At 69.6% G+C, this 54,995-nt stretch carries 52 protein-coding genes, 4 tRNA genes and 2 pseudogenes (1 of these 58 only partly in view); 22 read left to right on the top strand and 36 right to left on the bottom strand.

All coding sequences use genetic code 11. From position 1 onward, the window contains the following. Nucleotides 1-368: 368 nt before the first annotated feature. Complete coding sequence (locus tag ACO0E0_RS03960) at nucleotides 369-623, top strand: hypothetical protein (RefSeq protein ID WP_422870102.1); 255 nt, start codon at nucleotides 369-371, stop codon at nucleotides 621-623. A 367-nt stretch (nucleotides 624-990) separates the two neighbouring features. On the opposite strand, the gene ACO0E0_RS03955 is transcribed toward ACO0E0_RS03960, so the two are convergent. Further along, nucleotides 991-1,188, bottom strand: coding sequence for a hypothetical protein (locus ACO0E0_RS03955; protein ID WP_422870101.1), 198 nt, complete (start codon nucleotides 1,186-1,188; stop codon nucleotides 991-993). A 514-nt stretch (nucleotides 1,189-1,702) separates the two neighbouring features. Between ACO0E0_RS03955 and ACO0E0_RS03950 the strand changes: the two genes are divergently transcribed. Continuing rightward, on the top strand, nucleotides 1,703-2,902 hold the full coding sequence (locus ACO0E0_RS03950; protein ID WP_422870100.1) for a Fic family protein: 1,200 nt from the start codon (nucleotides 1,703-1,705) through the stop codon (nucleotides 2,900-2,902). Between the two features lie 596 nt (nucleotides 2,903-3,498). Here ACO0E0_RS03950 and ACO0E0_RS03945 read toward each other — a convergent pair. Further along, nucleotides 3,499-3,813, bottom strand: coding sequence for a hypothetical protein (locus tag ACO0E0_RS03945; RefSeq protein WP_422870099.1), 315 nt, complete (start codon nucleotides 3,811-3,813; stop codon nucleotides 3,499-3,501). Between ACO0E0_RS03945 and ACO0E0_RS03940 the strand changes: the two genes are divergently transcribed. Then, complete coding sequence (locus tag ACO0E0_RS03940) at nucleotides 3,812-4,375, top strand: hypothetical protein (RefSeq protein ID WP_422870098.1); 564 nt, start codon at nucleotides 3,812-3,814, stop codon at nucleotides 4,373-4,375. The genes ACO0E0_RS03945 and ACO0E0_RS03940 overlap by 2 nt on opposite strands. Here ACO0E0_RS03940 and ACO0E0_RS03935 read toward each other — a convergent pair. The 4 genes and pseudogenes from ACO0E0_RS03935 to ACO0E0_RS03920 form a co-directional block, all read right to left on the bottom strand. Continuing rightward, a pseudogene (locus ACO0E0_RS03935) lies at nucleotides 4,347-4,472 on the bottom strand (IS3 family transposase); the annotation flags it as partial. The gene ACO0E0_RS03940 and the pseudogene ACO0E0_RS03935 sit on opposite strands and share 29 nt — an antisense overlap. Continuing rightward, nucleotides 4,471-5,544, bottom strand: a complete 1,074-nt coding sequence (locus ACO0E0_RS03930; RefSeq protein ID WP_422870097.1) for a restriction endonuclease, SacI family — start codon at nucleotides 5,542-5,544, stop codon at nucleotides 4,471-4,473. The gene ACO0E0_RS03930 and the pseudogene ACO0E0_RS03935, both read right to left, overlap by 2 nt. A 33-nt stretch (nucleotides 5,545-5,577) precedes the next feature. Next, nucleotides 5,578-6,795, bottom strand: coding sequence for a DNA cytosine methyltransferase (locus ACO0E0_RS03925; RefSeq protein ID WP_422870096.1), 1,218 nt, complete (start codon nucleotides 6,793-6,795; stop codon nucleotides 5,578-5,580). Nucleotides 6,796-6,966: 171 nt separating this feature from the next. Continuing rightward, complete coding sequence (locus ACO0E0_RS03920) at nucleotides 6,967-7,812, bottom strand: hypothetical protein (RefSeq protein WP_422870095.1); 846 nt, start codon at nucleotides 7,810-7,812, stop codon at nucleotides 6,967-6,969. Nucleotides 7,813-8,089: 277 nt separating this feature from the next. Here ACO0E0_RS03920 and ACO0E0_RS03915 point away from each other — a divergent pair, with 277 nt between their 5' ends. Together ACO0E0_RS03915 and ACO0E0_RS03910 are read left to right on the top strand one after the other, a co-directional pair. Then, nucleotides 8,090-8,305 (top strand): hypothetical protein, encoded by a 216-nt coding sequence (locus ACO0E0_RS03915; protein ID WP_422870094.1) that lies wholly within the window; start codon nucleotides 8,090-8,092, stop codon nucleotides 8,303-8,305. Nucleotides 8,306-8,617: 312 nt separating this feature from the next. Next, on the top strand, nucleotides 8,618-9,340 hold the full coding sequence (locus ACO0E0_RS03910; protein ID WP_422870093.1) for a recombinase family protein: 723 nt from the start codon (nucleotides 8,618-8,620) through the stop codon (nucleotides 9,338-9,340). A 178-nt stretch (nucleotides 9,341-9,518) separates the two neighbouring features. On the opposite strand, the gene ACO0E0_RS03905 is transcribed toward ACO0E0_RS03910, so the two are convergent. From ACO0E0_RS03905 to ACO0E0_RS03895, 3 genes are all read right to left on the bottom strand, one after another. Then, a complete protein-coding gene (locus ACO0E0_RS03905; RefSeq protein ID WP_422870092.1) occupies nucleotides 9,519-10,070 on the bottom strand; it encodes an NYN domain-containing protein in 552 nt (183 codons plus the stop codon). 993 nt (nucleotides 10,071-11,063) lie between these two features. Next, on the bottom strand, nucleotides 11,064-11,666 hold the full coding sequence (locus ACO0E0_RS03900) for a tyrosine-type recombinase/integrase (RefSeq protein ID WP_422870091.1): 603 nt from the start codon (nucleotides 11,664-11,666) through the stop codon (nucleotides 11,064-11,066). Between the two features lie 118 nt (nucleotides 11,667-11,784). Next, nucleotides 11,785-11,871: transfer RNA gene (locus tag ACO0E0_RS03895), tRNA-Ser, on the bottom strand. Nucleotides 11,872-12,014: 143 nt separating this feature from the next. Between ACO0E0_RS03895 and ACO0E0_RS03890 the strand changes: the two genes are divergently transcribed. Both ACO0E0_RS03890 and radA read left to right on the top strand, forming a co-directional pair. Next, nucleotides 12,015-12,941, top strand: a complete 927-nt coding sequence (locus ACO0E0_RS03890; RefSeq protein ID WP_422870090.1) for an SGNH/GDSL hydrolase family protein — start codon at nucleotides 12,015-12,017, stop codon at nucleotides 12,939-12,941. 9 nt (nucleotides 12,942-12,950) lie between these two features. After that, entirely contained in the window at nucleotides 12,951-14,312 is a 1,362-nt protein-coding gene (gene radA / locus ACO0E0_RS03885) for a DNA repair protein RadA (RefSeq protein ID WP_422870089.1), read from the top strand. A gap of 80 nt (nucleotides 14,313-14,392) precedes the next feature. Here the strand turns inward: radA and ACO0E0_RS03880 are convergent, their stop codons facing one another. The 3 genes from ACO0E0_RS03880 to ACO0E0_RS03870 all read right to left on the bottom strand — a co-directional run bounded on the left by ACO0E0_RS03880 (nucleotide 14,393) and on the right by ACO0E0_RS03870 (nucleotide 16,172). Beyond that, complete coding sequence (locus tag ACO0E0_RS03880; RefSeq protein ID WP_422870088.1) at nucleotides 14,393-14,833, bottom strand: SseB family protein; 441 nt, start codon at nucleotides 14,831-14,833, stop codon at nucleotides 14,393-14,395. Beyond that, nucleotides 14,833-15,555 (bottom strand): hypothetical protein, encoded by a 723-nt coding sequence (locus tag ACO0E0_RS03875; protein WP_422870087.1) that lies wholly within the window; start codon nucleotides 15,553-15,555, stop codon nucleotides 14,833-14,835. The genes ACO0E0_RS03880 and ACO0E0_RS03875 overlap by 1 nt, the downstream gene beginning before the upstream one ends. Before the next feature lie 74 nt (nucleotides 15,556-15,629). Continuing rightward, entirely contained in the window at nucleotides 15,630-16,172 is a 543-nt protein-coding gene (locus ACO0E0_RS03870; protein WP_422870086.1) for an amino-acid N-acetyltransferase, read from the bottom strand. 152 nt (nucleotides 16,173-16,324) lie between these two features. Between ACO0E0_RS03870 and ACO0E0_RS03865 the strand changes: the two genes are divergently transcribed. After that, nucleotides 16,325-16,735, top strand: a complete 411-nt coding sequence (locus tag ACO0E0_RS03865) for a hypothetical protein (RefSeq protein ID WP_422870085.1) — start codon at nucleotides 16,325-16,327, stop codon at nucleotides 16,733-16,735. Between the two features lie 126 nt (nucleotides 16,736-16,861). Here ACO0E0_RS03865 and ACO0E0_RS03860 read toward each other — a convergent pair whose 3' ends face one another. Next, nucleotides 16,862-19,384 (bottom strand): ATP-dependent Clp protease ATP-binding subunit, encoded by a 2,523-nt coding sequence (locus ACO0E0_RS03860; RefSeq protein ID WP_422870084.1) that lies wholly within the window; start codon nucleotides 19,382-19,384, stop codon nucleotides 16,862-16,864. A 186-nt stretch (nucleotides 19,385-19,570) separates the two neighbouring features. Between ACO0E0_RS03860 and ACO0E0_RS03855 the strand changes: the two genes are divergently transcribed. Continuing rightward, nucleotides 19,571-20,542 (top strand): NAD(+)/NADH kinase, encoded by a 972-nt coding sequence (locus ACO0E0_RS03855; protein WP_422870083.1) that lies wholly within the window; start codon nucleotides 19,571-19,573, stop codon nucleotides 20,540-20,542. 25 nt (nucleotides 20,543-20,567) lie between these two features. Here ACO0E0_RS03855 and ACO0E0_RS03850 read toward each other — a convergent pair whose 3' ends face one another. From ACO0E0_RS03850 to tilS, 14 genes are all read right to left on the bottom strand, one after another. Further along, nucleotides 20,568-21,656 carry a sigma-70 family RNA polymerase sigma factor gene (locus ACO0E0_RS03850; protein WP_422870082.1) on the bottom strand — a complete coding sequence of 363 codons (1,089 nt, stop codon included), beginning with the start codon at nucleotides 21,654-21,656 and terminating at the stop codon, nucleotides 20,568-20,570. A gap of 320 nt (nucleotides 21,657-21,976) precedes the next feature. Further along, nucleotides 21,977-22,108, bottom strand: a complete 132-nt coding sequence (locus tag ACO0E0_RS03845; protein WP_422870081.1) for a hypothetical protein — start codon at nucleotides 22,106-22,108, stop codon at nucleotides 21,977-21,979. A gap of 94 nt (nucleotides 22,109-22,202) precedes the next feature. Further along, nucleotides 22,203-22,430: a hypothetical protein gene (locus tag ACO0E0_RS03840; RefSeq protein ID WP_422870080.1), complete on the bottom strand. Its 228-nt coding sequence runs from the start codon at nucleotides 22,428-22,430 to the stop codon at nucleotides 22,203-22,205. Between the two features lie 28 nt (nucleotides 22,431-22,458). Next, nucleotides 22,459-24,030: a lysine--tRNA ligase gene (lysS, locus tag ACO0E0_RS03835; protein WP_422870079.1), complete on the bottom strand. Its 1,572-nt coding sequence runs from the start codon at nucleotides 24,028-24,030 to the stop codon at nucleotides 22,459-22,461. 74 nt (nucleotides 24,031-24,104) lie between these two features. Then, the gene (locus ACO0E0_RS03830; RefSeq protein WP_422870078.1) at nucleotides 24,105-24,839 is read right to left on the bottom strand and encodes a Rossmann-like and DUF2520 domain-containing protein; all 735 of its coding nucleotides are present in this window, start codon (nucleotides 24,837-24,839) and stop codon (nucleotides 24,105-24,107) included. Further along, nucleotides 24,800-26,548: a PH domain-containing protein gene (locus ACO0E0_RS03825; protein ID WP_422870077.1), complete on the bottom strand. Its 1,749-nt coding sequence runs from the start codon at nucleotides 26,546-26,548 to the stop codon at nucleotides 24,800-24,802. Before ACO0E0_RS03825 ends, ACO0E0_RS03830 begins: the two co-directional genes overlap by 40 nt. A gap of 4 nt (nucleotides 26,549-26,552) precedes the next feature. Beyond that, nucleotides 26,553-27,062, bottom strand: coding sequence for a PH domain-containing protein (locus ACO0E0_RS03820; protein ID WP_422870076.1), 510 nt, complete (start codon nucleotides 27,060-27,062; stop codon nucleotides 26,553-26,555). Nucleotides 27,063-27,098: 36 nt separating this feature from the next. After that, on the bottom strand, nucleotides 27,099-27,587 hold the full coding sequence (locus tag ACO0E0_RS03815; RefSeq protein ID WP_422870075.1) for a DUF3180 domain-containing protein: 489 nt from the start codon (nucleotides 27,585-27,587) through the stop codon (nucleotides 27,099-27,101). Beyond that, nucleotides 27,584-28,111, bottom strand: a complete 528-nt coding sequence (gene folK / locus ACO0E0_RS03810) for a 2-amino-4-hydroxy-6-hydroxymethyldihydropteridine diphosphokinase (protein ID WP_422870074.1) — start codon at nucleotides 28,109-28,111, stop codon at nucleotides 27,584-27,586. The genes ACO0E0_RS03815 and folK overlap by 4 nt, the downstream gene beginning before the upstream one ends. Next, nucleotides 28,108-28,560, bottom strand: a complete 453-nt coding sequence (gene folB / locus ACO0E0_RS03805) for a dihydroneopterin aldolase (protein ID WP_422870073.1) — start codon at nucleotides 28,558-28,560, stop codon at nucleotides 28,108-28,110. Before folB ends, folK begins: the two co-directional genes overlap by 4 nt. Further along, nucleotides 28,557-29,348: a dihydropteroate synthase gene (folP, locus tag ACO0E0_RS03800; protein WP_422870444.1), complete on the bottom strand. Its 792-nt coding sequence runs from the start codon at nucleotides 29,346-29,348 to the stop codon at nucleotides 28,557-28,559. The genes folB and folP overlap by 4 nt, the downstream gene beginning before the upstream one ends. A 206-nt stretch (nucleotides 29,349-29,554) precedes the next feature. After that, nucleotides 29,555-31,555: an ATP-dependent zinc metalloprotease FtsH gene (gene ftsH / locus ACO0E0_RS03795; RefSeq protein ID WP_422870072.1), complete on the bottom strand. Its 2,001-nt coding sequence runs from the start codon at nucleotides 31,553-31,555 to the stop codon at nucleotides 29,555-29,557. A gap of 138 nt (nucleotides 31,556-31,693) precedes the next feature. Further along, complete coding sequence (gene hpt, locus ACO0E0_RS03790; protein ID WP_422870071.1) at nucleotides 31,694-32,245, bottom strand: hypoxanthine phosphoribosyltransferase; 552 nt, start codon at nucleotides 32,243-32,245, stop codon at nucleotides 31,694-31,696. Nucleotides 32,246-32,258: 13 nt separating this feature from the next. Beyond that, on the bottom strand, nucleotides 32,259-33,317 hold the full coding sequence (tilS, locus tag ACO0E0_RS03785; protein WP_422870070.1) for a tRNA lysidine(34) synthetase TilS: 1,059 nt from the start codon (nucleotides 33,315-33,317) through the stop codon (nucleotides 32,259-32,261). A 55-nt stretch (nucleotides 33,318-33,372) separates the two neighbouring features. On the opposite strand from tilS, the gene ACO0E0_RS03780 reads away from it, so the two are divergent. Next, complete coding sequence (locus ACO0E0_RS03780; protein ID WP_422870069.1) at nucleotides 33,373-33,861, top strand: inorganic diphosphatase; 489 nt, start codon at nucleotides 33,373-33,375, stop codon at nucleotides 33,859-33,861. A 95-nt stretch (nucleotides 33,862-33,956) separates the two neighbouring features. Here the strand turns inward: ACO0E0_RS03780 and ACO0E0_RS03775 are convergent, their stop codons facing one another. Together ACO0E0_RS03775 and ACO0E0_RS03770 are read right to left on the bottom strand one after the other, a co-directional pair. Beyond that, on the bottom strand, nucleotides 33,957-35,411 hold the full coding sequence (locus tag ACO0E0_RS03775) for a C40 family peptidase (RefSeq protein WP_422870068.1): 1,455 nt from the start codon (nucleotides 35,409-35,411) through the stop codon (nucleotides 33,957-33,959). Nucleotides 35,412-35,443: 32 nt separating this feature from the next. After that, complete coding sequence (locus ACO0E0_RS03770) at nucleotides 35,444-36,703, bottom strand: M23 family metallopeptidase (RefSeq protein WP_422870067.1); 1,260 nt, start codon at nucleotides 36,701-36,703, stop codon at nucleotides 35,444-35,446. A gap of 293 nt (nucleotides 36,704-36,996) precedes the next feature. Between ACO0E0_RS03770 and ACO0E0_RS03765 the strand changes: the two genes are divergently transcribed. From ACO0E0_RS03765 to ACO0E0_RS03750, 4 genes are all read left to right on the top strand, one after another. Next, nucleotides 36,997-37,069, top strand: a tRNA-Glu gene (locus ACO0E0_RS03765). A 51-nt stretch (nucleotides 37,070-37,120) separates the two neighbouring features. Further along, a tRNA-Asp gene (locus ACO0E0_RS03760) sits at nucleotides 37,121-37,197 on the top strand. A gap of 57 nt (nucleotides 37,198-37,254) precedes the next feature. Further along, a tRNA-Phe gene (locus tag ACO0E0_RS03755) sits at nucleotides 37,255-37,327 on the top strand. A gap of 124 nt (nucleotides 37,328-37,451) precedes the next feature. After that, the gene (locus ACO0E0_RS03750; protein WP_422870066.1) at nucleotides 37,452-38,726 is read left to right on the top strand and encodes an MFS transporter; all 1,275 of its coding nucleotides are present in this window, start codon (nucleotides 37,452-37,454) and stop codon (nucleotides 38,724-38,726) included. 193 nt (nucleotides 38,727-38,919) lie between these two features. On the opposite strand, the gene rocD is transcribed toward ACO0E0_RS03750, so the two are convergent. Both rocD and ddaH read right to left on the bottom strand, forming a co-directional pair. Next, a complete protein-coding gene (rocD, locus tag ACO0E0_RS03745; protein WP_422870065.1) occupies nucleotides 38,920-40,146 on the bottom strand; it encodes an ornithine--oxo-acid transaminase in 1,227 nt (408 codons plus the stop codon). Further along, complete coding sequence (gene ddaH, locus ACO0E0_RS03740) at nucleotides 40,146-41,039, bottom strand: dimethylargininase (RefSeq protein WP_422870064.1); 894 nt, start codon at nucleotides 41,037-41,039, stop codon at nucleotides 40,146-40,148. Before ddaH ends, rocD begins: the two co-directional genes overlap by 1 nt. 234 nt (nucleotides 41,040-41,273) lie before the next feature. Here ddaH and ACO0E0_RS03735 point away from each other — a divergent pair, with 234 nt between their 5' ends. Beyond that, the gene (locus ACO0E0_RS03735; protein ID WP_422870063.1) at nucleotides 41,274-41,711 is read left to right on the top strand and encodes an Lrp/AsnC family transcriptional regulator; all 438 of its coding nucleotides are present in this window, start codon (nucleotides 41,274-41,276) and stop codon (nucleotides 41,709-41,711) included. Beyond that, entirely contained in the window at nucleotides 41,708-42,457 is a 750-nt protein-coding gene (locus ACO0E0_RS03730) for a YqjF family protein (protein WP_422870062.1), read from the top strand. Before ACO0E0_RS03735 ends, ACO0E0_RS03730 begins: the two co-directional genes overlap by 4 nt. A 915-nt stretch (nucleotides 42,458-43,372) precedes the next feature. On the opposite strand, the pseudogene ACO0E0_RS03725 reads toward ACO0E0_RS03730, so the two are convergent. Beyond that, nucleotides 43,373-45,763: pseudogene (locus tag ACO0E0_RS03725) on the bottom strand (bifunctional proline dehydrogenase/L-glutamate gamma-semialdehyde dehydrogenase); the annotation flags it as partial. Nucleotides 45,764-46,191: 428 nt separating this feature from the next. On the opposite strand from ACO0E0_RS03725, the gene ACO0E0_RS03720 reads away from it, so the two are divergent. Next, nucleotides 46,192-46,650, top strand: coding sequence for a MarR family winged helix-turn-helix transcriptional regulator (locus tag ACO0E0_RS03720; protein ID WP_422870061.1), 459 nt, complete (start codon nucleotides 46,192-46,194; stop codon nucleotides 46,648-46,650). A 126-nt stretch (nucleotides 46,651-46,776) separates the two neighbouring features. On the opposite strand, the gene ACO0E0_RS03715 is transcribed toward ACO0E0_RS03720, so the two are convergent. Both ACO0E0_RS03715 and ACO0E0_RS03710 read right to left on the bottom strand, forming a co-directional pair. Next, a complete protein-coding gene (locus ACO0E0_RS03715) occupies nucleotides 46,777-47,631 on the bottom strand; it encodes an SDR family oxidoreductase (RefSeq protein ID WP_422870060.1) in 855 nt (284 codons plus the stop codon). Nucleotides 47,632-47,727: 96 nt separating this feature from the next. After that, on the bottom strand, nucleotides 47,728-48,813 hold the full coding sequence (locus ACO0E0_RS03710) for a DNA-3-methyladenine glycosylase family protein (RefSeq protein WP_422870059.1): 1,086 nt from the start codon (nucleotides 48,811-48,813) through the stop codon (nucleotides 47,728-47,730). 76 nt (nucleotides 48,814-48,889) lie between these two features. Here ACO0E0_RS03710 and ACO0E0_RS03705 point away from each other — a divergent pair, with 76 nt between their 5' ends. From ACO0E0_RS03705 to ACO0E0_RS03685, 5 genes are all read left to right on the top strand, one after another. After that, entirely contained in the window at nucleotides 48,890-49,918 is a 1,029-nt protein-coding gene (locus ACO0E0_RS03705) for a 6-phosphofructokinase (RefSeq protein ID WP_422870058.1), read from the top strand. 33 nt (nucleotides 49,919-49,951) lie between these two features. Further along, a complete protein-coding gene (locus ACO0E0_RS03700; protein ID WP_422870057.1) occupies nucleotides 49,952-50,935 on the top strand; it encodes an aldo/keto reductase in 984 nt (327 codons plus the stop codon). Next, the gene (locus tag ACO0E0_RS03695; protein ID WP_422870056.1) at nucleotides 50,929-51,954 is read left to right on the top strand and encodes an MDR family oxidoreductase; all 1,026 of its coding nucleotides are present in this window, start codon (nucleotides 50,929-50,931) and stop codon (nucleotides 51,952-51,954) included. The genes ACO0E0_RS03700 and ACO0E0_RS03695 overlap by 7 nt, the downstream gene beginning before the upstream one ends. A 148-nt stretch (nucleotides 51,955-52,102) precedes the next feature. Next, nucleotides 52,103-52,783, top strand: a complete 681-nt coding sequence (locus ACO0E0_RS03690) for a GntR family transcriptional regulator (protein WP_422870055.1) — start codon at nucleotides 52,103-52,105, stop codon at nucleotides 52,781-52,783. A gap of 35 nt (nucleotides 52,784-52,818) precedes the next feature. Further along, a complete protein-coding gene (locus ACO0E0_RS03685) occupies nucleotides 52,819-53,670 on the top strand; it encodes an ABC transporter ATP-binding protein (protein ID WP_422870054.1) in 852 nt (283 codons plus the stop codon). Here the strand turns inward: ACO0E0_RS03685 and ACO0E0_RS03680 are convergent. Together ACO0E0_RS03680 and ACO0E0_RS03675 are read right to left on the bottom strand one after the other, a co-directional pair. Continuing rightward, the gene (locus ACO0E0_RS03680) at nucleotides 53,657-54,481 is read right to left on the bottom strand and encodes a carbohydrate ABC transporter permease (protein ID WP_422870053.1); all 825 of its coding nucleotides are present in this window, start codon (nucleotides 54,479-54,481) and stop codon (nucleotides 53,657-53,659) included. The genes ACO0E0_RS03685 and ACO0E0_RS03680 overlap by 14 nt on opposite strands. Next, a protein-coding gene (locus ACO0E0_RS03675; protein WP_422870052.1) for a carbohydrate ABC transporter permease crosses the window boundary here: on the bottom strand, nucleotides 54,478-54,995 show its 3' portion. 508 nt of this gene lie beyond the right edge of the window; 518 of the gene's 1,026 nt are visible here — the last part of the coding sequence; its start codon lies beyond the right edge, outside the window; its stop codon occupies nucleotides 54,478-54,480. Before ACO0E0_RS03675 ends, ACO0E0_RS03680 begins: the two co-directional genes overlap by 4 nt.

The raw sequence follows: 54,995 nt of genomic DNA, 5'->3' as shown, positions 1-54,995 counted from the left end.
TTCGGAAGCGACGCGGAACTCTGCTTCCTTCGTCGCCGTCTGTCATCCGACCAGCATCCTCCTGCGCGGAAGCGCCCGGCAGGCCATCGAACGGCCGGCGAAGTCCGAACCTTCCTGTTGTGCTCGGGGTGATCCCCGGCGCTTCAGGCTCTGGAATTCCGACCCTAGCGGCGCAGCTGCAACAGGAGTTGGGCTGGCCCACCGCGGTGCTTATCCACTCTCGGCGGGCGATACAAGGAGCGCCAGGACGCCGGTCACGCTAGCCGTGAGTGGTCGGGCCGCACTGTCCGGTCTTGATGAGTGAGAGCTACGCCGTAGATCGATGGAGCCCCACCCATGTCTCGAGCAGAACGGTGTTGACTGACGGCATGTTCTTACGACATCGCGAACCTAGTGTCCGCGAGACCAGGGTCGGGCGCGGCATCAGAACCGGTCATCTCATCGGAATTGCCGTTTTCGTTGCCATCATCAACGTCAGAGTCGCGGCGCACCTGATCACGTTCGGGCCGTCTCCGGTCTGGGTGTGGCTACAGATCGCCGCCGGTGTACTCCAGTTCGTCACCGTCGGCGGACTCATCTGGGTCATCAAGAAATCTCCGCGCCGCCGGCCCAGCGGACGCTGACCAGACCTGACATCGCGAGGAAGCTGACGGAAATGCGACACGGGGCCTGTGCACACCCGGAGCATCGTCGCGATGAATCAATCGAGCTGGCGAGCCCTGGCCTGCGCTCCTGTCCTCACCGGTTCGCCGACCGACTGCGGATTCCCGGTAGGGGAGGGTCACCCCACCATCCCAGACCCGTTCCGTCGATGACGAGCCGGCTCCCGAATGAACCGAGCGGTTCCGCGATGTCGAGATCCGCGATCTCCTGCCCGAACTCCTCAGCGCTGGGAACACCGCCGGAGAATGGTTGCGCGGAGAGCCCGGACGGGTAGAACGGTGCACCGGGCGGTGTGTCCCTGATCACGCGCACGCCCACCCGTGGTCCCTAGGGGGAGGTGAAGACGACACAGAAGCCGTCGACGTCGCCAAGCGGCCATGCATCGTGCACCGTGACCAATTGCCATTCGGTGGGACCGCCGTCGCGGAGTTTCTCCAAGCATCCCAGCAGGGCCCGGTCGCTCCACGTCGGCGCGGTGGCTGCGCCGATGGCATCGATCAAGGCCGCGTGCTGCTTGCTGAACATTCTTCTCCCATCTGAGGAACCCACGACGGGCCGTTCCGTGCTTCCGCGTCGCGCACGGCGAGGTTCGAGGCCACTCCGATGATCCGCATGCAACCTGAGTCATCGCGAGGAATGGTGACGACGTCGTTCATACTCGGCTCCTGCGAGTTCTCGTGGTGGGGCCTGCGGCGCGCGAGGTCAGCGCGGGTTGAAGCGGGTTGGCTTGGTGCTGCCAGCCGACCCGAAGACCATCGGGCTGCACCTGACGGAGCGCACACCGCCGGTTGAGGACCTGGACATCGAGGGAGTACTGGAGGACGAGCGGCGAGGGCCCCTCGGTGATTCCGCGCAAAGCAGCTCGCGCGCTTGCGGAGCCAGACGACGTCACCGTCGTCGCTGGCGCGATCGCAGCGCACGTCCCGCCCGCTCGATCCGCCCACTTTGGCTCTCTGCGGTGGCGACGACCTCACCGCTATTGTCACTTTGCCCGGCTGAATGACATCATTGGCAGAGCTGTCGCCGGGAAGGAGTCATGATGACGTACTGGCCAGCCCACTCCCAGCGCATCGTCCCCTGGGCGAGCACGAGCCGGCGCGGCACTCGCGAGGACCGAACGCTCTCCGAGGTCACGGTCTCGATCCCACCGCGGATCGCCCACCTGAACGTGCCCGTCATCGCCGAGCGCGAGCTCCAGCGTGCTCGGTACGAGGCCGCCGACCTCGAGCGCGTCGCTGACGGCGTGCTCAGCCCGCTCGCCGGCTTCCTCATCCGCATGGAGTCGGTCGCGTCGAGCCGCATCGAGCACATCGAAGCAACCCCGGTCGCGTTCGCGCGCGCCATCGGTGGGCTCAAGGAGAACGCCTCGGCGATGTCGATGGTCGCTGCCGGCACCGCGATCACGAAGCTCATCGCAGCGTCCTGCACGACGATCACACTCGACGAGATCCTCGCCGCGCACCACGCCCTCATGAAGGCCGACCCGGACCTATCCGAGCGGCCGTACGCAGGCCGCGTCCGCGACGTCCAGAACTGGATCGGTGGCTCGCAGTACTCGCCCCGCGGCGCGCTGTACGTCCCGCCACCTCCAGAGGAGGTGCCCGCGCTCCTGGACGACCTCATCGCGTTCTCGAACCGCGACGACGTCGAGCCGGTCACTCAGGCCGCGATCGCGCACGCTCAGTTCGAGAGCATCCACCCGTTCACCGACGGCAACGGCCGCATCGGCCGAGCGCTCATCGGCGCGATCCTCCGCCGAAGGGGTGTCACGCCGCACACGGTGCTACCCGTCGCCAGCGCCCTCGCCGCGGACACAACGCACTACTTCTCACTGCTGACCGCCTACCGGACCGGCGACGCGGCGCCGATCGTCACCGACCTGGCACTCTGCATCGAGACGGCTGCTCGGGAGGCGCGCGGGACCGCGCGCGTCTTCGCTCGGTTTGAGACGGCGTGGCGGGAGCAGGCGTCCCCGCGCGCCGGCAGCGCCGCCGACCGGATACTGCCGGTCCTGCTTTCGCTGCCGGTGTTCAGCGTCGAGCAGCTCGCAGCGGAACTGGGCGATGTCCCCGAGCGGAGCGTCTACCGCGGAGTGCGGGTCCTCGAGGAGGCCGCCGTCGTCGAAGCCGTCACCGAACGGGTCCGCGGCCGCGCGTACGCCGCGATGGACGTGCTCGACGAGTTCGAGGACCTCGACCTTCGCATCCGCGAGCGCATCACGAGGCTCCGCGCGGCCTGACGCTGGGTTGCCCAGTTGCTCGACGCAGGGGGCTGACTCCGGCGTGAGTTCGGGAGACTTCGGTCGTGCAGCACGGGACGTCCGGAGCGAGATCTGCACCAAGGACGCACCACGGGCACTCCTAGCAACAAGAAAACCCCCGCGCGAACGCGGGTTTTCTGTGGCGGGTCGTCTGCGGGTCTCGTGGAAGCCCGAACTCGTGGGCACCGGCGGCGGTTCCTGATCGACTCCACGCTGACTTTCCTCTGGGACGGAGGCACTTTTCCCCGTTCTCGCAAAGTGCCTGATCAGAGGCGTTTCCTGCACCTCCCGACGCCGCCCGTCGTGAGGTCTGGTCGCGGTTGCGTCGTCCGTTCCGTGCGGCCCGCTGACCTCCGGCATGATGGTGGACGTGAGTGGAAGCGCCGCAAAGGCGAGACGACGGTCCGGTCAAGCGATGCCGCCGGAACAGCTTGACGTCGCCATGCTTGCCGATGACGTGAGCCTCGTCGTTTCGTTGGTACTGACCGAGGCTGAGTCCCCGTGATCGGAGACGGTTGGCCTTACTGTTGCCCCCCCCCCAATGCGCTCGCATCCTTCACGAGGGCCTTGACCAGCTACGTCGCCGCCGGCGGGATGCTGCGGCAGCCGTGGCAGTCGGTTGGGATGAGGAGATTGCGGTCGCTCGCCACACTGTCAAACTTCTCGATGACAATAGGAAGACGGTCGACTCGGTCATCGAGGAGTTCGACCGCATCGGGCAGGATCAGACCGGTGCCTTCGGGGCGACCGGTGATTTCGCGTTCTTTGAAAGCGATGGTCGAGCGTTTGCTTCGGCTCGGCTGACCAGCTATCAGGCGCTCGCGGCGCTCGATGCGAGACGGTTCCAGACATGACCAGACGTCGCATCGACGCCCGGCCGGAAGGATCATGATGCGGCCAAACAACAAGCAGACTGCCGCAGCTGCAGCGCAGCGTGCACGTTTCGCTCGCGTCCGTCTGCTCATCGAAGAAATCGATCGCATCACCGAGGACGGGGAGCTGCGGTCGTCAAGCGTCGCGAACAAGGCCTCGTTCCTCACAGTTGCTGCCGGTGTCGTCGTCGCAGCATCGGCGGCGCAGCTGTGGACTGCGTTCCCCGTCGGCGGTGTCATCGCCCTCGGCTTAGCGTGCCTTGGTCTGCTGTGCGCAGCCGTCGCGCTCCGCCCAGCGCGACGCTTCGGCTTGGTGGCACAACGCCTCGCCGACCGTTACCTCGACTCAATCAAGACGGCCCTCGACATTAAAGCGTCACTCGTCCGTCAGAAAGCTGACGTCATCACCGGACGAGCGGTGGTGTCGCACCTGCGTCGTCCTGCTCGGCTCCCGCTCGATATGGCTTGCTCATCACTAAGGAGGAACCATGATGAAACCAACTCGCCGAACTACCGCTCGGGACTGCTGCAGGTTTGGTTGACTCGTTCGTTTAGGCCGCGAGTGCGACCTGTGGGTTGATGATCGTCTCGTACTCGATCGGGGTCAACTTTCCCAGACCACGTTGCCGCCGTTTCCGGTGGTAGGTCGCTTCGATCCAGGTGATGATCGCCGATCTACCTGCTCTGAGCGACTGCGACCGCTCGACTCCACTCCTGCAGAGTTGGCACGGTCACTTCGATCTCCTGGAGTCGAACTAGAAGACGCTTGGTGAACGAGTCGATTGCGGGTTCGAGTGCGAGGCGAGCCCAGAGAAGAGTGTCGGCTAGCAACTCCGCTGCTGATCCGAAGGCCGCTACTTGGATGGAGCCAAGCATCTGATTATTCACGGCTACATGAGCCTTTAAGTCAATCTGCTGGGGAGCATCAGTGAACATGACGGCTCGGCTCACGCTTGCCGATTCGCAAGCGGCCACGAAGGTCGAGAGATCAGATGCGGTTACTGCTTTACCTCTGACCTCCACCGCAACAGCTGCATTTTTACCGATCATCGCGTGCACATCTCCGGGTAGATCCCGAGATGGATCGTTGATTCTTCGGGTCCTCACATCGTCGTAGAGAAGGTCGAGGCAGGCGGCGGCGAACGCTTGAAGCCGGTGCGGTCTGTCCTTTGCGTCGAAGCGGAGGAAATCTTCGACGGCGATGCGGGTGCCATTGGCGGTTAGGCCGTTCGTCTTAACGACCACGCTTTTTGCCGCCGCAGTGATCGCCACCGCTTCGCGAAGAAAGGCGGCCAAAGCTTCGAGCGCCTCAGCGCTGGTGAGCTTGTTGGCTTGTCGGGTGACATCGAAGAAGTACTCTCGATCCGCAGGGTTGCGAACTCGATCGATCTTATCGATGCGGTCATAGCGGAAGAACGGCTGATTGTTCAGCGGTTCCCTTCCGGTGTTCCTGATCGAGAATCCATGCGCGACAGCGGCTGGGACGAGGATGGCGTGGCAGAGTCCGCGGGCGCTGTAGGCGCTGGGGTTGTCGCTCTCGGCCTTGAGACTCATGGTGTCGATCTGCTCATCGGTCGCCTTGGCCAGTAGCAGCGTGGCAAAGGCCGGCGTCCAAGTCTTGGCGTCCAGTTCAAACACCGCCCGAGCATGGCTCTTCCACTCCACGGGCAAGCGAGCACCGCTTCGTGCTAGTGCCAGTGCGTCGAGAAGAATTTGCTGAGCGACCTGGTAGTCGATGCTGATCGGCAAGAGGGAGCCTTCCTCGACCCCTTGCCGCCGATGTCAACCGATCAGCACTGCACTGTTCGTAGCGCGGACAAGCCGGTCGTCGCTGTCTGTTTCCGCATCAATATAGCCGAGCTGCACCGTTAGCGCTCGAAGCACAGCCTTGCCTAGTTCGAGCGGGACAGCGTTACCAAGCTGACGCTGGATGTCCGCGCGGCTGCCCACGAGCTTGAAGCTATCCGGGAAGGTCATGAGTCGAAGAAGCTCGGATACTCGGAGGCGGCGCGCACGAAGGTCACCATCTTCGTTGGGCAAGTTTTCCCAGTGGAACGGGCCCACATACGGCCCGGGCTGTGCCTGGAGGGTAGAGCTTGGCTTGTCCCGACCGAGCCGCAGGAGGAATGTCCAGTAGCGCGAACGCCACTCGAACGCATCCCGGCCGCCGTAGCGTGAGGTGTGCCAGAGGTAGTTTTGGCCACCCGGGATCTCTGCGGCGAGTTCGCCGTACTTCCCCTCGACAAGTTCGCCGGGCTCCGGAACGCTTGCTAGACCCGCAAATGCCTGCTCTGCCGTTACATGGGCTGGCTTGGACAGATCCCATGTTCGTGTTGTTTCGCTGGGCCCCGCGTGGGTTGGCTCCGGGAACTGGAACGCTATGCCGTCCCGACGCCCCACGATGAACACTCGCTTGCGAAGCTGGGGTACTCCGAAATCTGCCGCAAGAAGAGTTTTCCACTGAGGGTTGTAACCGAGTTCCGAGAGCGTCGCTAGGAGCTGCTGGAAGTGTCCCTGGTGGGTCTTGTAGGTCAAGGCTTGAACATTCTCAAGAACAAACGCCTCGGGGCGGGACTGTGCGACAACCCGCACATATTCCTCGAGCAGTGAGGCGTTCGGGTCGCGAGACTCTCGCTTCTCGGCGAGCCAGAAGCCGGATTTGGAGAACGGGGTGCAGGGTGGCCCGCCTACGACTAGAGCTGCGTCTCCCTCCGAGAGCGAACCAAGCCGAAGAAGTTGCGAGGTCGGTGTCGTCCGGATGTCTCCAGAGAGCGTGGTCGTTCCGGGAAGGTTCAGCGCTAGAGTGTCCAGGGCTTGGGGAGCGTAGTCAGTGGCGACCGCCACATGGAACGGGCCCGGTGTGGGCACGGCTGGAGCTGACAGTGGTCCGTCAGCGACTCGCTCAACAGCGAGATCTAGTCCTCCGGCGCCGGAGAATAGGCTGATCACAGGGACTTTAGAGCCCATCGAGGCAACGGCGCTGGCGGGCTCTGTAGGCATGATCACCATCGTATCGCGAGCCTATGACCCCTCGACGAAGTGAGCTGCTCGGCAGGTCGAGCCGCACGCGTAAGCGCCGACGCAGGCCGTCATGGGGTACGCGCTCAGCTGCGGGCCACGATTCCTCTTTGGGTCGTGGCCCTCAGCCGTTGTGTCGCACCTGTCTAGAGATCAAGCCTCGGCAGGGATTACCACGCCAGAGGTGAGCCACTGGACCAGCGTCGCAGCAAGGATCACGGCAGCCCTCGCCTCTTCGAGGCTGGCATCTGTGTAGTCGGGGCGACCGTGCCGGCTCGCGTGGCCTCGCCAAAGCACGCGCATCATCGTTGCGAGGCTCTTTGCGCTCGGAGCCTTGTCGTTGTCCCGCAGCACGAGTCGCCATCTTGGGTTCGATGCCTCGAGCACGGTGATGACCGTGCCTAGCGTCGGCTCATTCTTGCCGGTCTCGACGAGAGACCAAGCCGCCGCTTCGACGGCGACCACAGCGTGGCTATATGCAACGGAGGCTCGGGGGCTCGTTCCGTAGGCATCGAGCCACGCCTCCTGGAGCTTTCCCGAGGCGGCGTCCGTAGCGCTGAGAACATCCCGGACTGCGAGCTGCACTCCGTCGGACACTCGCTTGGTAAGACGAGCGTGTATTCCGTTCCATCGGATCACTGTCCAGGCTGATCCTCCATCGCTGAGCATGCTCTCCAGAGCGTGTTGCTGGCCTTGGGGTAGGTAGCCCGTGCTTGCGAAGTAGTCAACGAGGCTGGTGAAGTTCTCAGTGCTCATCTTCCGCACGTAAGGAAGCACCGTCCCTTCCCAGTCCATGAGCGAATCGGCGTGAAAACCAAGGTCGGTACGAGAGGCGTTTTGAAAGTCCACGAAATTGTCTGATCGGGCATAGCCACTATTTATCTCCACTTCGCTTTTCAGCCACCGGAAGATTGCCTCTCGCAAGTAGCCGGGGAACTGCTCGGTGAGAGCTTCTTCTCTACCCGTCGGAATTACAGGACTCCATGCGCCATCGCTCATGCCGCCAGCGTACTGACGACTACCGACAACCGTGATCTGTCCTCGGTTTCGGGCCCGGTGCTGTTGTCTCGCACCTCCGCGCCGGGCATATCTCCGCCATCGGTGTGCGCGCATCGGTGAGCTTTGGCTCCAAGTCGAGTAGCTAGGGCGTTAGGGCGAGCAGGTTGTAACTGTCGGTCTTCGAACTTTCCAGTTCGATAACCTGCTAACGGTTTCGTGACCGCGTTTTGGTATTGGTCTCCGAGGCAACACCGCCTTGCAACCCAGGAGGCATCAAATGGACGACTTCACCGACTCTCAACCCGACCAGATCCGCTGGTCCGCCTACCAGATCGCCAGCGAAGAGGTCAGCAACCGGGGCATCACTGATCCCGATGTCGTCGGCTTTCTCGCTCAATACCTGGTTACCTTCCGCCACGACTGGGTGAGCTTCGACGAGACCCACGCAGACGATACGGCTCACGAAGCCGTCACCTTTCGCTTCTTCGACTGAACCCACTAGGCGATGCGGCCGTTGTGTAGAACCACCCCGAGCTCCGAGGAGGGGTCATGAACCCGACACCAGCCGCTCTGATCAAGGCATCTCGCCTAATCTTCCACCAAACACACCGCACCGTCCCAGTCCACCGTATTCGGCTCTCACTCTCGACAGAACCAGTCCAGTACGAAGTGCGCTTCACATACCCGTGGCCAGCTAAGGACGGAGCAATACATTCGCTCATTCCAAGGATCACTCTCATGCCCTGTGAGTTTCAGGCCGCCGAGCCTGGCTCGATGACCGCTACAAGCACGCAGGAGGAAGACCATGGTAAACACAATCAAGATTAGGCTGACTGGTGACGCTGAGAGCCACGCTCTAAGCTATGCACGCGCCTCGTCACTCAAACAGAGCACCGAGAACCAGAAGAACCTACTCACTTCGGCTGGCTGTACCGATATCTTCGAGGATTGGGCTGTCTCTGGGGCTAAGAACCGCGAAGCTCCCGGGTTCATCGATCTCATGGCTCGGGTCAAGGAGCTGCGAGATGCTGGTCACGAGGTAGTGGTGTGCGTCACCAAGCTCGACCGGTTCTCTCGGTCGCTGGAAGATTTGCTCACTAGCGTCAGGGAACTCGGTGCTCTGGGCGCAAGCTTCCAGGCAATCGATGACGGCTACATCTACGACGCCGGTTCGCCTTTCTCCAAGCTGGTGCTTCAGATGTTCGGGGCACTAGCCGAGTCCGAGCGGTCACTGATCCGTAGCCGCATGGATGAGGGTCGAGCCGTCAAGGTGTCGAAGGGATCGAGGCTCGGCAAGAAGCCGAAGCTAACTCAGGCGGCGGTCACAGCGATCAGGGCAGACTACGACAGCAAGAAGAGCCCGGACGAACTCGCTAGAGACTGGAATGTCTCGAAGTCGCTGATCGGTCGGGTTCCCGGCATCTACCCCTCTCTCCCGCCCTATGTGACTCCGGATCAGTGGGAAGCAGACAAGGTCAGAGCCAACGCGAAGGATGTTTCCCATGTCGAAGGTCACGAGGCATCCTAAGCGGCTGGCTGGTGGTCTCTACGGGCGGCTGACCTGGTACAGCAAGATTCTGGTGCCGCTCGTCACCATCGCATCGGGGCTTCGCCTCCTCGATTGGGTGGTGAGCCTATTCGTTCAATTCGAACCAACAAGCAAGGCCGGGGTTCGATTGGTCTCTCGCCCCGGCCCTGCTCGTTTGCTATGTCTTGGTGATGAAGTCGAAGGCGGGATCGAGCGCGATGAAGGTGATCGGAGCCTTCTTCAGCTCAGCGCCCGTCGCATGCTCCCAAAAGGCGATGCGCGTCGGGAAGCCGCGCCGTGCGAGGGAGTTGATCGCGGGCAAGTGGTCAGTGTCCCCCGACACCAGGATCAACTCGTCACCGGGTTTCATGTACTCATAGGAATCTTCGAGGATCATTGTGGCGATCCCGGTGTCCACCTGCTTCTCCTTGTTCGCCGCGTTGCGATCGTAGAGTTTGACCTCAAACCCCTGCGCTCGTGCGAGTTCCCAAATCGAGTCGTTCGCGGGTGGGCGCGAGCCGAACAGGCTCGACCGGCCAATCTTCTGCACGGCTGGGCAGATCAGTTCGTAGAGCTTGCCAAAGTCGTAGGTCCAGGTCTGGTCAACGATCTTGCGGTTCATGGCATCCGTGAGTGAGGTCGCCATGCCCTTCCGCACGGCGCTGATACGCCGTCCCTCGATCCAGACATTCGAGTTGTCCACATACACATAGAAAGTCATCTGAAGCATCCCCCGACTCTGCGAAACGTCTGGCTCCGTGCCAGTCGAGATGATACTAGCGCAGAGGCTCGCACCGTCCTACCATGGCCGCGATTTGGGGTTCATAGTGCAGAGCCTGCAGTCTCAGACGCTTGCTCATCCCCTGCGTGGGTGCCGTCACCGTGACGATGAGGCGGGCCGAGGCAGGCGGCTACGGCTTGGAGAAGAACTACTCGGCGTACTTCATGCAGGTTCCAGCGGCGAGACCCGCAACATCTACTAAGGAGTAGGTAGCGATCCGAGCGTCGCATTATTTTGCGCTCCATCCCATCATCGAAACGAGGTCGGCCTGAGTTGCTCCTCCCTCGATGAGAAGAGTGGTGGCTATGTGGCGGAGAGTGTGAACAGTCATGTCTGGAGGGAGACCCTGGATGGAAGCCAGCAGCTCGTCTAGAGCTTTTCGATCTCGCTAAGCGTAGATGGGCTGACCATCGGGCCTCGTGAAGAGCAGAGTATCCAGCCCCATGCCTTCGGCAGGATGAAAGCTCGCCGATTTGCACCGTGCTTGCTGCTTCTTCCTGTGATCGAGAAGCATCCGCCAGGCTCCTTCATGGATCACTATTTCCCGGGAGCTGCTCTCTGTCTTCGTACGAGTCAGCTCCCAGCGAGTCTCACCGATTCGCTGGGGGCAGTTGGTGGTCTGGCGGCCGCAGCTCCACCGTCCCGTTGTTTTGTCGAGAGCGCTGCCCTGCTCTGCGTTGATGCGCTGGAGCTGCTGCTTGACAGGAACGCGCCGGCCCCGGTCTTTCGGCCTCGCTCCGTCGAGGCAGTCGTCGGTCAGCGCAAGAACCTTGCCCTGCCGCATTCCCATCATTCCGAGGAACCAGCGAGCCTCCTGATCTTCTCGGCGTCCTGTATTGCCCAAGTATTTTCAGAGAAACTTGGAGGCTCGTCGAAGATTCTTCGTCCTCTCGTTGCTCTTGCGGTCCTTAGTTGGAGGCTTGAGACCAACCATGGGGTGGGTCAAGAGTCTGCCATTACGCAGATAGTGGTCGATCGCGCTCGAAGACAGACGAATACCTGACGGATTGAATTCGGCCCTAGACCCTTGGCGGGCAGGGCGGTGCCGAAGAACCCGTTAAGTTGTTCGTAGGTGAGAAGCCGGATGGGGTGGGCTCCGAAGGCTGGGAGTAGATGATTCCTGATCCTTGCATCGTACATGTGGATTGAGTTCGGCACTAACCCTTCGGTTCTCCGTTCATCGAGCCACTCAGTCAGGCGGTCGCCAACGGTGAGGTAAGCAATACGGGGATCAGGCGGAATGCTCTCAGGCGGTTCCAGTCCGTAGATAACTCGGAGCCTCAAGACTTTAGAGTCGCGGCGGTCGATGGCTGCTCGCTCGGTGAGCCCCTGGGCTGTGACCTTCTTGCTTATTGCGCCAAGCTCAACGGTCTTGGCTGCCCAGTAGTAGACGGACGGGCTACCATCCTTGCGAGTCCGCTCGACAGCGAAGACGGTGCCCTCTCCATCGGCCCGCTTCTTCGGTCGTCTCTCGCTGTTGGGGCCGTGCTTCTTCAGCCCAGAGCGATTCAGCCGGTCTCTGTCTTTCTCGTCGAACTCATACACGATTCCGATGATCGTGAAGTCAACTTAAGAGGTCAACTCACAGCGTGATGTCGCACAACGGAAAAACCGCATGAACTCGCCAAATTTGACAATCCGACGGGCTCATGCGGTTTCCTTGCGGTACCGGTGGGATTTGAACCCACGGTGGAGTTGCCCCCACACATGTTTTCGAGACATGCTCCTTAGGCCGCTCGGACACGGTACCGCCGACGATGCTACCGCATGCCCGCACCCGCAGCGAATCAGCGCAGACGCCGATCCCTCCCCAGTCCGGGCGTCCGAGCACCCTGTGCACAGGCTCCACCCGCGGCCACGATCCGCCGCCCGCCCCGGCGTATCGTCCGTGGGATGAAGGTCCGAACACTCGTCGCACTGCTCGTCTCCGCCGGCGGAGGCGCCATGATCGCTGCCGCCGGTGGCTGGGGCGCCCGCCGCGGCGTCAGGGGCCAGCGCGCGGCAGCCCAACGCGTCGTCGACATGCTCCCCGTCCACGCGGACTGGTGGCGTGAGCGCATCCACCACGACGGCCAGCTCACCTACCTGGCGATCGGCGACTCCGCCGCGCAGGGTGTCGGGGCGACGATCCCGAGTCGGGGGTACGTCGGCCTCCTGGCGCGGCGGATCCGGCACCGGTCGCGGGACACGCTCCGCGTCGTGAACCTCAGTGTCAGCGGTGCGACCACGTGGGGCGCGAAGAAGGACCAGCTCCCGAAGCTCGCCGGGTACTCACCCGACATCTGCACGGTGTCGATCGGCGCGAACGACATCGCGGACTTCCACCCGGACAAGTTCGAGCGGAACCTGCGGGCGATCTACGGTGCTGTGCCTTCGCATGCGATCGTCGCGGAACTCCCCTGCATGTTCTTCCGCGATCGGGAGCGCAAGGTCACGGTCGCGAACGAGATCGTGCACCGCGTCGCCGACGAGTTCGGGCTGACCGTCGCGCCGCTGCACACCATCACCAAACGCGTGGGCCTCCGCCGGACGTTCTTCAACTCCTACGGGGACCTGTTCCACCCCAACGACAACGGCTACGTGGTGTGGGCGAGCGCGTTCGAGCCGCTCGTCGATGCCCGGGTGGACACGGTCGCCGCGATCCGGGAGCACCTCTCCGCGCGAGAGGCCGAGGAACTCGGACGAGAGGCCGGCCCGGAGGCGAACCGACGCGCCGACCAGGCAGCCGAGTCCGCCGAACCGATCCACCGTCCCGACCGACACCGCGACCAGCAGACCGACACGCATGCCGCTCCGCATGATGTCGGCGGCGCCGCCTAGCCTCGTCCCATGGCGCGCCCGCAATCCACCTTCCGCTGCACCGAATGCGGTTGGACGAGCCTCAAGTGGGTCGGCCGCTGCGGCGAGTGCCAGTCGTGGGGCACCGTCGAAGACACCTCCGCCGCGCTGGCGAGCGTCCGCGGCACGGCAGCCGTCGCCGTCACGGGCGCCCGAGCGGCCCGACCGATCACCGAGCAGACCGGCACCCGCGCAAGCCACTGGCAGACCGGCATCGGCGAGTTCGACCGCGTCCTCGGCGGCGGCATCGTCCCGGGCGCGGCCATCCTCCTGAGCGGCGAGCCCGGCGTCGGCAAGTCGACGCTGCTGCTCGAGGTCGCCTCCCGCGCGGCGCAGATGGGCAAGCGCGTCCTGTACGTGAGCGCCGAGGAGTCCGTCGACCAGGTCCGACTCCGTGCTGAGCGGACCGGCGCCCTGCACGACGAGCTCTACCTGGCGAGCGAGGTCGACCTCAGCGTCATCCTCGGTCAGATCGACCAGGTCGAGCCGGACCTCGTGATCGCCGACTCCGTCCAGACGATCTCCTCCGGCAGCATCGACGGCATCGCGGGTGGGACGTCCCAGGTGCGGGAGGTCGCGAGCACCCTGATCCGGGTCGCGAAGGACCGCGCCCTGCCGATCCTCATCGTCGGCCACGTCACGAAGGACGGCACGATCGCCGGCCCGCGCCTCCTCGAGCACCTGGTCGACGTCGTCTGCCACTTCGAGGGCGACCGACAGACGGCCCTCCGCTTCGTCCGCGCGCTCAAGAACCGCTTCGGCCCGACGGACGAGGTCGGGTGCTTCGACATGGCGGGCGACGGCATCCACGAGGTCCCCGACCCGTCGGGACTCTTCATGAGCCGGAACGGCACGCCCGTCAGCGGGACCTGCATCACGATCGCCATGGAGGGGCGGCGCGCGTTGCCGGTCGAGGTCCAGGCGCTCGTCGTCCCGAGTTCGGCCCCGCAGCCGCGTCGGGTGGTGAACGGCGTCGACTCCTCCCGGGTGGCCATGCTGCTGGCGGTCCTCGAGCGTCGCGCGGGCATCAAGCTCTCCGACAGCGACGTCTACGTCTCGACCGTCGGCGGGATGCGGCTCGTGGAACCGGGAGCCGACCTCGCGATCGCATTGGCCCTCGCGAGTGCTGCGCGCGACCGCCCCTACCCGCAGACCCTCGCAGCGATCGGGGAGATCAGCCTCGCGGGCGAGATCCGGCCCACGACCGGCGCGAAGCAACGCACGAACGAGGGCGGGCGGCTCGGGTTCTCGACGATCCTCGGCGCGGACTCGGAACACCTGCGCGAAGCCCTCCGGGTCGCGTTCACGATGGCCAGGAGCGTTCGCGAGCGGGAGCTCGACGCCGCGTTCTGACGGGCCCGACCCGGACCCAGCCCGAAGGGAGCCCGCACGGAGCCCGAACGGAGCCCGCACCCCGCGCTGATCAGCGCCGATCAGCGCCGCAGCGCGTCCAACAGGTCCCGCGGGTCCGCCGCCATGGTGTGCGGCCCGGCGATGTCGAAGAACACCTGCTCGAGCACGTCGAGGTGCGACTCGATGAACGCCGTCAACCGTGCCGCGTCGTAGACCATCACCTGCCGGACCCTCTCGTCCGGCACCATCGCGGTGTACGCGTCTGCCGACGAGAACAGCAGCAGGATGCGCTTGTCGCTGCCCTCGCGACCGAACACCCGCACCTGCTCGTCCTTCTTCCCGGTGACGAGGCGCGGCACGATGACGATGTCGTTCCGCACCGCGAACGCGACGGCAGCGACGTCCTGCGCAGCGAGCGCCTGCTCGAGCTGCTCGCTCCGGAACCGCACATCGCCCGAGGCAGCCCCGCCTGCGTCCCCGGATCCGCCCCGTCCCCGCTTCGCCGGGTTGCCGGACACCATCAGCTCAGCACGAACTGTGCGGAGGTGGACGAGGTGATGTTCCCGACGGACACGTCGAGGTGGTAGCTCGCACCCCCGGCGGTGACCGACGATCGCGAGGCGTCGCAGGTGGTCGTCGACGACCGGGTGCGGTCCCACGCGATCGACGGCGTGGTCAGCGTCTGCCCGGCCTTGAGCGTGACGTCCTGGTTCGTCCCACCGGTCTGGCAGTCCTTCGAGGTCCAGTAGGTCTCCTGGCCGCTCGTGATGGTCAGCACCTGCTGGCTCGACCCGAGGTCCATGTGGCAGGCGTTCTTGCCGGTGTTGCGGATCGACATCGCGATCTTCGGTTCCTCGGTCGGACCGTACGTGGTCTTGTCCGTGATCGGGGTCAGGGTGATCTGCGACTTGGTGCAGGTCGCGCCGTCCTTGGCGGACGAGGCTCCGCTGCCGCCGCTGGCGGTGGCGTCGTCGGTCGGCGACCCGGTCGCCCCGCCGGACGCGGAGGAGCTGGGCGCGTCCGTCGCTGCGGCGGCGGTCCTCGACGCGCTCGGCTTCGCACCCGCGTGTGCGGTGGCCGACGGCGAGTCGGTGGGTGCGGCCGACGAGGACCCGCCACCGCGACCGATGACGATGAGGAGGACGACTGCGACGACCACGACGACCGCCCCGAGGACGAGCATCCGCCGTCGCCAGTACACGCGGCTCGGCTGCGGCCCGACGGGGTTGCGGAACGACGACATGCGCACAGGGTAGGTCGCGGATCCTCCGGTGCCCGGCAGGGACGCCGCGGGTCGGGGGCTTCCTCAGGTCGCGGTCAGAGCAGCTTGAGCATCCGCGTGTTGCCGAGGGTGTTCGGCTTGACGCGGGCGAGGTCGAGGAACTCCGCGACGCCCTCGTCGGAGGACCGCACGAGCTCGGCGTAGACCTCGGGCTCGACGACGGATTCGCCGATCTCCAGGTAGTGGTGCTTCGCGAAGAAGTCGACCTCGAACGTCAGGCAGAAGATCCGAGCGACGCCGAGAGCGCGGGCGTCGTGCTCGAGGCCCTCGAGGAGCCGGTGCCCGACCTTCTTGTGGATCCACGACGGGTCGAGCGCGAGCGTCCGGACCTCGGCGATGTCGTCCCAGAACACCGCGAGCGCGCCGCAGCCGATGGGGACACCGTCTGGACCCTCGGCGATCCGGAACTGCTGGATCGAGCCGTACAGGGTGACGTTGTCCTTGCCGAGCAGGATCCGCCGGTCCACGTACGGGGCGATGAGCCGCTGGATGTGCGGGACGTCGGATGCGAGCGCCGGACGCACGACGATGCCGTGCTCGTCCCGTTCGCCGACGTCCCAACCGCTCACCGTGTCCATCTCGACAACCCTAGTCAGGCGGGGATGTGCAGCACCGCACCACCACCGGACGGGAGGCGCGGGTCGGCGCCGCCCCGCGCCTCCCGTCCGGAGGGACGCACCCTGGGACCCGACCCGACGGCCGTACCCCGACCGGGCGTAGCGTCCGCGGCATGGACACCATCGACAACGGCGACGAAGCCGTCAACGACCAGCACAGCGCCTCGGACCACGACCTCACCGGGCACGCGGACCACGACCACGTGGGGCACGACCACGCGGACCACGTCAGCCACGAGCACGACCACGCCGACCACGAGCACCACGGCGAGCACGTCGCCGCCACGCCCGTCGACGGCGACGACCACGGCTCGCCTGACCGCGACGCCGCCGGCACCGACTCCCTCGCCGACCTCGACAGCCCCGGACACCTGTTCGACCAGACGAACGGACTCGCCGACGGGCTGAACGGCGACTCGGACGGCACCGCCGAGAGCGACGTCACGAGCGACGCGGAGCGCGGCGACAGCGATGTCGTCCCGGGCTCCGACGGCGCCGACTTCAACACCAACGACCGCATCTGACGCTCGGTCACCGACCGCGTCCCACCTGAGCACCGCCCACCTGAGCACCGCCCTCACGACGAGACACCGCCCTCCTGCGCGGTGTCTCGCGCGGAGGGCGGTGTCTCGTCAGGGGCTGGTTCGGGGCTACGCCTCGATATCACCCGCGGGGGCATCGGGGGTGACCGACTCGATGGCGGGGACGCCCGCGAGGACCTCCTCGCGACCCGGCTGACGCCCGGTCTCGAACTCGAACTTGCCGTCCGCGAAGTCCACCTTGACGTGGTCGCCCGCGGTGAGCTCACCCTGCAGGATGTGCTCGGACAGCTGGTCCTCGACCTCGTGCTGCATCGCGCGACGGAGCGGTCGTGCGCCGAGTGCCGGATCGAACCCGACCTTGATGAGCTGCTCCTTGGCCGCGAGCGAGAGCTCGACGGTCATGTCGCGGTCCAGCAGGCGGTCCGACAGGCGCTTGACGAACAGGTCGACGATCTGCAGGAGCTCCGAGTTCGACAGCTGCGGGAACACGATCGTGTCGTCGACGCGGTTCAGGAACTCAGGCTTGAAGTGCTTCTTCAGCTCCTCGTTCACCTTGGCGCGCATGCGGTCGTACCCGATGCCGGAGTCACCCTCGACCTGGAAGCCCACCGGGCCACCGGCGATGCCCTGCGAACCGAGGTTCGTGGTCATGATGATGACGGTGTTCTTGAAGTCGACCACGCGGCCCTGGCCGTCGGTGAGACGGCCTTCCTCGAGCACCTGCAGCAGCGAGTTGAAGATGTCCGGGTGGGCCTTCTCGATCTCGTCGAAGAGGACCACGGAGAACGGCTTGCGGCGCACCTTCTCGGTGAGCTGGCCGCCCTCCTCGAACCCGACGAACCCGGGAGGGGCACCGAAGAGCCGCGAGACCGTGTGCTTCTCGCCGAACTCCGACATGTCGAGGGAGATCAGCGCGCCTTCGTCGTCGAACAGGAACTCGGCGAGCGCCTTCGCCAGCTCCGTCTTGCCGACACCCGTGGGCCCGGCGAAGATGAACGAGCCGGAGGGGCGGTTCGGGTCCTTGAGACCGGCACGCGTGCGTCGGATGGTCTTCGAGAGCGCCGAGATGGCTTCCTCTTGTCCGATGACGCGCTGGTGCAGGGCCTTCTCCATGAAGACGAGCCGCGAGGTCTCCTCTTCGGTGAGCTTGAACACCGGGATGCCCGTGGCCTGCGCCAGGACCTCAGCAATGATACCCTCGTCGACCGTGCCGGAGGCTGCGACGTCGCCGGAGCGCCACTGCTTCTCGAGGCGGAGCCGCTCGCCGAGGAGCTTCTTCTCCTCGTCGCGGAGGGATGCGGCCTTCTCGAAGTCCTGGTCCTCGATCGCCGCCTCCTTCTGGCCGCGGACCAACGAGATCTTGTCGTCGAACTCGCGGAGCTCCGGGGGTGCCGAGAGGATCGAGAGGCGGAGACGGGCACCGGCCTCGTCGATCAGGTCGATGGCCTTGTCGGGCAGGAACCGGTCCTGCACGTACCGGTCCGCGAGGTTCGCCGCAGAGACGATCGCGCCGTCCGTGATCGACACCTTGTGGAACGCCTCGTACTTGTCGCGGAGGCCCTTGAGGATGTTGATCGTGTGCGGCAGCGACGGCTCGTTGACCTGGACCGACTGGAACCGGCGCTCGAGGGCGGCGTCCTTCTCGAAGTGCTTGCGGTACTCGTCGAGCGTGGTCGCGCCGATCGTCTGCAGCTCACCGCGGGCGAGGAGCGGCTTGAGGATCGACGCGGCGTCGATCGCGCCCTCGGCGGCACCCGCACCCACGAGGGTGTGGATCTCGTCGATGAAGACGATGATGTCGCCGCGGGTGCGGATCTCCTTGGTGACCTTCTTGAGGCGCTCCTCGAAGTCACCGCGGTAGCGGGACCCGGCGATGAGCGAACCGAGGTCGAGCGAGTAGAGCTGCTTGTCCTTGAGCGTCTCGGGCACGTCGCCCTTGACGATCGCCTGGGCGAGGCCCTCGACGACGGCGGTCTTGCCGACGCCGGGCTCGCCGATCAGGACGGGGTTGTTCTTCGAGCGACGGGAGAGGATCTGCATGACCCGCTCCATCTCCTTCTCGCGACCGATGACCGGGTCGAGCTTGCCGTCGCGGGCGGCCTGGGTGAGGTTCCGGCCGAACTGGTCGAGCACCTGCGAGCCCTGCTGGGCGTTCTGCTGGTTCTCGCCACCGACGGCGACGGCCTCTTTCCCCTGGTACCCGGAGAGGAGCTGGATGACCTGCTGGCGGACGCGGTTGAGGTCGGCGCCGAGCTTGACGAGGACCTGGGCGGCGACGCCTTCGCCTTCACGGATGAGGCCGAGCAGGATGTGCTCGGTCCCGATGTAGTTGTGGCCGAGCTGGAGCGCTTCGCGCAGTGACAGCTCCAGGACCTTCTTGGCACGCGGCGTGAACGGGATGTGCCCCGTCGGCTGCTGCTGCCCCTGCCCGATGATGTCCTGGACCTGCTCGCGGACGGCATCGAGGGAAATGCCGAGCGACTCCAGCGCCTTCGCGGCGACGCCCTCGCCCTCGTGGATGAGGCCGAGGAGGATGTGCTCGGTGCCGATGTAGTTGTGGTTGAGCATCTTCGCCTCTTCTTGGGCGAGGACGACAACACGACGGGCTCGGTCGGTGAATCTCTCGAACATGTGCTCTCCCTTGGCTCCGGAGAGTGGAGCCGACAGATGTACCGGGCTCCTCACGAGACCGGTGCGTAAATCGAGACTAACCAGCGCGCACGTGGTGGTCTGCCCCTGTTCGCCGTGGGCGTGACGGTGGCCGGCACCCGTTCGCCGACCGGCTGACGGGGAGGTCGGCTGAGTACGCTCCCGTCCATGGAGGACCCACTCGTCGGCATCGTCGTGCACCCGACCAAGGACGTCTCGGAGTCGGTGGTCACGCTCCAGCGCTGGAACCAGGACGGCCGCGGCCACCTCGTCGCGCGCCGGATCGACGAGAGCCGACTCGGGAGCGGCATCCCGGGCGCCGGCATCGAGCTGCTCGAGGACGACGAGTTCCGTGAGCGCGTCGACGCCGTCGTGGCCCTCGGCGGGGACGGCACGATGCTCGGTGCGATGCGCCTCGTCGCGTCGCGGCCCGTCCCGGTGCTCGGCGTCAACTACGGCAACGTCGGGTTCCTCGTCGAGATCGAGCCGCAGGAGCTCGAGATCGCACTCGGCCGCATGTCCGCCGGCGACTACTCCCTGGAACCGCACCACGCCCTCGAGGCGACGCTGTCGTGGTCCGGGTCGAGCACGAACTACCTGGCGTTCAACGACCTGACCGTCGTCCGACGCCCCGGCTCCGGGCAGGTCTCGGCGGACCTGACGATCAGCGGCATGACGTACGGCTACTACCGCGCGGACGCGATCGTGGCGTCCACCCCCGCCGGCTCGACGGCGTACAACCACGCCGCCGGCGGACCAGTGCTCTCCCCGGCGCTGTCCGGCTCCGTCGTGACGCCCGTCGCGCCGATGGCCGGGATCGACCGGTCCATCGTCCTCGCGGCCCGGGAGCGGTACCGGTTCACGATCGCCGAGGGCACCCGGAGCGCCGCGCTCGAGGTCGATGGCCTCGTCGTGGGCGAGGTCGCGACGGGCGCGCAGATCGACGTCAAGCTCCGGAAGAACGCCGGCTCGGTGATCCGCCTGGACGCCGAGCGCCACGGACGGACCGGTCGCGTGAAGCTCAGCCTGCTCGACCTGCCGCTCCGGCCGGACCAGCTGCAGGAGCTGATCCCGGCCGAGGTCCGGCAACGGCTCCGGGCGCACGAACGCCCGGACCTGGCAGGTCCGGGCGTCGGCTGAGCTGTGTGCGCTCGGATCGGCTGGGTCAGTCGGTCAGGTAGAGCTGCATGTCCTGGCTGACGGCCTTCGCGAACAGCCGCAGCTTGGCACGGGACTCGACCCGGCTGACGGCCTGACGGGTCGTGTGCACGACCTTCGAGATCTCGTCGAGGGTCATCGGGTGGTCGTCGTCGAGGCCGTAGCGCATCCGGATGACGTTCGCCTCGTCGCTCGGGAGCTCGGCGACGATCGAGCGGATGTCGCGGTGCAGCAGCGTCGACTCGGTCATCTCGTTCGGGCTCGCAGCGTCCTCGTCCTCGATGAAGTCACCGAGCTCGCTGTCGTCCGAGTCGCCGACCACGGTGTGGATCGACACCGGCTCGTGCGAGCGGCCCTTGAGGTCGACGAGCTCGTCGACGTTCATGCTGAGCTCTTCGGCCACCTCTTCTGCCGAGGGGGCGCGGCCGAGGTCGACGGTGAGGTCGCGCTCGGTGCGGGAGATCTTGTTGATCAGCTCCACGGTGTGGACCGGGATGCGGATCGTGCGGGCCTTGTCGGCGAGGCCGCGGGAGATGGCCTGGCGGATCCACCACGTGGCGTACGTCGAGAACTTGTAGCCCTGCGTGAAGTCGAACTTCTCGACGGCGCGGACGAGGCCGAGGTTGCCCTCCTGGATGACGTCCATGAACGGCAGGCCGCGCTGCGAGTAGCGCTTGGCGATGCTCACGACGAGTCGGAGGTTCGAGGTGATCATGCGCTCCTTGGCGCGCTGGCCGTCGCGGCCGAGCCACCGCAGTTCGCGCTCGAGCTGCTTGCTGAGACCCGGCTCGGTCGCGAGCTTCTCCTCGGCGAACAGTCCGACCTCGATGCGGCGGGCGATCTCGGCCTCTTCGGCCGCCGTGAGGAGCGCGAGACGGCCGATGTGGCGGAGGTAGTCGCCGACCTGGTCTACGGATGCTCCGCGGACGCCGGCGAGACGCTCGTCGGCTTCGATCGCGGTCTCGACGACCTCCAGCTCGCGCGACTTCTGCGCGGCGGCGTTCGACGCGGTCGCGACCGATGCGGCGGCGGTCGTGGTGGTCTTGGTCGTCTTGCGACGCGTCGTGCTGGTCGGAGCTGCGGTTGCGGTCGTCATCTGCTGACTCTCCCTAGGCGTTGACGGGGTGTGCCACGAGTTTGGCGGGAAAACGGTGTACCCCACAAATCGTTCGGAACGATTCTCAGGGATCTCCGTGCTTGGTCATCGACAGACCCGGTGATGGGGTACGCGACGACGCCAGTGTGGACCCCGATGCAGTCCGTTTCCAAGCGCGATCCGCCGTGTCTCCGGGCTTTCAGGCGGTGTTCTTGCCGCTCTCCGAGGTTGTACCCCGGCGATCGTCCGGAACGCGCAGATGGTTCGGGGTACGGATCGAGGTACGGCTGGCGACACCGGACCGTACCCCGAACCGGGGTTCACCAAGACGGTTCGAGCCAGACGGTCCGCTTGAGGGCGCATTCGAGGTCCTCATCGAGGTCGAACTCGTCGTACTCGTTCTCGAAGTCGCCGATCAGGGTGCGACGAACGGCGCGCAGGACGGTGCTCATGTCGAGCATGCTGGCACCGTCGAGGGGCGTCCAGGTGAACGCGAGATGACCGCTCGCCGACGCATGTCTCGATGCTGGTCGGCGCCGGGGTCCGTCAGTCCGAGGAGGACGTGACCGGCGACACCGGCGACCCGGGCTGCGCCGTCGTCCGACCGCGCTCCGCGGCGAACTTCGCGCGCTCCTCGGCCTCGATCTTGGCGTAGGAGGCCCGCTCGGTGCGGTCCGCCCGGATGATCGCGCGCATCACGAACCAGAAGATGAGACCGACGATGATCGTCGGCGTCAACGCGAAGATGATCCCGGTCACGACTCCATGAGGCACGTCAGCAGGATAGCTCGTGGACGCTGGGTCACCGGACGAGCGGGAAGAGGATCGTCTCGCGGATGCCGAGCCCGGTGATCGCCATCAGCAACCGGTCGATGCCCATGCCCATCCCGCCCGACGGCGGCATGCCGTGCTCGAGGGCACGGAGGAACTCCTCGTCGACCCGCATCGCCTCCGCGTCCCCGCCCGCGGCGAGCCTGGCCTGCGCGACGAACCGCTCCCGCTGGACCACCGGGTCGACGAGCTCCGAGTACGCCGTCGCCAGCTCGAACCCGCGCACGTAGAGGTCCCACTTCTCGACGACACCCGGCCGCGACCGGTGCTCGCGCGTCAGCGGGGAGGTGTCGAGCGGGAAGTTCATCACGAACGTCGGGGAGTCGAGCGACCCCTTGACGAAGTGCTCCCACAGCTCCTCGACGTACTTGCCGTGCGTCGGGTGCGCGACCTCGACCCCCGCGGCCTCCGCGAGTGCGACGAGGTCGGACAGCGCGGTGTCGGGTGTGATCGGCCGCCCGATCGCGTCCGAGAGCGTGCCGTACATGTCGATCCGCGCCCACTCGCCGCCGAGGTCGTACGCGGAGCCGTCCGGCAGCGTCACGACGTGGCCACCGCTCACCGCGGCCGCGGCGTTCTGCACGATCTCCTGGGTGAGGTCCGCCATCTGCTCGTAGTCGCCGTACGCCTGGTACGCCTCGACCATCGCGAACTCCGGGGAGTGCGTGGAGTCCGCGCCCTCGTTGCGGAAGTTCCGGTTCACCTCGAACACCCGGTCGATCCCGCCGACGACGGCGCGCTTCAGGAAGAGCTCCGGCGCGATCCGCAGGTACAGGTCGGTGTCGAAGGCGTTCGAGTGCGTCACGAACGGACGGGCCGAGGCGCCGCCGTGCTGGGTCTGCAGCATCGGCGTCTCGATCTCGAGGTACTCGTGGGCGTCGAACGTCGCACGCAGGGACTGCATCACCGCCGCCCGGGCACGGACCGTGGTGCGAGCCTGCTCGCGGACGATCAGGTCGAGGTAGCGCTGCCGGACGCGGGACTCCTCGGACAGCTCGGTGTGCAGGTTCGGCAGGGGGCGGATCGCCTTCGCCGCGATCGCCCAGTCGTCGACCATGACGCTCAGCTCGCCGCGGCGGCTCGAGATCACCCGGCCGTGCACGAACACGTGGTCGCCGAGGTCGACGAACTCCTTCCAGCGCGCCAGCGAGTCGTCGCCGACCTCGGCCAGGGAGACCATCGCCTGGATGCGGGCGCCGTCGCCGGACTGGAGGGTCGCGAAGCAGAGCTTGCCGGTGTTGCGGGAGAAGACGATGCGTCCGGCGAGCCCGACGACGTCCGCGGTCTCCTCGCCGGTCTCGAGCTGGGCGTACCGAGCACGGACGGCGGGGATCGTGTCGGTCACGCCCACGGCCACCGGGTACGCCTCGATGCCCTGCTCCAGGAGTCGCGCGCGCTTGTCGAGACGGACCGCCTTCTGCTCCGAGGCCTCCTGCTCGGCGACGTCCTGCGCAGCGGCCTCGGCGGCTGCGGCGGCCGCCGCGTCCGACGCGACGTCGGCGGCCGTGGTCTCGGGGGTGGTGTCGACGTGTTCGTCGGTCATGCTGGCGCGGCTCCAGGGTTCGTGGGGGACGGTGTCGATCGTACCGGGGCTCCGATCCGACCGGAGCCGCGCCGCTACAGCCGCTGCTGCCCGTCCGCGTCCGCGAGGGCGTTCTCGACCGCCGAGCGGACGAGCGCACCGAGGACCCGCCCCGGGTGCTCCACCCCGATGCCGGACAGCGTCCCCGCGGCCTGGTCGACGATCGCACGGGAGAAGGTCATCGCCGCCCGGACGGCATCCGCGTAGGCCGGCCGGTCCGCCTCGGCGACGACGACCGGCTCGGCCCCCATCTCGACCACGAGCGCCTGTCCGATCGGCAGGACCGGTGCCGGCGAGGTCACCGCGCAGTACGCGTCACGGAGTCGGCCGAGGTCGATGCTCGTCCCGGTGAACGCCATGGCCGGGTGGATCGCGAGGGGGATGACGCCCTTCGCGAGCGCCGGTGCGAGCACCCCGACGCCGTGGTCGGGCGACGTGTGCGCGACGAGCTGCCCCGGCTGCCAGATGCCCGCGTCCGCGAGCCCCTGCACGAGCTCGGCGAGCTGGTCGTCCGGCACGGCGAGGAGCACCAGTTCGCTCCGTTCCACGAGCTCCGGGATGCCGAGCACCGGCGCACCGGGGAGCAGCGCCTCGGCACGGTCGCGGCTCGCGTCCGACACGGCGGAGATCCCGACGATCGCGTGGCCCGCGTTCGCCAGTGCCGCGCCGAGCACCGGTCCGACGTGGCCGGCCCCGACGATGCCGACGCCGAGTCGTCCTGCACGGTCGGTCACGGGTGGTCTCCCTCTGGTCTCGGGGTGCCGCGCCATCCGGCGGCCAGGTCGTCGCCGACCGCGCCGGCGGGGTACCGGACGGGAGGCGCGACCCGCGTCCCGTCCGTGGCGGACGTCGGTCGCGCCTCCCGTCCGTCGGCGACCGCGGGCTGCGCCCGCTCCCGCCAGCGGTGCGACGTGTCGGCGTCCGCCGCCGCGACGGCGTTCGCCTCGGTCTCGGTGAACAGCCGCATCGCGTCGGCGGCGTCGAGCGCACCGATCCGCGCGATGACCGGCCCGTGCACCGTGTGGACGTGGACGCTCGCGAGACGGAGCACCCGGTCGAGCGGACCCTGCGCGACCCGGACGCTCTGCACGCGCGGCAGCGGCACCACGACGAGGGACCGCCAGATCGCACCGAGCCGGAAGAGCACCGCGCCGGGGACCTGCCGGTGGCCGTTCCGCCGCCAGGACAGTGGCCGGAACCAGGCACCACGGCCGGGCGACCGGACGAACCCGCCGGCGTCCCCGGTCGTCGTGAGGCTCTCCTCGACCACGCCGACCGCCGCCGCCGAGCCCTGCCGCAGTGCCTCGAACGACGCCGCCGGCCCGGCCACCGCGGTGCCGACGAGCTCGGGCAGGATGATCTCGAGCACCGCACGGACGTCGGCCGCGGTCCCGACCGGGAGCACCACGCTCGACACCTGCTGGGCCTGCCGCCCGCCCTGCGAGTGCGACGCCCGGTTGATCCGCACGTCCCACCAGCCGAACGGCCGCCAGAGCAGCGGCTGCGTCACGCTCACCGCGTGGATGCGCCCGGGCGGGAGCGTCTCGTTCGACGTCGACACGAGGCCGAAGCCGATCCGGATGCCGTCCCGGGTCGCCGCGATCGTGTACTGCAACGACTTCGTGAACTTGCGGACGTAGAACCCGACCGCGCCGATGATGGCGGGTGCGAACGTCACGAGCAGGAAGTACCGGCCGGTGATCGCGACGCTCACGACGATCGCGACCGCGGCGAGGACGATGAACACGGTGGTCTCCGAGAGCACGAGCGAGCCGATCAGCCGCCCCTGGTGCACCTTGACCACGCTCGTCGCGCGCATCGCCACCGGGTCGAGCTCGGGCGAGAGGAACTCGTTCATCCGCTGCTCCACGAACCGACCGGTCGTCGGGTCGACGGCACGGGGGCCGTCGTCCTCCCGGGCGCCGCTCGCGAGCTGCAGGATCCGCTGCCGGAGATCGTCCGCGGCCCGTGACCCGAGGTAGGCGAGCTGCACGTTCGCGTCGTTCCCGGCCTGTGAGATCTCCAGGCGCGCCGCACCCAGGATGCGCGCGAGGAACGGACGACCGATGTTGACGCCCTGGATCCGGTCGAGCCTGGCCTTGCGGTGGTTCCGGAACAGGACGCCGGAGCGGACCTCGACGACCTCCCCGGTGACGCGGAACGTGTGCATCCGCCAGGCCAGGGTGAACAGCCCGATCAGGACCGCCACGAACACCAGCACGCCGAGGAGGACCATGCCGACGTAGTTGTGGCTGACGACGTAGTCGATCGGGTCGCCGTCCCCGGGGCCCGGTCCGTCGTCCCCCGGGATGACCGCGTCGACCAGGCGCTCGCGGAACTGGTTGAAGACGAAGAAGAAGATCGCGACGAGGACGAACCCGCCCTTGAGCAGCGGGGTCGCCGGGTGCAGCCGGTGCCATTCCCCGTCGGTCAGCGAGGCGGCGAGGGACCGGTCATCGCCACGGCCGGTGCTCGTCATGCGCTCACAACCCGACGCGTCGGGTCTCGGCCATCTCGACGAGCCGGTCGCGGAGCCGGTCGGCGTCGTCCACCGGGAGTCCCGGGATCCGGACGTTCGTCGAGGCGGCCGCCGTCACGAACCGCAGGTCGCTCAGTCCGAGGACGCGCCCGAGCGGACCACGGCTGACGTCGACGAGCTGCATGCGACCGTACGGGACGGCGACGAACCGCTGCCACATGAGTCCGCGGCGGACGACGAGGTCGTCGTCTCGGAGTGCGTAGCCGATCGCCCGGACGCGGCGGGGGGTGAACGCCGCGACGAGCAGCGTGACGATCGCCGCGGCGACACCGATGCACGTCCACACGACGCCGCTCACCGCACCGGCGAGGGCGAGCAACCCGATGAGCAGGCACCCGGCGGTGATGACGGCCCCGACGAGGAGCACGGTGGCGAGTTCGGTCCACACGAGCCTCGGGGAGACGCGCGCCCAGTCGATGCCCGGGAGGTCGAGACGCTGGCGTTCCCTCGGCATCTGGCCTCCCTCGGTCTGGTGTCGTGGTCCGCGGCGCTAGGCCCTGGTGGTCGCGCCGGGCCCGCCGTGCTGGTCGTCATCGTCGTCGTTCCGCGGGGGCACCGTGCACATCCGTTCGGCCACCAGCGCGCAGACCATGAGCACGATCCCGCCGATCACCGCGACGACGACCGGCAGGACCGAGCCTAGCCCGGGGATCACCGAACGACTCAGCAGGTAGACGAGGCCCCCGAGCACGAAGCCGCCGACGAGCGCGCCGCAGATGCTCGACGCCTTCGCGAGGACCACGACCCGCGTGGCGTAGAAGGCGTCGACCGGGCGGGTCGCCGTGCCGCGGGCGTGCCGCCGGACGGGCAGTGCCATGAACACGAGCGCGACGCCGATGCCCACCAGGGTCAGCCCGAGGGCCGGGGACAGGATCAGCACCGGGAGCGCTCGGGAGGCCAGGGCCGCGTCGAGCGCGAAGCCCGCGATGGCAGCGACCAGCGCCACGCTGACGAGGGTGGAGGGACGGGTGTGCTTCACGGGGCTCCCGGGGAGAACAGCGGTGGCTCGTCGACGACCGAGGTGTCGTCGCCGAGCGTGGCGAGCAGGGCACGGACGGAGCCCCGGCCGGGCAGGACCGCCTCCGGGTCGGCGTCGAGCCACGGCGCGAGCACGAAGGCGCGCTCCGCCGCCCGGGGGTGCGGGACCACGAGGTCGGGGGTGTCGAGCACGAGCTCGTCGACCGCGATGACGTCGAGGTCGAGCGTGCGGTCCCCCCACCGGGTCTCGCGGGTACGGCCGTGCGCGTCCTCGATCCGGTGCAGCGCCGCGAGCAGCGCGTGCGGGTCGAGGTCGGTGTCCACCACGACGACGGCGTTCCGGTAGCGGGGCTTGGTGTCGTCCGGGCCGTCGAGGGTCACCGCGACCGACTCGACCTCGTGCGAGGCGGCGACCGGGCGGACGCCCGGGACGGCGACGATCGCGGCGGCGGCGTCCCGGAGCGTCGTGCCCCGGTCGCCGAGGTTCGCCCCGAGGGCGATCACGGCCCGGCTCGTGGAGCTCATGCGGTGCTCCCGGTCGGCTCCGGAGCATCGTCCGGGGCGTCGTCCAGGGCCACGTGCGCAGCGGAGCCGGTCGCCGAGCCCGCGGCGGACGTCCGCGTCCGGCGGATCGTGATCGAGACGTCGGCGAACGGCACCGTGATCGGCGCCTGGGGCTTGTGCACCGTGACCTCGGTGGCGGTCGTCGCCGGGAACGACAGGGCCACCCCGGCGATCCGCTCCGCGAGCGTCTCGATCAGGTCCACCGGCTCGGTCTCGACCGCGGCGACGATCCGCTCCGCGAGGACGCCGTAGTGCACGGTCCGGTCGAGGTCGTCGGCGCGGGCGGCGTCGAACGCGTCGAGCTCGACCGCGACGTCCACGACGAACTCCTGCCCGTCGCGCCGCTCGTGCTCGAACACCCCGTGGTGCCCGCGCGCACGGACCCCGGTCAGACGGATGACGTCGTTCATGATCGTGCTGCCCTCCAGGCGTCCCAGACGTCGAGCACCGCGCGGGTCGGCACGGGGTCGTGCACCCGGACGCCCCACGCCCCCCGTTCGGCGGCGAGCAGGCTGATCGCGGCCGACGCGGTGTCCCGCGCACTCGCCGGGGCGCCGGGTGCGCTGCCGACACCGTCCAGGAACCGCTTGCGCGACGCGGCGACGAGCACCGGGAGGCCGAGCGACGCGAACCGCTCGTACCCGGCCAGGATCTCCCAGTTCTGTCCGGCGTCCTTCGCGAACCCGAGCCCCGGGTCGATGACGATCTGGTCCTCGTGCACCCCGAGGACGATGAGTTCGGCGACCCGCTGCTCGACCTCGCGGCGGACCTCCTCGACCGCGTGCGCGTAGACGGCGTTCCGCTGCATCCGGTCGCTGTGCCCCCGCCAGTGCATCACGACGAACCCCGCGCCCGTGCTCGACACCACACGCGCCATGTCCGGGTCCGCGAGGCCGCCCGAGACGTCGTTGACGATCATCGCGCCGGCCTCGACGCTCCGCTCGGCGGTCGCGGCGTTCATCGTGTCGACGCTCACCGCGACCCCCTGCCGGACGAGCTCCCGCACGACCGGGAGCACGCGCTGCTGCTCGACCTCGAGCGGGACACGCTCGGCACCGGGCCGGGTCGACTCACCACCCACGTCGACGATGTCGGCGCCGGCCGCGACCAGGTCGAGCGCATGTGTGACCGCGTCGTCGTAGGCGGCGTGCAGTCCGCCGTCGCTGAACGAGTCCGGCGTGACGTTGAGGATGCCCATCACACGGGTCCGACCCGGGTCCCGGGCGGCATCGACCGCCGCACGCGCCGAACGGCGACTCGCCGCGGCCTGCTGCTGCCCGAGTCGGTGGCCGACTTCGCGGAGGTCCAGGGCGACGGTCGCCGGTTCGGCGGCCTCGACGCGGACGCGGCTCACCTCGGCGAGCCGGCGCGCACGTCGCGTGGGCAGGTCGGTCATCCCGTGACCTAGGCCGGGGCGATACCCGGGTTGCTCCGCGGGGTCCGGGTCCGCTTGGGCTTGGCCGGCGGCTCGGAGTCGATGCCGCCGTCGACCGCACCGGCGTCCACCGGCGACTTGTCCTTCGCGAGGCTGATAGCCGGCAGGTCGCTGACCGGACGGTTCTCGCTCGAGAGCCACTGCGGCCGTTCCGGGAGCTTCTTGACGTCCTTGAAGATCTCGGCGAGCTCGTTGTGGTCGAGCGTCTCCTTCTCCATGAGCTCTGCCGCCAGGTGGTCGAGGATCTCGCGGTTGTCGTTGATGACCTGGTAGGCCTCGTCGTGCGCCTGCTCGAGCAGCGCCCGGGTCTCGGCGTCGACGGCCTCGGCGATGTTCTCCGAGTAGTCGCGGCCCGAGCCCATGTCGCGGCCCATGAACGGTTCGCTCGACCCCTGTCCGAGCTTGATCGATCCGACCTTGCGGCTCATGCCGTACTCGGTGACCATTTTCCGGGCGGTGCCGGTGGCCTTCTCGATGTCGTTCGACGCGCCGGTGGTCGGGTCGTGGAAGACGATCTCCTCAGCGACACGGCCACCCATGGCGTAGGTGAGCTGGTCGAGCAGCTCGTTGCGCGTGACCGAGTACTTGTCCTCGAGCGGGAGCACCATCGTGTAGCCGAGGGCACGACCGCGCGGGAGGATCGTGATCTTCGTCACCGGGTCGGTGTGCCGCATCGCCGACGCTGCCAGGGCGTGTCCGCCCTCGTGGTAGGCGGTGATGAGCTTCTCCTGGTCGTTCATCACCCGGGTCCGACGCTGCGGCCCTGCCATGACGCGGTCGACGGCTTCGTCGAGGGCACGGTTGTCGATGAGCTGCGCGTTCGACCGCGCGGTGAGGAGCGCGGCCTCGTTGAGGACGTTCGCGAGGTCGGCACCGGTGAACCCGGGGGTCTTCCGGGCCAGGACGTCGAGGTCGACGCTCGCGGCGAGGGGCTTGCCCTTGCCGTGCACCTCGAGGATCTGCTTGCGGCCGTCCATGCCCGGGGCGTCGACGCCGATCTGGCGGTCGAAGCGGCCGGGACGCAGCAGCGCCGGGTCGAGGACGTCCGGCCGGTTCGTCGCCGCGATGAGGATGACGTTCGTCTTGACGTCGAAGCCGTCCATCTCGACCAGGAGCTGGTTGAGGGTCTGCTCGCGCTCGTCGTTGCCGCCGCCGATGCCGGCACCACGGTGCCGGCCGACGGCGTCGATCTCGTCGACGAAGATGATGGCCGGGGAGTTCTGCTTGGCCTGCTCGAAGAGGTCGCGGACGCGGCTCGCACCGACACCGACGAACATCTCGACGAAGTCCGATCCGGAGATCGAGAAGAACGGGACACCGGCTTCACCGGCGACGGCGCGCGCGAGGAGGGTCTTGCCGGTCCCGGGAGGGCCGTACAGCAGCACGCCCTTGGGGATCCGGGCGCCGACGGCCTGGAACTTGGCGGGCTCCTTCAGGAACTCCTTGATCTCCTCGAGCTCCTCGATCGCCTCGTCCGCACCGGCGACGTCCGCGAACGTGACCTGCGGGTTCTCCTTGTTGTTCATCTTCGCTCGGGACTTGCCGAACTGCATGACCTTCGAGCCGCCGCCCTGGGCGCTCGAGAGGATGAACCAGAAGATCGCGCCGATGATGAGGAACGGCAGGACGATGCCGAGGAGCGACAGGAACCAGTTGCCCTGGTTGACGATGTCGTTGTAGCCCTTGGACAGCTTGGCGTCGTCGATGGCGGTGACGACGTCCTCGCCGCGGGGGGTCGAGTAGTAGAACTGCTCGGTCGTGCCGCCCTGCTTGAGGACGAGGTCCACCCGCTGCTCGGTGGAGTTGACGGTCGCGGAGGCCACCTTGCCGTCCGCGAGGAGTTCGAGGCCCTTCTGGGTGGTCGTCTGGCTCGTCCCGGCGTTGGTGAGGATGCTGAACGCGATCCAGATGCCGACGATCGCGAGCACGACGTAGGGCAGAGGTCCACGGAGGATGCGCTTGAAGTTCATGTGATCTGGGCAGTCCGCCCGACACCTTTCTCTGCCGAAGAAGCTTGGGAATCAGCATACGGCCGCGATTCTGTGGGCCGCTTGGATGTCCTCCGAGAGCGAAACCAGAGCGCACCCCGGATCCCCGGGGTGGCGGGATCAGCTGTAGACGTGCGGTGCGAGCACCCCGACCCCACGGAGGTTCCGGTAGCGCTCGGCGTAGTCGAGGCCGTAGCCGACCACGAACGCGTCCGGGATGTCGTAGCCGACGTACTTGACGTCCACCTGCACCTTGGCGGCCTCGGGCTTCCGGAGCAGGGCGACGATCTCGACGCTCGCGGCCCCGCGGGAGCGCAGGTTCTGCTGGAGCCAGGACAGCGTCAGCCCCGAGTCGATGATGTCCTCGACGATGATGACGTCCCGCCCGTGCAGGTCGGTGTCGAGGTCCTTGAGGATCCGGACGACACCGCTCGACTTGGTGCCGGAACCGTACGACGACACCGCCATCCAGTCCATCGTCGCCGAGAGCTTCAGGTGCCGGGAGAAGTCCGCCATGACCATCACCGCGCCCTTCAGCACCCCGACGAGCAACGGGTCCCGACCGGCGTAGTCGGCCTCCACCGCCAGGGCCAGCTCGGCGAGACGGGCGTCGATCTGCTCGGCGGTGAAGAGGACCTCGCTGAGGTCGTCCTGGACGTCGGAGAGTTCCACGGGATGGAGTCCTTCAGTGCTGGGGGGTGGGGGTGGCCGCGGCGAACGCGAGACGGGCGCCGACCCGCTCAACCCTAACGCCGGGGAGGTCGAGCGGACCCTGCCCGGACCAGTCCGTGACGAGCCGGCACACCTCGAGCGTCTGCTGCCGGGACAGCACCACCCCGAACTCGCTCTCGACCGCGAGCCGGACGAGCCGTTGCCGGAGCGCCGCCGGGTTCGACGCGAGACCGACGACGGAGAGCGCGATGCCCGCCTCCGAGTGCTCGCTCAGTTCCTCGGCGAGTTCCTCGGCGAAGTGGTCGAGGGCTGACGCGTCCTCGCGGAGCTGGTCGGCGGTCCGGGCGAGCGCCTCCGGCACGCCCGGACCGAGTTCGGCCTGGAGGCTCGGCAACACCCGTTCCCGCACGCGGACCCGCGTGGATGCCGGGTCCGCGTTCTGCGGGTCGGTCCACGGGTCGAGGTCGCTGTCGGCGCAGGCCTGGTGCGTGACGGCCCGACGGACGCCGAGGAGTGGCCGACCGATCGACGGGCCGACGGTCAGGGCGTGGTGGTCGGTCCGCGGTCGTGCGAGCGGGGCCATGCCGGACAGGCTGTCGGGGCCGCTCCCCCGCGCGAGCCCCAGCAGCACGGTCTCGGCCTGGTCGTCGAGGGTGTGGCCCACGAGGACGAGTGGTGACCGTTCCGCGGTCGCGACGGCCGTGAGCGACCGGTACCGGGCCTCCCGTGCGGCGGCTTCCGGACCACCCGCGGTCCCGACGACCGTGCGCTCGACGACCACGGGTGCCAGGCCGAGTGCGGTTGCCTGGCGGGCGGCGGTCGCCGCGACCTCGGCGCTGCCGGCCTGCAGGGCGTGGTCGACGACCACCGCGCCGGCGCGGAGCCGTTGCTTCGGGGCCTCGAACGCCGTCGCCGCCGCGAGGGCCAGGGAGTCGGGTCCGCCGCTCAGGGCGACGAGGACGAGGTCCCCGTCGGCCAGCACCCCCTCGGACCTGGCCGTCGCGAGGCCGTTCCGGACGGCGAGACGGACCTCGGCCACCGCCGGGGAGAGCCGGGGTCGGTGCATCTGCATTGTGTAACGTTATCCGCGCTTCGATCCCCCGACACCTCGCAGAGGAGACCACCACATGGGCGCGTACGACGTCGTCATCGAGATCCCCAAGGGCAGCCGCAACAAGTACGAGGTCGACCACGAGACCGGTCGCGTGTACCTCGACCGGGTGCTGTTCACGTCCTTCGTGTACCCGACCGACTACGGGTTCTTCGAGAACACCCTCGGACTCGACGGCGACCCGGTGGACGCGCTCGTCCTCCTCGAGTACCCGACGTTCCCCGGGGTCGGCGTGAAGGTCCGCCCGGTCGGCGTCTTCAAGATGAGCGACGAGGCCGGCTCCGACGCCAAGGTCCTCGTGGTCCCGGCGAAGGACCCCCGCTGGCAGCACATCCAGGACATCGGCGACGTCGACGAGCAGACCAAGGCGGAGATCGCGCACTTCTTCGAGCGCTACAAGGACCTCGAGCCGAACAAGTGGGTCAAGGCCGAGGGCTGGGGCGACGCTGCCGAGGCCGAGGAGATCGTCGCGGCCGGGTTCGCCGCGTACACCCCCTCGCACTGATCCACCGGCGCCCGCACGACACGACGCGATCCACCCCGCATGACCGCAGCACGCGGTGCGGGGTGGATCGCGTCGTTCCGTCGGGCCGCGCCGGGCTACAGCGAGCCGGTCGGGCGGGCGACCATCGGCTGGATGTCCGTGGTGTAGACGAAGTACTTGCGGACGCTCGCGCCCGGGTGCGGTGCCTCGACCATGGATCCGCCGCCGGCGTAGATCGTGTCGTGGTAGAACCCGCCCGCGTTGGCGTAGAAGATGATGTCCCCGGGCTGCGCCTGGGAGCGAGGGACGAGTCGGCCGAGTGACTTGAAGTAGTTGTACTGCTGGCCGACCCCGTACCCGCCGGTCGCGACGCCCTGCGCGGCGTAGGAGGCCCGGACGAGACCCGAGCAGTCGTAGGCGTTCGGGCCCTGTTGACCGAGCTGGTACGGCTTGCCGATCTGGGCCGTCGCGAAGGCGAGTGCGGCGGCGCCCTTGGACGGGGTCGGTGCGGGGCTCGGTGCTGGTGCGGGGGCCGGGGCCGGGGCGGGTGCGGGAGCCGGCGCGGGGGCGGGGGCCGGGGCCTTGGACGGGGAGGTGCTGCCGCCGCCGGTCGTGGTCGGCGGGGTGCTCGTGCTGCCGGTCGTCCCGCCGCTGCTGCTGCCGCTGCCGGTCGCGCTGGTGCTGCCGCTGCTCGTGCTGCCGGCGCCCGTGCTGCTGCTCGGGCTGCCGGCGCTCGTCGTCGTCCGGGCCGGTGCCGCCGACGCGAGGGCCGCTGCCGCCGCAGCCGCCTCCTGGGACTCGAAGTACGCCGACTCGGTCGCCGCCGTGGTGCCCTTGAGGTACGCGAGCTGGTCGAACAGCGTCGACTGCTGCGACTGGACGTCCGAGAGCTTCGTCGCCGATGCCGCAGCGGCGTCGTTCGCGGCGTCGAGCGAGGACTTCGACGCGGCGGCCGCGGCCTTCAGCGCGTCCTTCGCCACCGATGCCTGGGCCTTGACGGCGTCCACCTGGCGCTGATCGGTCTCGGCCTGGGCGAGGATCCCGGCGGAGCGCTCGGAGAGGTGCGACATCGCGCCGACCTTGTAGAGGAGGTCCTTGGCGTCCGAGCCGTCGGTGAGCATCGACGTGGAGAGGTCCCCGCCGCCCGTCCGGGACAGTTCGACGACGAGCCCGGCGACCTGCTGCGCCGAGGCCTTGGCCTTCGTGGCGGCTGCTCGCGACTGGCGGTCGAGCGTGTCGACGGCGTTCTGCGCGTCCTGCTGCTTCGCAACGGCCCGCGAGTACGACTCCCCGGCCTGCTGCGACGCGATCGAGGCCTCCGTCGCCGTGTCCTGGAGCGACTGCAGGGAGGACGTCATGGCGTCGATCTGGGTCTCGGTCGCCGCCTGGGAGGCCTTGGCCGCCTGCACGTCGGCCCAGCTCGGGGCCGAGGCGATGCTCGACGAGCCGCCCGAGCCCGAACCGCCCGTGCCCGGTGCGGCGGTCGCCGTGGTGCAGGTCGCGAGCGAGAGCGTGAGTCCGACGACGGCGAGGGTCGCGGCACCTCCGATCAGAGAGCGTGCGGGCTTCATGTGGGGTCAGGGCCTCCTGGGCGCGCTCGTGGTCATACCGAGATCCCCCGCGCAGCCATGAAGGGGACCGGGTCGACGGCAGCGCCGTTCACCCGGGTCTCGAAGTGGAGGTGGCAGCCCGTCGACCAGCCGGTGGACCCGACGCGCGCGATCTGCTGCCCCGCCTGGACGGTCTGCCCCTGCTGGACCAGGAAGCCGCCGTTGACGATGTGCCCGTACGCGGTGGAGACGCCACCGCCGTTGTCGAGGATGACCTCGTTGCCGTAGCCGCCGCCGTTCGCCGCGAACAGCACGGTCCCGGCGTGTGCGGCGTAGATCGGCGCACCGCAACTCGGTGCGAGGTCCACGCCGGCGTGCAGCGCGTAGGCGTGGTTGTACGGGTCGATGCGGTAGCCGAAGGGGCTCGTCTGCCCACCACCGGAGGGCCGGACCCACCCGGAGGCGTTCGGCGTCGCGCTCGCGGCCCTCGCCTGCCGAGCTGCCTCGGCAGCGGCCGCTGCGGCGGCGGCCCGAGCCGCTTCGACGCCCTTCTGGTAGTTCGCCTCGACGTCGGACGCGTTCGTCGTGAGTGCGGTCAGCTGGGCGTCGAGTCGTGTCTTGTTGTCGCTCTGGTCCGAGAGCGCGGACTCCGCGGCGGACGAGGCGTCGTTCGCGGCCTGCAGCTTGGTCTGCGCGTCGTCACGGAGTGCGCCGAGGGCCCGCTTCGCGACGTCGGCCTGGTCGGCGAGCGACTGCGCCGTGCCCCGGGCCTGGCTCGCCTGCTCGTAGATGCCGTCGGCCTGCTCGGTGAGCTTCGACATCGCACCGAGCTGGTAGAGCAGGTCTCCCGCACCGGTCGGGTGCGTGAGCAGGTTGCTCGTGACGTCGCTGCTGCTCGACCGGCCGAGCTGTGCGGCGAGCTGGCCGGCCTGGGTCTCGGACGCCGCGGCGGTCTCCTCGGCGGCCCGTGCCTGCGTCACGAGCTTCTGCTCCCGGAGACTCGCCTCGTCGAACTTGGTCTGTGCGGTCTGGTAGACCTGCCCGGCCCTGGCCGCTGCCGCCTGGGTGTCCGACACCTTCTGCTGGAGGGAGGTGATGAGCGCGTTGATCTCGTCGACCTTGGCCTGCTGCGCGGCCGCGGAGGCCTTCGCCGCCTGGACGTCCGCCCAGCTCGGGTAACTCGTGGCCGATGCCGTCGTGGCGGACCCGGTCGCGGCGAGCATGCCACCGGCGAGCGCGACGACCACCGCGAGGGCGACAGCTCGGCGACGCGAGGGCACTGCTCGGCGGAGGGGCGTGGTGGAAGAGGTCATGGTCTCGATTTCGTAACAGCGCGGCATGGCTCACGCACGTAACACTGTCAACAGACGTAACAGTAACAACAGGGGTGCCGACGCTTCCACCCCCCTGAGCGAGGGGGCAGGCAACGCCGACGACGGCACGCGGAAGTACCGACAGCACGGTTTCTCCTCCGGGCGAGTGAACCTGTCGGAGCACCGTCCGGCGGGGGCGACACGCCGGGGCGACCGGTGGCCGTCCACTCGGTTTGGAATTCGCGGCACCCTTCCGTATGCTTGTCCCTCGGTAGCGGGAAAGCATCGCTGACGGCCCCATCGTTTAGTGGCCTAGGACACCGCCCTTTCACGGCGGCAGCACGGGTTCGAATCCCGTTGGGGTCACCGTGGTCATGGGACACCGTCAGCAGCAGCACCGAGATCGCAACTCAACATGGCCCTGTAGCGCAGTTGGTTAGCGTGCCGCCCTGTCACGGCGGAGGTCGCGGGTTCAAGTCCCGTCAGGGTCGCCATGGCGTCCGGTCCACGGATCGGCGCGTCTCGGGGTCGCTCTTCGGAGCGGCCCCTTCGGCTGGGTAGCTCAGTTGGTAGAGCGTTCGACTGAAAATCGAAAGGTCCGCGGATCGACGCCGCGTCCAGCCACAGCAGCACAGAAGGCCCCGGGTTCGCCCGGGGCCTTCGTCGTGCGTGCGGCGCCGCGCGGTGCGCCGCTCGGACGCGCGCGGGGGGCTGCGGAGCTCGACCGCTCTCCGGCACACTGACCGACATGGGGAACGACGACGCCGCCACGACGCCCGCGCCGACCGTGTGGCGGAACAGCGCGTTCCTCCGGCTCTGGGGCGGGCAGACCGCGAGCGCCGTCGGCACACAGCTCGCCGGCCTCGCCGTCCCGACGCTCGCGGTCACCGTCCTCGCGGCGTCGACGTTCCAGATCGGCCTGCTCAACGCCCTCGAGACCGTGGCGTTCCTCGTGATCGGGCTCCCCGCCGGCGCCTGGGTCGACCGGATGCGGAAGCGCCGCGTCATGCTCACGGCGGACCTGCTCCGCGCCGTGCTGCTCGCGACCGTACCGGTGGCGTGGCTGCTCGGCGTCCTGACGATCTGGCACCTCATGGTCGTCGCGGCACTCGTCGGCGCGGCCACCGTGTTCTTCGACGTCGCCTACCAGAGCTACCCGCCCCGCATCGTGCCCGCGGCGATCCTGCACGACGCGAACGGCAAGCTGGAGGGATCACAGCAGGTCGCCAGGGTCGGCGGCCCCGCGGCGTCGGGGGCACTCCTCGCCGTCCTGGAACCGGCCGTCGTCGTGGGGATCGACGCACTGAGCTTCCTCGTGTCGTTCGTTTCCCTGTCGACGATCCGGGACGACGAGAGCCCGAAGCCGAAGCACGAGCGACTCCCCCTCGTCACCGAGATCCGCGAGGGCCTCGCGTTCGTCGTCCGCCAACGACTGCTCGTCCGTGTGGTGATGACGACGGCCGGGTCGAACTTCTCCTCGACGATCTCGTACACGATGCTGCCGCTCCTGGTGCTGCGTCACCTCGACCTCGGCACGGTCGTCTGGGGGGTCGCGACGAGCGTCGGTGCGGTCGGCGGGTTGCTCGGCGCGGTGTTCGCGGCACGTTTCGCGAAGCGCTTCGGCGAGGGGACGTCCATCCCCCTGGCCGCGGTCCTCAGCGGGGTCGGCGCACTCCTCCTCGCGAGCCCGGGACTGTTCCCGCCGGTGGCGGTGCCCCTGCTCGTGGTCGCTGAGCTCCTCACGAGCTTCGGCGTGCTCGTCTACAACATCACGCAGCTGACCTACCGCCAGCGCATCTGCCCGCCGGAGCTCCTCGGCCGGATGAACGCCTCGGTCCGGTTCGTCGTGTGGGGCGTGATGCCGATCGGCGGGTTGGTCGCGGGGCTCCTCGGCACCTGGCTCGGTGTCGAGGCGACGATGTGGACCGCCGGCATCGGGACGCTCCTCGCCTCGGTGCCCGTCGTGGTCTCGCCGCTCCTCGGCATGCGCACCCTGCCGACGGAACCGGTCGCCGCACGGTGAGGCGGGATCCCGGGAACGCGACACGGAGGGGCGCAGACGACAGCAGTCCCGTCGGAGTGCGGGCAGGACGACAGCCTCGCAGGCACGGACGCGACCGCCCGCCGGACAGGACGGGGCGGGAACGACGCGAGCCGCGCCTCCAGACCGGTGCGGACTGGAGGCGCGGCTCGCGTGACGCGCGCGCGTCCCGGACCTAGGACAGACCTGCGAGCACCCCGGCGAGCGCGTCCATCGCGAACCCGAGCTCGTCGTCCGTGACGACCAGCGGTGGGGCGAACCGGATCGTCGACCCGTGGGTGTCCTTGACGAGGACGCCGCGCTCCATGAGGCGGAGCGAGACCTCGCGGCCGGTCGCGAGCGCGGGGTCGATGTCGATGCCGGCCCAGAGTCCGGCGATCCGCGAGCGCTCGACGCCGTTGCCGACCATGCCGTCGAGCGCACCCCGGAGCACGGACTCGCCCGCCGCCGCACGGGCCTGGAACGTCCCCTCCTGCAGCATCGTGACGACCTCGAGTCCGACGGCGGCCGCGAGCGGGTTCCCGCCGAACGTCGACCCGTGCTCGCCGGGACGGAGGACGCCCAGCACGTCGGCACGACCGACCACCGCGGACACCGGGACGATCCCGCCGCCGAGGGCCTTGCCGAGGGTCATCAGGTCCGGCCGTACGCCGACGCGGTCCACGGCGAACGTCGCACCGGTGCGCCCGAGGCCCGACTGGATCTCGTCCGCGATGAACAGCGCGCCGTGCTCGTCGCAGATCGCCCGGACCGCCGGCAGGTAGTCCGCCGGCGGGATGATGACGCCGCCCTCGCCCTGGATCGGCTCGAGCAGGACACCGACCACGGTGTCGTCCATGGCCGCGGCGAGCGCGTCGGCGTCCCCGTAGGGCACGATCCGGAAGCCCGGCGTGTACGGGCCGAAACCCGCACGTGCGACCGGGTCGTCCGAGAACGAGACGATCGTCGTGGTGCGGCCGTGGAAGTTCCCCGCCGCGACGATGATCGTCGCCTGGCCGTCCGGGACGCCCTTGACGCGGTAGCCCCAGGCGCGGGCGACCTTGACGGCGGACTCGACCGCCTCGGCGCCGGTGTTCATCGGCAGGACCATGTCGGTCCCGGCGAGGTCCGCCAGCGCCTCGGCGAACGGGCCGAGGCGGTCGCTCGAGAACGCGCGGCTCGTCAGGGTCACCCGGTCGAGCTGTCGTTTGGCGGTGTCGACCAGTCGTGCGTTGCCGTGTCCGAAGTTCACCGCGGAGTACGCCGCGAGCCCGTCGAGGTACCGCGTGCCCTCGACGTCGGTCAGCCACGCGCCCTCGCCCGTCGCGATGACGACCGGCAGCGGGGCGTAGTTGTGCGCGAGGGTGCGGCCCTCGCGTTCGACGGCGTCAGCGGTCCGGGCGCCGGTCTCGACGCCGGACATCAGGACTCCTGTGCCGTGCTCGTGCCGGTGCCGACCGGGTGCAGGTCGAGCGTGCAGCACTTCACGCCGCCACCGCCGAGCAGGAGCTCGGACAGGTCGACGCCGATCGGGTTGTAGCCGCGGTCCCGGAGCTGCTGCTCGAACGTCGTCGCCCGCGAGGCGATGACGACGTTGTACCCGTCGCTGTAGGAGTTCAGTCCGAGGATCGCCGCGTCCTCCTCCGTCGCGATGACCGCGTCCGGGAACCGTTCGCGGAGGATCGCGAGGGACGCGTCGTCGAACGCCGACTCGAGGTAGGCGATGTTGCTCGTGCCGTCCGCGGTGGGCTCCGGGTCGAGCACCGCGATCGCGGTGTCGAGGTGGTAGAAGTTCGGGTTGACGAGCTTCAGCGTCACGACCTCGCGGCCGTAGACCCGCGCGATCTCCTCGTGCGAGGTGCTGTCGCTCCGGAACCCGGTCCCCGCGAGGATGACGTCGCCGACGAGCAGGAAGTCGCCTTCGCCCTCGTTCGTCTCGACCGGCTCCGCGACCCGGAGGCCGGCGTCCCGGAACCAGTCCATGTACGCCGGGCCCTCGGGCTGGCGCTCCGGGTACTGGAACTTCGCGCCGTAGGCGACGCCGTCGAGCACGAAGCCGCCGTTCGCCGCGTAGACCATGTCCGGCAGGCCGTCGATCGGGTCGATGAGCGCGATGTCGAAGCCGAGCTGCTCGTACACGTCGTACAGCGTCTGCCACTGCGCGACGGCCTTCGACGTGTCGGTGGGGTCCTCGGGGTGCATCCACGGGTTGATCCGGTAGCTGACCGTGTAGTGCGTCGGCTTGCACATGAGGATGGTGCGCTTCGTCGCGGTGCGGACGGGAGCGGCGGACTGGGCGGGAGCCGGGTTGGACACTTGATGTCTCCTGGAACCGGGGTCCCGAGCCTGTCAGGGAACCACCATCTCGGAAGCTGCAGGCGAGATGCAGGCTCACTCACCCGTTGTCACGAGGCGGACCAGGTCGACGCCGTGGCCCAGTCTGGCACGGCACCCCGGGCACTCGTAGCCCCAGGACCGGGGGTGTGAGGTCACGCAGGAAACGTGCGTGGACACGGTGTCGACGCAACGACCGCGCGTACGATGACGGCAATGGACTCGCTCGACCACCGCATCCTGGACCAGCTCCGGGAGAACGCCCGCGCCGGCTACGGCGACATCGGGTCCGTCGTCGGGCTCTCGGCATCGGCCGTCAAGCGGCGCGTGGACCGGCTCGTCGCGGACGGGGTGATCCAGGGGTTCACGATCAAGGTCGACCCGGCGGTCGAGGATCGTGGGACCGAGGCCTGGGTCGAGCTCTACTGTCGTGGCACCGTGTCGCCCGACGAGCTGCGCGTGCTGCTCGAGGGCGTCCCCGAGGTCGTCGGTGCCGGGACCGTCACGGGGAGCGCCGACGCCGTGGTGCACATGCGGAGCCGGGACCTCCCGTCGCTCGAGGAGGCCCTCGACCGCGTCCGCCTCGCCGCGCACGTCGACCACACCCGGAGCGCGATCGTCCTGTCACGACTGGTCTCCCGCGAGACGGCATGACCGCGCCGACGCCGATCACGCCGTCCGCTCCGGCGCTCCCCGGCCGCGCGTTCGTCACCCAGGGGTGGGGCGACGTCGTGTTCCTGCACTGGCGGGTGGACGTGTCGGCCGTCGCGCCGCTGCTCCCGGCGGGGACCCGACCGGACACCATGGCAGCCGACGGGTCCGACGACGGGACGACCACGTGGGTCGGGCTCATCGGGTTCGTGTTCCGGGACACCGCGTTCCCGCCGCTCGCCCCGATGCGACGACTCGGCACGTTCGTCGAGGTGAACGTCCGCGTGTACACGGTCGACGAAGCCGGACGACGGGGCGTGGTGTTCCTGTCGCTCGACGCCGGGCGGTTCCTGCCCGCGGTCGCGGCCCGGACGATGCTCGCGCTGCCGTACCACTGGGCGCAGGCCGCGGTGCGGCGCGACGGGCCGTCCGTGTCCTACGCGATACGGCGGCACGGGTCGTCACTGCGTTCCCGGTTCGACGTCACGATCGGCGACCGGATCCCGACACCGACGCCCGTGGACCAGTTCCTCACGGCGCGCTGGGGCATGCACGTGCGGCGGGCGGGCGTCACGCGGTTCTGGCCGAACGAGCACGCGGCATGGGAGCTCCACCGAGCCTCATGCGACGTCCTGCACGACGACCTGCTCGGGGCCGCCGGGCTCCCCCGGTCGCTCGCCGACGTCCCGCCGGACTCCGTCCTGTGGTCCCCCGGCGTGCAGACGGGCTTCGCTGCGGGCACTCGCTGACCGGCGCGCCCCGGGTCGTCCGCGCCGACCGCGCCGCGCCGACCGCTCTGCGCCGCGCCGCCTGCTCTGCGCCGCGCCGAGCGTGCAGTTCCGCCCCGTGTCCGAGCCGAACACGGGGCCGAACTGCACGGTAGACGGGCGGCGGCGCGCCGCGGCGGTCGACGGTCGACGGGCAGCGGGCGACGGGCGGTGGGCGACGGGCGGCGGGCGGCGGGCGGTGGAGCACGGTGGGACGTCCGCCGACGCTCCGAGTGCGTCCTCCAGCGCGATCGCGTCGCCGCCGAGGAGCCGGATCCGCGCCCCCGGACCGCCGAAGGCCGTGTGCGGGATCGGCTCGTAGCTCGGGGTGAGCGCACGCGTGAGGTCGTCCTGCTCGTCGTCCTCCGCACCGGCCGACCACTGCTCGCGGAACACCGCCCCGCTCGCAGCGCGGCGCAGCCAGTCGGCGTCGGACTCGACGACGTGGTCGACGACGTGCAGCGGAGGACGGCTCCCGGCGAGCAGCTGGACGAGGGTCCCGGGGAGCGGGACCGCCGTGCTCAGCAGCACGTGTGCCCGTGCAGCGGTCGCGGCGGCGAGCACGCGGACGAGGTCGCCCGTCGGCGCGCCCTCGGAACGGCGGACGATCACGGACTGCGGCCGGTACCGCAGCACGTTCCGCTCGACGACGAGTCCCGCCGGGTCGTGGGGGACGCCGTACTCGGAGGCGCGCGCGGCGACGTCGCTCAGCGCACCGGCACGGACCTGGTCGAACTCCTCGAACGTGAGCCCGGGCCGGGACGCCTCGATGAGGTTCGTGACCCGCGCCGGGAGACCGTGCAGCTGGATGGACTTGTGCACCGGCCGGGGCGACCGTTCGAACCGGCCGAGCGCCGCCACGTACAGCGACCCGCCGGGCTTGGTGCCGGTCCCGACCGAGGACCGTCTCCACCCGCCGTAGGGCTGCCGCCGGACCCGCGCGCCGGTGATGCCGCGGTTGACGAACAGGTTGCCGGCCTGCACCTGGTCGATCCACTGCGCCACCTCGTCGACGTCGAGCGAGTGGATGCCCGCGGACAGGCCGTAATCGGTGCCGTTCTGGATCGCGATCGCGTCGTCCAGGGTCTCCGCGGTCATGATGCCGACCACCGGACCCGGGTACACCGTCTGGTGGAAGTCGCTGCCCGGGCGGACGCCGTCGCGGAGCCCCGGGGACCAGAGCCGCCCGGAGTCGTCGAGGGGTTCCGGGCGGAGCAGCCAGGACTCGCCGGGGCCGAGCTCGGAGAGCCCGGCGCGGAGCGCCGCACGTGGTTCCTCGATGAGCGGTCCCATCTGCGCCGACGGATCGTCCGGCCATGCGACGCGGAGGGTCCGGACCGCGTCGACGAGCTGTCGACGGAACCGTTCGCTCTGCGCGACCGACCCGACGAGGACCACGAGCGACGCGGCAGAGCATCGCTGGCCGGCGTGCTCGTAGGCGCTCGCGACGATGTCCTGCACGGCGCGGTCGAGGTCGGCGGCGGGGGTGACGACCATCGCGTTCTTGCCGCTCGTCGCGGCGGTGAGCGGGAGCCCGGCCCGCCACCACCGGAACGACCGCGCGGTCTCGGGTGAGCCGGTGAGGACCACCCGGTCGACGGTCGAGTGCCCGACGAGCTCGCGGCCGAGCTGGTCCTCGTCGATGTCGACCAGCGCGAGGAGCGAGTGCGGCACCCCGGCGTCCCAGAGGACGTCCGCGAGCACCGCGCCGGAGCGCTTGGCCTGGGGAGCGGGTTTCAGGACGACACCGGACCCGGCGGCGAGCGCGGCGAGCACGCCGCCGGCCGGGGTCGCGACCGGGGTGCTCCAAGCGGGCACGACGACCGTGAGCCGCGGCGGCACGAACGTCGCGTCGGTGATGTCGGCGAGGTGCCGGGCGCGGTCCGCGGCGTGGTGGGCGTGGTCGATCGCCTCGCTCACCTCGGCGTCGGCCTCGGTCAGGGTCATGCCGGTCTCGGACGACATCACCTCGATGAGGTCCGCGCGCCGCTCCTGGAGTTCGTGGCCGATGAGGTCGAGCAGTTCGGCCCGGACCTCCGGGTCCTGGCGGCCCCAGTTCACGCCGGCCTGCGCAGTCTGTGCGACGATGCGTTCGAGCCGACCGCGGTCGACGACGCGGGCGTTCCGGATCGTCTGGCGGCCGAGCGTCGACGCCGGCACGCGACGGAGGACCTCGCCGGCCCAGGCCCGGTTCGCGGCGATGGTCGGGTCGGTGTCGGCCGTGCTGCTGAAGCCGTCCCGGAGCACGGGCTCGCCGAGCGGGACGGAGCGGTCCTCGGCGCGGAGCGTGCGCGGAACGGGGTCGGCGAGCGCCGCGACGGACTCCCGGTACCGCTGTTCCTGGCGTGCGGACGCGCCGCCGTCCGTGTCCACGGCGAACGCGCTCGCTGCGGCACCGTCACTGCTCGCGCTCTCCTGGAGCCGTCGAGCCAGGTACCCGATCGCGGTGTGGAACGCGTCGGGCTGGACGACCGGGGCGAGGAGCCGGATCCGTCCGACGTCGGCCCGGACGGCGTCGGCCGAGGTCGCCGTCATGCCGAGCAGCATCTCGACGTCGAGCGAGTCCTGCACGCCCCGGCGTCCCGCGAGCACCCACGCGGTCGCCAGGTCGAACAGGTCGTGCCCCGCGACCCCGACCCGGACGGCGTCGGTGCGCTCCTCGGTGAGCGCGCTGTCGAGCATCCGAAGGTACGCGGTGTCGGTCTCCCGCTTGCTGCCCCAGGTCGCGAGGGGCCGGTCCTGCAGGAGCGACTCGACCCGCTCGGTCGACCAGGACGCGCCCTTGACGATGCGCACCGAGATGGGCGCGCCGCCCCGTGCCCGCCGGGCGATCGCCCACCGGGTGAGCTCGTCGAGCGCCCGCTGGGCATCCGGCAGGGACGCCTGCAGAACGATGCCGGCCGACAGTCCGCTGAACTCCGGCCGGTCGAGCAGTGTCCGGAACACGGCGAGCGTCACGTCGAGGTCCCGGTGGTGCTCCATCGCGAGGGTGACGAACCCGGCGGGCTGACGGTCCGCCGCGGTCCGGTACAACGGGACGAGCCGGTCGACCGCGCGGCGCACGGTCTCGTCGAAGGCCCACAGGGACAGCTGCGGGACCGCGGCGGCCACCGTGGTCGTGACGTGGTCGACGTCGTCGCGGGCGAGGAGGTCCATCGTGCCCTGGAGCCGACGGTCGGACTCCGCGCTCCCGAGCACGGCGTCGCCGAGGAGGGTGACGTCGAGCTCGGTGCCCGGTCCGGCGATCCGGGCGAGTGCCTGTCCGAGCTTGGCGGGCGTGGCGTCCATCACGAGGTGTCCCGCCATCCGGCGGAGGATGCGTCGCGCGGTCGGGATCACCGCCCAGGGCATCATCTGGGCGAACCCCCCGCCGACGGTCACGGCACCGCGGAGGTACCAGGCGAGGGGGTCGGGGACGTCCTGCGCCAGCCGTTCCAGGTTCGCAGCGGCGACCTTCGGGTCCTCGGGGCGGATCACCCGGTCGATGAACCCGAGCGTGAAGTCGAGGCCCCGTTCGTCGCGGAGCACGTCCGCGAGCCGGGCTGCTCCGGGGTCCGGTCTGACCCCCGCCGACGCGGCGAGCCAGCGCCGGACGAGGTCGACTGCGTCGTCGGTGCAGTCCTCGAGGCGCGCGTCCGGCATGCCCCGATGCTATGCCGGACCACCGACCGGAACTGGAGGACACCTGCACGCGGTCGGTCAGTACGCTGGACCGCATGCCGACCGGAGGTGACGCGCACGACTGGACGACGTGGGACGCGTTCCACGACGTCTGGCGCCGCCTCGACCGAGCGCTCGACCGCGCCGTCCAGGAACAGGCCGGCATCTCGATCCCGGAGTTCGAGATCCTGATCGGGCTGCACCGCGACCCGGACCACCGGCTGCGCGTCCGCGACGTCGCGGCGGGCATCGGCTGGGAGAAGAGCCGCGTGAGCCACCAGGTGACCCGGATGGTCGCGCGGGGACTCGTCGAACGCGCGGACTGTCCGAGCGACGGTCGCGGGAGCTGGGTGACGATGACCCCGGACGGCCGCCGCGCGGTCCTCGGCGGGATCCGCGCCCACACCGCGGCGCTCGAGCAGCTGTTCTGGGGTCCGCTCGGCGACGACACCGCGGCGGTCCGCGCCGCGTCGCAGCGCATCCTGACCCGGCTGGGCCCGGACCTCGACGACTGACCCGGGCGCGTCCCGCAGCGCGCCGTGGGGTCAGCGCCGACGGGGTCAGCCCGGGGTCGGCACCGACGCCCATCGGGGCCGACGCCCAGCGGGGTCGGCGCCGAGCGGGGTCAGCGCACAGCGGGGTCAGCGCGCAGCGCGCAGGCCTTCTTCGAGCGGAGTGGTCGGGCGGCCGATGAGCCCCGAGAGCTGGGACGTGACCTCGGCGAGGGTGCCCTCCGCGATGTTCGCGTCGAGTGCGGCGACGAACCCGGCGGTCCCGGCGTCGAGACCCGCCGCCTCGAGCCGTCGGACGTGCTCCGCGCCGTCGACCTGCACGAGTGCGACCGGCTCGCCGAGCACGTTCGAGAACGCCGTCGCGAGGTCGGCGAAGGTCCACGCGACGTCGCCGCCGAGTTCGTACACGGCGCCGTCGTGGCCGTCGGTGGCGAGGACGACGGCGGCCGCCTCGGCGTAGTCGGCCCGCGATGCGCTCGCGACGCGGCCGTCACCCGCGCTCGTCAGGAGCTCGGAGGTCGCCGCGGCCTGGTCGAGCTGCTGGAGGTAGTTCTCCGTGTACCAGTTGTTCCGGAGGATCGCGGTGGGGATGCTCGACGCGGCGAGGAGCTCCTCGGTGGCCTTGTGCTCCGGTGCGAGCACGAGCGTGGTGTCGTCCGCTCGGGGCGCCGACGTGTACGCGATGAAGCCGACGCCCGCTGCGGTGGCGGCCTCGACGACGGAGCGGTGCTGCTCGACGCGCTGGCCCACCTCGCTGCCGGAGACGAGCAGGAGCCGGTCGACGCCCTGGAACGCCTCGGTGAGGGCGGGGACGTCGCCGTATGCGGCGGTGCGGACGGTCACGCCGAGCTCGGCGATCGGTCGGGCTTTCTCGGCGTTCCGGACGACGGCGACGACGTCGGCGGGGTCGGTGCCGCGGGCGAGGAGTGCGTCGACGACGAGGCGTCCGAGCGCGCCGGTGGCGGCGGTGATGGCGATGGTCATGCCGGCACCAACCGGTCACCCGGCCGCCCCATTCCCCAGCCCCGGGCCCCGAGCCCCGAGCCCCGAGCCCCGAGCCCCCAAGGGTCGCGACGAGGGTCAGTGGTGGCGGTGGTCCTGGATCGTCATCCGCGGGCCGAAGCTCGGCTTCCGGAACCCGCTGCCCCCGATGAGCCGCATCACCCGCTCGCGGTGACCGCGCCACGGTTCGAGCAGTTCGAGCATGCCGTCGTCGTCGACCGGCGCCCCGACGAGCGCCCACCCGACGACCGCGGGCAGGTGGTAGTCACCGACGCTCGGGGAGTCCGGGTCGCCGTGGGAGCGCTGCGCGGTCTCGGCGGCCGTCCACACCCCGACCCCCGGGATCGACATGAGCCGGCTCGCCACGAGCTCCCCGCCACGACCGAGCGTCAGCGTCCGTTCGAGCGCCGGCGCGACGCGCATCGCGCGCATCACCGTCGCCGACCGGCCGGGCTCGATCCCGGCACGGTGCCACTCCCAGCTCGGGATCCGCGCCCAGGTCGCGGCGTCCGGCGGCACGACCATGCCGTCCGGTGCCGGCCCCGGCGCGACCGTCCCGAACGCCCGCACGAGGTACCGCCACGCGCGCCACGCCTGCCGCGAGGTCACCTTCTGCTCCATGATCGCTGGGACGAGCATCGCCACGACGGTGTTCGTACGGCAGAGTCGTAACCCCGGTTGACGGTGTCGGGCCGCACTGAGGAAGGCGTTGCCGGACACGTCGAGCTCGGACCAGTCGTCGCCGCGGCCCAGCATGTCCGGGACGTGCGTGACCGCCCAGTCCGCGCCGTCGCCCCACGCGGTGACGTGGACCTCGGCCGCCGCCGACCGGATCGCGACGGTCGCCGGGCCCGCCGGCGTCCGGAGTGCGAGCCAGGTCGTGCCCTCGACCTGTCGGAACGCCGGGTCGCCCGCGCCGCGGCTGAGCGGACGGAGGGTCGCGGGGACGTCGACGTGATGGCCGGGTCGGTAGACCGTGTCGCGCCGGGTCGGGGGTGCAGCGGGCGCCGGACTGGAGGCCCGACCCGGGTCCGCCCCGCGGGCGCTCGTCCAGCGCGGGTCGGGTCCGGCACCGTGGCGGGCGTGCGCCGACCGGGTCGCGCGATCCGGGCCTCCCGTCCGACCGCGCACTGCTCGCGAGCGCTCGGCGGGTTCGACGGACATGCAAGGGATCGTACGTGCACGTGGGGACATCGACCATGATGGGTGTCGACGTTCCCCCGACACGACGGAGTGCACCATGCGCATCGGCATCCTCACCAGCGGCGGCGACTGCCCCGGACTCAACGCGGTCATCCGGGCCGCGGTGCTCAAGGGCATCGCGATCTACGGGCACGAGTTCGTCGGCTTCCGCGACGGCTGGCGCGGGGTCGTCGACGCGGACATCGTGCCGATCGGCCGGAAGGACATCCAGGGCATCGCCAAGCAGGGCGGGACGATCCTCGGGACGAGCCGCACGAACCCCTTCGAGGGACCGAACGGCGGCGTCGAGAACATCCAGCGGAACCTCGAGCGGCACGGCATCGACGCGATGATCGCGATCGGCGGCGAGGGCACCCTGGCCGCCGCGAAACGCCTCACCGACGCGGGTCTCAAGATCGTCGGCGTGCCGAAGACCGTCGACAACGACCTCGGCGCGACGGACTACACCTTCGGGTTCGACACGGCGGTGCAGATCGCCACCGACGCCATGGACCGCCTCCGCACGACCGGCGAGTCGCACAGCCGCTGCATGGTCGCCGAGGTGATGGGCCGGCACGTCGGCTGGATCGCCCTGCACTCCGGGATGGCTGCGGGCGCGCACGCCATCCTGATCCCCGAACAGAAGACGTCGCTCGAGCAGATCGCCGCCTGGGTCCGGTCCGCCTACGACCGCGGCCGCGCACCGCTCGTCGTCGTCGCCGAGGGGTTCGTGCCGGACCACGAGGACAACGCCCACACCGAGCGGGGCCTCGACGCGTTCGGGCGTCCGAGGCTCGGCGGCATCGGCGAGCGCCTCGCCCCGCTGATCGAGGACATGACCGGCATCGAGACGCGGGCGACGACGCTCGGGCACATCCAGCGCGGTGGGACGCCGACCTCGTACGACCGGGTGCTCTCGACGCGGCTCGGGCTCGCGGCGATCGACTCCGTCGTGGAGGAGCGCTGGGGCCGGATGGTGGCGCTCAACGGGACGGAGATCGTGCACGTGTCGTTCGAGGACGCGCTCGGGGCGCTCAAGGTCGTGCCGCAGGACCGGTACGACGAGGCCGCGATCCTCTTCGGCTGACCCCGTCCGCCGGCACCGCGTAGCGTCGTCGACATGCAGCGACGCACCCTCGGCAGGACCGGACGCACCGTCTCGGTCATCGGACTCGGCACCTGGCAGCTCGGCGGCGACTGGGGCGCCGTCTCCGAGGACGAGGGCCTGGCGGTCCTCGACGCCTCGGCCGCCGCGGACGTGACCCTCTTCGACACCGCCGACGTCTACGGCGACGGGCGGAGCGAGCAGATCATCGGCACGTGGCTCGCGGCGAACCCGGACGCCGGCGTGACGGTGGCGACGAAGATGGGCCGACGCCTCGAGCAGGTGCCGAGCACGTACGTCGCGGCGAACTTCCGCGCCTGGGTCGACCGTTCCCGCTCGAACCTCGGCGTCGACACCCTCGACCTGGTCCAGCTGCACTGCCCGCCGACCGCCGTGTACGACGACGATGCGGTCTACGACGCGCTCGACGCCCTGGTCGACGACGGTTCGATCGCGGCCTACGGCGTCAGCGTCGAGGAGGCCGCCCAGGCGCTCACCGCGATCGCACGTCCGAACGTCGCGACGGTCCAGATCATCCTCAACGCGTTCCGGCTCAAGCCGCTCGACGAGGTCCTGCCCGCCGCGCGCGCCGCGGGTGTCGGGATCCTCGCGAGGGTGCCCCTCGCCTCCGGTCTGCTCACCGGCAAGTACACCGCGTCGACGACCTTCGCGCCGGAGGACCACCGCTCCTACAACCGGCACGGCGAGGCGTTCGACCAGGGCGAGACGTTCAGCGGCGTCGACTTCGAGGACGGCGTGACGGCCGCCCAGCGGTTCGCCGCCGCGGTGCCGGACGGCGTGTCCGTGCCGCAGGCCGCCCTCGCGTGGCTCGTGGAGCAGGACGGTGTGACGGCGGCCATCCCCGGTGCGCGCAGTCCGGAGCAGGCCCGCTCGAACGCCGCGGCCGGGTCACTGCCGCCGCTCGGGGACGCGTTCGACCGTGGCGTCCACGAGCTGTACGACGACACGTTCCGGCAGTCGGTGCACCCGCGGTGGTGACGCTCCCGGCCGACGGCGCGGGCCGGACCCGCGCCGTCGTCGTCTCCTCGTCCGCCCCGACCGCCGTCCGCGACGTCGAGCTGGCGCCACCGGGTCCCGGGGAGGCGCTCGTCGACGTCACGTTCTCGAGCGTGAACTACAAGGACGGCATGGCGATGGCGGGCGACCCCGGCGTCGCGCGGATCGACCCGCTGGTCCCGGGGATCGACGTCGTCGGCCGGATCGGGGCGATCGGGGGTGTCGGGGACGTCGACGATGGTGCCGCGGACCCGGGATTCCGGGTCGGCGACCGCGTCGTCCTGAACGGCGCCGGCGCCGGGGAGACGCGGGACGGCGGGTTCGCGACGCAGGCGATCGTCCCGACGGGGTCCCTCGTGGCGCTGCCCGACGCACTCCCCGACGACCTCGCCGCCGCCATCGGCACGGCGGGGTTCACGGCGATGCTCAGTGTGCTCGCGTTGGAACGCCTCGTCGGGCCCGACGACGGTCCGGTCCTCGTGACGGGGGCGTCCGGCGGGGTCGGGACGGTCGCGATCGCGCTCCTCGCCGCGAACGGGTACACGGTGACGGCGTCGACGGGCCGCCCGCAGCACGCCGACGCGCTCCGGACCCTCGGCGCGCACGACGTCCTCGACCGGTCCGAGTTCACCGGACCGGGACGGCCGATGCAGCGGGCGCGATGGGCCGGGGCGGTCGACAGCGTCGGAGGTGCGACGCTCGTGAACGTCCTGGCGCAACTACGGTGGGGCGGAGCCGCGACGGCGTGCGGACTCGTCCAGGACGCCGCCCTGCACGGCACGGTGCTGCCGTTCGTCCTCCGTGGCGTCGCGCTGCTCGGGGTGAACTCCGTGGACGCGCCTCCAGCCCTCCGCCGCCGCGCGTGGGACCGACTCGCGACCGACCTCGACCCGGCGCTGCTCCGGTCGGTCACGACGACCGTCGGGCTCGAGGACGCGATCGGCGTCGGCGAGCGGATCCTGGCCGGAGCAGTCCACGGCCGGACCGTCATCCGGATGTGACGTCGCGACATCGCAATTGGAGAATACCCTGTACTGCATTTCTCTCCGGCCTCCGGGTATTGCCCCGAGAAATGTCAATCGCAGCGTAGGATGTTGAATACCCGGGCGCGTATCCGAGCGCTCCCGGCTCCTCCCGAAAGGCCATCCCATGCCGGTTCCCAAGGCGACCACGGAGAACTCGCCGCGCCGTCTCCTGCGCGACGTCGTCTTCGAGAAGATGCTCGGCGCGATCCAGGACGGCACCCTGACGCCGGGTGAGCGCCTCAACGACGACGAGCTCGTCCAGTGGCTCGGTGTCTCACGCACCCCCATCCGCGAAGCGATCGCACGGCTCGTGGAGTACGGCCTCGTCGAGATGGAGGCGAACCGCTACACGCGCATCGCCACCCCGACCCGCGAACAGTACGACGACGCACTCCAGTTGCTGTTCGGCATCACGGAGCTCGCGGCGCGGTGGGCGTTCCCACGGTTCGACGACGACGACACCACGGCGTTCTCCGAGCTGCTCGACACCGCGCGTGCGCACGCCCTCGCCGAGGACCGGGCACTCACGCGGGACGTCAACACGCTCTTCGCGTTCATCATCGCGCGGTCCGGCAACGACCTCCTCGTCAAGGTGAGCGAGTCGATCGTGCCGCGGACCCAGTTCCTCGCCCTGACCGCGTCCGACGAGACCTTCTGGGACGTCGCGCAGGCGCTCGACGCGTTCCGGGCGGCCGCCACGGAGCGCGACGGCGAGGCCGGCGGGGCGGTGCTCCGTGCCATGGACGTCGCGATGCGCGAACACGTGCGGAACGTCCGCTCGGCGATCGACCAGTCGGCGTCCTGACCGCGGCCGGGGCGCCCCTGACGGCGAGCGCGACCATGGACACCGCACCGTCCCTCCTGCTCGACGTCCGGGGGCTCCGCGTCACGCGGAGCGGCCGTGACCTGCTCCACGACGTCGACCTGACCGTCCGGTCCGGCGAGCACTGGGCGTTGCTCGGGCCGAACGGTGCCGGCAAGTCCACGCTGCTCGCGGTCCTCGGTGCGACGTCGCACCCGACCGCCGGCACCGTCGACGTGCTCGGCGCACGGCTCGGCCGGGTCGACGTCCGCGAACTCCGCGAACGCATCGGACACGTCGATCCACGACACCGGATGCTCGCGCCGCTGACGGTCCTCGAGACCGTGCTGACCGGGCTCACCGGCACCACCGACACGATGCTGCGCTGGTCGCCGAGCGACGACGAGGTCGAGCGCGCCGACCAGCACATCGTCGACGTCGGACTCGGCGGACGACGCGAGGCGCGCTGGCCGGTGCTGTCCCAGGGCGAACGCGGCCGGGCGCTCATCGCCCGGGCGTTGATGAGCGAACCGCGCCTGCTGCTGCTCGACGAACCGGCGACGGGACTCGACGTCGCCGCACGGGAGCACCTGCTCGAGACGGTCGATGCGCTCCGCACCGGCCACCCGGAGCTCGGGAGCGTCATGGTGACCCACCACCTCGAGGACTTGCCGGCCTCGACCTCGCACGCGATGCTCCTCCGCGACGGCGCGGTGGTGGCGAGTGGCCGGGCGGACGACGTCATCACGTCGGGACCGGTGTCGGCGTGCTTCGCGTTCCCCCTCGACATCGCGCGCGAGGACGGCCGCTGGCAGGCCCGCCGTGCCCGGTCCGCGCGCGACACCCCGACCGGGATGCGCCGACCGGCCGTCGGGCCTACTTCGCGCTGATGCCCCCGAGCATCCCCGAGATGAACCGCTTCTGGAGGAAGAAGTACAGCACCACGATCGGGAGCGCCACGATGATCCCGGCGGCCGACAACAGCGAGTAGTCGGTCAGGTGCTCGCCCTTGAAGAACGCGAGCCCGAGCGGGGCCGTCCGACGCTCCTCGCTCGTGATGAGGACGAGTGGCATGAGGAACTCGTTCCACGTCCACATCGAGATGAGCACGCACATCGTCACGATCGGTGCGATCGACGGCGGCACGACGACCTGCCAGAGCACCCGGAGGTCCCGCGCCCCGTCGATCCGCGCCGCCTCGATGATCTCCCCCGGGAACGTCCGGAACTGGTTCCGCATCCAGAAGATCCCGAACGCCAGGGACTGTGCGGTCTGCGGCAGGATGAGGCTCGCGTAGGTGTCGGTCAGCCCCACGGTCCGCAGGTTGAAGTAGAGCGGGATGATGAACGCCTCGGCCGGCAGCATGAGCCCGGCGAGCATGACGAAGAAGAGCACGTTCGAGCCGATGAACGACAGCCGGGCGAACGCGAACCCGGCGAACACCGCCAGGATCGTCGTGAGCACGACCGTCGCGATCGTCACGACGACGCTCGACACCATGTAGGTCCCGAAGTGCCCCTGCGTCCACGCCGCCCCGAAGTTGCCGAGGTCGATCCTGCTCGGCAGGTGGAACGAGCCGGAGTTCTCCGCCGACGGGGTGACCGCGGAGAACAGCACCCCGACGAGCGGGACGACCGCGAAGAGGGCGAACAGCGACAGGATGACGTAGTCGACGGTCTTCTCGGTCCGGGAGATCCTCATTCGGCGTCCTTCGGCTGGAGGCGGTTGATGAGTGCGGTGACGATCATGATCACGACGGTCAGGGCGATCGCGACCGCGGCGGCCGACCCGACCTGCCCCGTGTTGAACGCCCGGTTGTAGGCCTCGAACGCCGGCACCGTGGTGGAGTTCCCGGGACCACCGCCCGTGGTGATGTAGACGAGGTCGAACGTCTTGAGCGCGGACACGATGGTCAGCGTGAGCGCCACGGCGATCTGTCCGCGGAGCGACGGCAGCGTGATCGAGGAGAACTCCCGGGCCGGTCCGGCACCGTCGAGCCGGGCGGCCTCGAACAGCGTCGGCTGGATGTTGCCGACACCGGACAGGAACAGCACGAGGCAGAGCCCGACGTTCAGCCAGGTCCCGACGAACCCGATGGCGACGAGCGCCGTCGAGTAGTCGCCGAGCCACACCCGCGCGAGGCTCCCGAGCCCGATGGCCCGGAGGACCTCGTTGACGAGTCCGTCGGTCGAGTACAGCGAGACCCAGATCGTCG

It is taken from the genome of Curtobacterium phyllosphaerae (assembly GCF_049341865.1).
GTDB classification, from domain to species: domain Bacteria; phylum Actinomycetota; class Actinomycetes; order Actinomycetales; family Microbacteriaceae; genus Curtobacterium; species Curtobacterium phyllosphaerae.
This window is presented reverse-complemented; position numbering and strand designations above follow the sequence as displayed.

Coding starts and splice junctions, on each gene's coding strand:
- ACO0E0_RS03960 (WP_422870102.1), top strand. CDS start 369: ATGTTCTTACGACATCGCGAACCTAGTGTCCGCGAGACCAGGGTCGGG.
- ACO0E0_RS03955 (WP_422870101.1), bottom strand. CDS start 1,188: ATGTTCAGCAAGCAGCACGCGGCCTTGATCGATGCCATCGGCGCAGCC.
- ACO0E0_RS03950 (WP_422870100.1), top strand. CDS start 1,703: ATGACGTACTGGCCAGCCCACTCCCAGCGCATCGTCCCCTGGGCGAGC.
- ACO0E0_RS03940 (WP_422870098.1), top strand. CDS start 3,812: ATGATGCGGCCAAACAACAAGCAGACTGCCGCAGCTGCAGCGCAGCGT.
- ACO0E0_RS03945 (WP_422870099.1), bottom strand. CDS start 3,813: ATGATCCTTCCGGCCGGGCGTCGATGCGACGTCTGGTCATGTCTGGAA.
- ACO0E0_RS03925 (WP_422870096.1), bottom strand. CDS start 6,795: ATGCCTACAGAGCCCGCCAGCGCCGTTGCCTCGATGGGCTCTAAAGTC.
- ACO0E0_RS03920 (WP_422870095.1), bottom strand. CDS start 7,812: ATGAGCGATGGCGCATGGAGTCCTGTAATTCCGACGGGTAGAGAAGAA.
- ACO0E0_RS03915 (WP_422870094.1), top strand. CDS start 8,090: ATGGACGACTTCACCGACTCTCAACCCGACCAGATCCGCTGGTCCGCC.
- ACO0E0_RS03910 (WP_422870093.1), top strand. CDS start 8,618: ATGGTAAACACAATCAAGATTAGGCTGACTGGTGACGCTGAGAGCCAC.
- ACO0E0_RS03905 (WP_422870092.1), bottom strand. CDS start 10,070: ATGCTTCAGATGACTTTCTATGTGTATGTGGACAACTCGAATGTCTGG.
- ACO0E0_RS03890 (WP_422870090.1), top strand. CDS start 12,015: ATGAAGGTCCGAACACTCGTCGCACTGCTCGTCTCCGCCGGCGGAGGC.
- radA (WP_422870089.1), top strand. CDS start 12,951: ATGGCGCGCCCGCAATCCACCTTCCGCTGCACCGAATGCGGTTGGACG.
- ACO0E0_RS03880 (WP_422870088.1), bottom strand. CDS start 14,833: ATGGTGTCCGGCAACCCGGCGAAGCGGGGACGGGGCGGATCCGGGGAC.
- ACO0E0_RS03875 (WP_422870087.1), bottom strand. CDS start 15,555: ATGTCGTCGTTCCGCAACCCCGTCGGGCCGCAGCCGAGCCGCGTGTAC.
- ACO0E0_RS03870 (WP_422870086.1), bottom strand. CDS start 16,172: ATGGACACGGTGAGCGGTTGGGACGTCGGCGAACGGGACGAGCACGGC.
- ACO0E0_RS03865 (WP_422870085.1), top strand. CDS start 16,325: ATGGACACCATCGACAACGGCGACGAAGCCGTCAACGACCAGCACAGC.
- ACO0E0_RS03860 (WP_422870084.1), bottom strand. CDS start 19,384: ATGTTCGAGAGATTCACCGACCGAGCCCGTCGTGTTGTCGTCCTCGCC.
- ACO0E0_RS03855 (WP_422870083.1), top strand. CDS start 19,571: ATGGAGGACCCACTCGTCGGCATCGTCGTGCACCCGACCAAGGACGTC.
- ACO0E0_RS03850 (WP_422870082.1), bottom strand. CDS start 21,656: ATGACGACCGCAACCGCAGCTCCGACCAGCACGACGCGTCGCAAGACG.
- ACO0E0_RS03845 (WP_422870081.1), bottom strand. CDS start 22,108: ATGAGCACCGTCCTGCGCGCCGTTCGTCGCACCCTGATCGGCGACTTC.
- lysS (WP_422870079.1), bottom strand. CDS start 24,030: ATGACCGACGAACACGTCGACACCACCCCCGAGACCACGGCCGCCGAC.
- ACO0E0_RS03830 (WP_422870078.1), bottom strand. CDS start 24,839: ATGGCGCGGCACCCCGAGACCAGAGGGAGACCACCCGTGACCGACCGT.
- ACO0E0_RS03825 (WP_422870077.1), bottom strand. CDS start 26,548: ATGACGAGCACCGGCCGTGGCGATGACCGGTCCCTCGCCGCCTCGCTG.
- ACO0E0_RS03820 (WP_422870076.1), bottom strand. CDS start 27,062: ATGCCGAGGGAACGCCAGCGTCTCGACCTCCCGGGCATCGACTGGGCG.
- folK (WP_422870074.1), bottom strand. CDS start 28,111: ATGAGCTCCACGAGCCGGGCCGTGATCGCCCTCGGGGCGAACCTCGGC.
- folB (WP_422870073.1), bottom strand. CDS start 28,560: ATGAACGACGTCATCCGTCTGACCGGGGTCCGTGCGCGCGGGCACCAC.
- folP (WP_422870444.1), bottom strand. CDS start 29,348: ATGGGCATCCTCAACGTCACGCCGGACTCGTTCAGCGACGGCGGACTG.
- ftsH (WP_422870072.1), bottom strand. CDS start 31,555: ATGAACTTCAAGCGCATCCTCCGTGGACCTCTGCCCTACGTCGTGCTC.
- tilS (WP_422870070.1), bottom strand. CDS start 33,317: ATGCAGATGCACCGACCCCGGCTCTCCCCGGCGGTGGCCGAGGTCCGT.
- ACO0E0_RS03780 (WP_422870069.1), top strand. CDS start 33,373: ATGGGCGCGTACGACGTCGTCATCGAGATCCCCAAGGGCAGCCGCAAC.
- ACO0E0_RS03775 (WP_422870068.1), bottom strand. CDS start 35,411: ATGAAGCCCGCACGCTCTCTGATCGGAGGTGCCGCGACCCTCGCCGTC.
- ACO0E0_RS03770 (WP_422870067.1), bottom strand. CDS start 36,703: ATGACCTCTTCCACCACGCCCCTCCGCCGAGCAGTGCCCTCGCGTCGC.
- ACO0E0_RS03750 (WP_422870066.1), top strand. CDS start 37,452: ATGGGGAACGACGACGCCGCCACGACGCCCGCGCCGACCGTGTGGCGG.
- rocD (WP_422870065.1), bottom strand. CDS start 40,146: ATGTCCGGCGTCGAGACCGGCGCCCGGACCGCTGACGCCGTCGAACGC.
- ACO0E0_RS03735 (WP_422870063.1), top strand. CDS start 41,274: ATGGACTCGCTCGACCACCGCATCCTGGACCAGCTCCGGGAGAACGCC.
- ACO0E0_RS03730 (WP_422870062.1), top strand. CDS start 41,708: ATGACCGCGCCGACGCCGATCACGCCGTCCGCTCCGGCGCTCCCCGGC.
- ACO0E0_RS03720 (WP_422870061.1), top strand. CDS start 46,192: ATGCCGACCGGAGGTGACGCGCACGACTGGACGACGTGGGACGCGTTC.
- ACO0E0_RS03715 (WP_422870060.1), bottom strand. CDS start 47,631: ATGACCATCGCCATCACCGCCGCCACCGGCGCGCTCGGACGCCTCGTC.
- ACO0E0_RS03710 (WP_422870059.1), bottom strand. CDS start 48,813: ATGTCCGTCGAACCCGCCGAGCGCTCGCGAGCAGTGCGCGGTCGGACG.
- ACO0E0_RS03705 (WP_422870058.1), top strand. CDS start 48,890: ATGCGCATCGGCATCCTCACCAGCGGCGGCGACTGCCCCGGACTCAAC.
- ACO0E0_RS03700 (WP_422870057.1), top strand. CDS start 49,952: ATGCAGCGACGCACCCTCGGCAGGACCGGACGCACCGTCTCGGTCATC.
- ACO0E0_RS03690 (WP_422870055.1), top strand. CDS start 52,103: ATGCCGGTTCCCAAGGCGACCACGGAGAACTCGCCGCGCCGTCTCCTG.
- ACO0E0_RS03685 (WP_422870054.1), top strand. CDS start 52,819: ATGGACACCGCACCGTCCCTCCTGCTCGACGTCCGGGGGCTCCGCGTC.
- ACO0E0_RS03680 (WP_422870053.1), bottom strand. CDS start 54,481: ATGAGGATCTCCCGGACCGAGAAGACCGTCGACTACGTCATCCTGTCG.